39 protein-coding genes and 1 tRNA gene (2 of these 40 cut by a window edge) are annotated in these 57,671 nt (G+C 40.6%); 15 read left to right on the top strand and 25 right to left on the bottom strand.

Annotated features, from left to right (window positions below):
* The 8 genes from BVH04_RS07610 to BVH04_RS07645 all read right to left on the bottom strand — a co-directional run.
* Nucleotides 1-2,488, bottom strand: partial view of an alkaline phosphatase D family protein gene (locus BVH04_RS07610; protein ID WP_205635815.1) — the 5' portion only. Its footprint begins 128 nt before the window's first position; only the first 2,488 of its 2,616 coding nucleotides appear in the window; its start codon is at nucleotides 2,486-2,488; the stop codon falls past the left edge of the window.
* A gap of 188 nt (nucleotides 2,489-2,676) precedes the next feature.
* Complete coding sequence (locus BVH04_RS07615; RefSeq protein ID WP_086540880.1) at nucleotides 2,677-3,948, bottom strand: MFS transporter; 1,272 nt, start codon at nucleotides 3,946-3,948, stop codon at nucleotides 2,677-2,679.
* Between the two features lie 148 nt (nucleotides 3,949-4,096).
* Nucleotides 4,097-4,954, bottom strand: a complete 858-nt coding sequence (locus BVH04_RS07620) for a phosphoenolpyruvate hydrolase family protein (protein ID WP_086540881.1) — start codon at nucleotides 4,952-4,954, stop codon at nucleotides 4,097-4,099.
* Between the two features lie 50 nt (nucleotides 4,955-5,004).
* Complete coding sequence (locus BVH04_RS07625; protein ID WP_086540882.1) at nucleotides 5,005-6,249, bottom strand: Tm-1-like ATP-binding domain-containing protein; 1,245 nt, start codon at nucleotides 6,247-6,249, stop codon at nucleotides 5,005-5,007.
* A gap of 3 nt (nucleotides 6,250-6,252) precedes the next feature.
* Nucleotides 6,253-6,549 (bottom strand): Dabb family protein, encoded by a 297-nt coding sequence (locus BVH04_RS07630; protein WP_086540883.1) that lies wholly within the window; start codon nucleotides 6,547-6,549, stop codon nucleotides 6,253-6,255.
* Nucleotides 6,550-6,573: 24 nt separating this feature from the next.
* Nucleotides 6,574-9,708, bottom strand: coding sequence for a PVC-type heme-binding CxxCH protein (locus BVH04_RS07635; RefSeq protein ID WP_086540884.1), 3,135 nt, complete (start codon nucleotides 9,706-9,708; stop codon nucleotides 6,574-6,576).
* A gap of 56 nt (nucleotides 9,709-9,764) precedes the next feature.
* Nucleotides 9,765-10,388, bottom strand: a complete 624-nt coding sequence (locus BVH04_RS07640) for a 3-keto-disaccharide hydrolase (protein WP_240510870.1) — start codon at nucleotides 10,386-10,388, stop codon at nucleotides 9,765-9,767.
* Between the two features lie 122 nt (nucleotides 10,389-10,510).
* A complete protein-coding gene (locus BVH04_RS07645) occupies nucleotides 10,511-11,698 on the bottom strand; it encodes a RagB/SusD family nutrient uptake outer membrane protein (RefSeq protein ID WP_262481359.1) in 1,188 nt (395 codons plus the stop codon).
* 322 nt (nucleotides 11,699-12,020) lie between these two features.
* Here BVH04_RS07645 and BVH04_RS07650 point away from each other — a divergent pair, with 322 nt between their 5' ends.
* Both BVH04_RS07650 and BVH04_RS07655 read left to right on the top strand, forming a co-directional pair.
* Nucleotides 12,021-13,385: an IS110 family RNA-guided transposase gene (locus tag BVH04_RS07650; RefSeq protein ID WP_086540927.1), complete on the top strand. Its 1,365-nt coding sequence runs from the start codon at nucleotides 12,021-12,023 to the stop codon at nucleotides 13,383-13,385.
* Nucleotides 13,386-13,408: 23 nt separating this feature from the next.
* Nucleotides 13,409-14,110: an IS5 family transposase gene (locus tag BVH04_RS07655; RefSeq protein WP_086540887.1), complete on the top strand. Its 702-nt coding sequence runs from the start codon at nucleotides 13,409-13,411 to the stop codon at nucleotides 14,108-14,110.
* A 29-nt stretch (nucleotides 14,111-14,139) separates the two neighbouring features.
* On the opposite strand, the gene BVH04_RS07660 is transcribed toward BVH04_RS07655, so the two are convergent.
* The 4 genes from BVH04_RS07660 to BVH04_RS07675 all read right to left on the bottom strand — a co-directional run bounded on the left by BVH04_RS07660 (nucleotide 14,140) and on the right by BVH04_RS07675 (nucleotide 16,032).
* Nucleotides 14,140-14,685, bottom strand: coding sequence for a hypothetical protein (locus BVH04_RS07660; protein WP_240510871.1), 546 nt, complete (start codon nucleotides 14,683-14,685; stop codon nucleotides 14,140-14,142).
* 49 nt (nucleotides 14,686-14,734) lie between these two features.
* A complete protein-coding gene (locus BVH04_RS07665) occupies nucleotides 14,735-15,052 on the bottom strand; it encodes a hypothetical protein (protein WP_086540888.1) in 318 nt (105 codons plus the stop codon).
* Between the two features lie 70 nt (nucleotides 15,053-15,122).
* Nucleotides 15,123-15,428 (bottom strand): winged helix-turn-helix domain-containing protein, encoded by a 306-nt coding sequence (locus tag BVH04_RS07670; protein ID WP_086540889.1) that lies wholly within the window; start codon nucleotides 15,426-15,428, stop codon nucleotides 15,123-15,125.
* Nucleotides 15,418-16,032: a hypothetical protein gene (locus BVH04_RS07675; protein ID WP_086540890.1), complete on the bottom strand. Its 615-nt coding sequence runs from the start codon at nucleotides 16,030-16,032 to the stop codon at nucleotides 15,418-15,420. Before BVH04_RS07675 ends, BVH04_RS07670 begins: the two co-directional genes overlap by 11 nt.
* A gap of 380 nt (nucleotides 16,033-16,412) precedes the next feature.
* Between BVH04_RS07675 and BVH04_RS07680 the strand changes: the two genes are divergently transcribed.
* The 9 genes from BVH04_RS07680 (at nucleotide 16,413) to BVH04_RS07725 (ending at nucleotide 38,128) form a co-directional block, all read left to right on the top strand.
* Entirely contained in the window at nucleotides 16,413-16,982 is a 570-nt protein-coding gene (locus BVH04_RS07680) for a DinB family protein (RefSeq protein WP_086540891.1), read from the top strand.
* Nucleotides 16,983-17,083: 101 nt separating this feature from the next.
* The gene (locus BVH04_RS07685) at nucleotides 17,084-17,716 is read left to right on the top strand and encodes a Crp/Fnr family transcriptional regulator (protein ID WP_086540892.1); all 633 of its coding nucleotides are present in this window, start codon (nucleotides 17,084-17,086) and stop codon (nucleotides 17,714-17,716) included.
* Nucleotides 17,717-17,883: 167 nt separating this feature from the next.
* On the top strand, nucleotides 17,884-18,342 hold the full coding sequence (locus tag BVH04_RS07690) for a DsrE family protein (RefSeq protein ID WP_086540893.1): 459 nt from the start codon (nucleotides 17,884-17,886) through the stop codon (nucleotides 18,340-18,342).
* 362 nt (nucleotides 18,343-18,704) lie between these two features.
* Nucleotides 18,705-21,653 carry a sensor histidine kinase gene (locus BVH04_RS07695; RefSeq protein ID WP_170147814.1) on the top strand — a complete coding sequence of 983 codons (2,949 nt, stop codon included), beginning with the start codon at nucleotides 18,705-18,707 and terminating at the stop codon, nucleotides 21,651-21,653.
* Between the two features lie 23 nt (nucleotides 21,654-21,676).
* On the top strand, nucleotides 21,677-22,300 hold the full coding sequence (locus BVH04_RS07700; protein ID WP_086540895.1) for a response regulator transcription factor: 624 nt from the start codon (nucleotides 21,677-21,679) through the stop codon (nucleotides 22,298-22,300).
* Between the two features lie 215 nt (nucleotides 22,301-22,515).
* Nucleotides 22,516-24,141 (top strand): patatin-like phospholipase family protein, encoded by a 1,626-nt coding sequence (locus BVH04_RS07705; protein WP_086540896.1) that lies wholly within the window; start codon nucleotides 22,516-22,518, stop codon nucleotides 24,139-24,141.
* A 1,050-nt stretch (nucleotides 24,142-25,191) separates the two neighbouring features.
* Nucleotides 25,192-33,939 (top strand): hypothetical protein, encoded by an 8,748-nt coding sequence (locus BVH04_RS07715; protein WP_086540898.1) that lies wholly within the window; start codon nucleotides 25,192-25,194, stop codon nucleotides 33,937-33,939.
* A gap of 239 nt (nucleotides 33,940-34,178) precedes the next feature.
* The gene (locus BVH04_RS07720; RefSeq protein WP_086540899.1) at nucleotides 34,179-36,998 is read left to right on the top strand and encodes a tetratricopeptide repeat protein; all 2,820 of its coding nucleotides are present in this window, start codon (nucleotides 34,179-34,181) and stop codon (nucleotides 36,996-36,998) included.
* 695 nt (nucleotides 36,999-37,693) lie between these two features.
* Nucleotides 37,694-38,128, top strand: a complete 435-nt coding sequence (locus BVH04_RS07725) for a DsrE family protein (protein WP_086540900.1) — start codon at nucleotides 37,694-37,696, stop codon at nucleotides 38,126-38,128.
* A 444-nt stretch (nucleotides 38,129-38,572) separates the two neighbouring features.
* Here BVH04_RS07725 and BVH04_RS07730 read toward each other — a convergent pair whose 3' ends face one another.
* The 9 genes from BVH04_RS07730 to BVH04_RS07775 form a co-directional block, all read right to left on the bottom strand.
* The gene (locus BVH04_RS07730; RefSeq protein WP_086540901.1) at nucleotides 38,573-38,980 is read right to left on the bottom strand and encodes a LytR/AlgR family response regulator transcription factor; all 408 of its coding nucleotides are present in this window, start codon (nucleotides 38,978-38,980) and stop codon (nucleotides 38,573-38,575) included.
* A gap of 266 nt (nucleotides 38,981-39,246) precedes the next feature.
* Complete coding sequence (locus BVH04_RS26065; protein ID WP_240510872.1) at nucleotides 39,247-40,905, bottom strand: SusC/RagA family TonB-linked outer membrane protein; 1,659 nt, start codon at nucleotides 40,903-40,905, stop codon at nucleotides 39,247-39,249.
* 152 nt (nucleotides 40,906-41,057) lie between these two features.
* On the bottom strand, nucleotides 41,058-42,137 hold the full coding sequence (locus BVH04_RS07745) for a FecR family protein (RefSeq protein ID WP_240510873.1): 1,080 nt from the start codon (nucleotides 42,135-42,137) through the stop codon (nucleotides 41,058-41,060).
* Nucleotides 42,138-42,788 carry an RNA polymerase sigma factor gene (locus tag BVH04_RS07750; protein WP_086540902.1) on the bottom strand — a complete coding sequence of 217 codons (651 nt, stop codon included), beginning with the start codon at nucleotides 42,786-42,788 and terminating at the stop codon, nucleotides 42,138-42,140. It abuts the gene before it with no gap.
* 195 nt (nucleotides 42,789-42,983) lie between these two features.
* Nucleotides 42,984-44,453: an alkaline phosphatase D family protein gene (locus BVH04_RS07755; RefSeq protein ID WP_086540903.1), complete on the bottom strand. Its 1,470-nt coding sequence runs from the start codon at nucleotides 44,451-44,453 to the stop codon at nucleotides 42,984-42,986.
* Between the two features lie 112 nt (nucleotides 44,454-44,565).
* Complete coding sequence (locus tag BVH04_RS07760; protein WP_086540929.1) at nucleotides 44,566-46,065, bottom strand: sulfatase; 1,500 nt, start codon at nucleotides 46,063-46,065, stop codon at nucleotides 44,566-44,568.
* A 264-nt stretch (nucleotides 46,066-46,329) separates the two neighbouring features.
* The gene (locus BVH04_RS07765; protein WP_086540904.1) at nucleotides 46,330-47,037 is read right to left on the bottom strand and encodes a gluconate 2-dehydrogenase subunit 3 family protein; all 708 of its coding nucleotides are present in this window, start codon (nucleotides 47,035-47,037) and stop codon (nucleotides 46,330-46,332) included.
* Nucleotides 47,038-47,040: 3 nt separating this feature from the next.
* Nucleotides 47,041-48,783 carry a GMC family oxidoreductase gene (locus BVH04_RS07770; RefSeq protein ID WP_086540905.1) on the bottom strand — a complete coding sequence of 581 codons (1,743 nt, stop codon included), beginning with the start codon at nucleotides 48,781-48,783 and terminating at the stop codon, nucleotides 47,041-47,043.
* A 91-nt stretch (nucleotides 48,784-48,874) separates the two neighbouring features.
* Nucleotides 48,875-50,428: a Gfo/Idh/MocA family protein gene (locus BVH04_RS07775; RefSeq protein ID WP_240510874.1), complete on the bottom strand. Its 1,554-nt coding sequence runs from the start codon at nucleotides 50,426-50,428 to the stop codon at nucleotides 48,875-48,877.
* Between the two features lie 422 nt (nucleotides 50,429-50,850).
* Here BVH04_RS07775 and BVH04_RS07780 point away from each other — a divergent pair, with 422 nt between their 5' ends.
* From BVH04_RS07780 to BVH04_RS07795, 4 genes are all read left to right on the top strand, one after another.
* Nucleotides 50,851-51,657 carry an AraC family transcriptional regulator gene (locus BVH04_RS07780; protein ID WP_086540906.1) on the top strand — a complete coding sequence of 269 codons (807 nt, stop codon included), beginning with the start codon at nucleotides 50,851-50,853 and terminating at the stop codon, nucleotides 51,655-51,657.
* A gap of 77 nt (nucleotides 51,658-51,734) precedes the next feature.
* Nucleotides 51,735-54,197 (top strand): TonB-dependent receptor domain-containing protein, encoded by a 2,463-nt coding sequence (locus BVH04_RS07785; RefSeq protein ID WP_086540907.1) that lies wholly within the window; start codon nucleotides 51,735-51,737, stop codon nucleotides 54,195-54,197.
* A gap of 77 nt (nucleotides 54,198-54,274) precedes the next feature.
* Nucleotides 54,275-54,664: a hypothetical protein gene (locus BVH04_RS07790; protein ID WP_086540908.1), complete on the top strand. Its 390-nt coding sequence runs from the start codon at nucleotides 54,275-54,277 to the stop codon at nucleotides 54,662-54,664.
* 354 nt (nucleotides 54,665-55,018) lie between these two features.
* Nucleotides 55,019-55,092 (top strand) — tRNA-Pro (locus BVH04_RS07795).
* A 318-nt stretch (nucleotides 55,093-55,410) separates the two neighbouring features.
* On the opposite strand, the gene BVH04_RS07800 is transcribed toward BVH04_RS07795, so the two are convergent.
* From BVH04_RS07800 to BVH04_RS07815, 4 genes are all read right to left on the bottom strand, one after another.
* Nucleotides 55,411-55,797, bottom strand: a complete 387-nt coding sequence (locus tag BVH04_RS07800) for a hypothetical protein (RefSeq protein WP_140160543.1) — start codon at nucleotides 55,795-55,797, stop codon at nucleotides 55,411-55,413.
* Nucleotides 55,798-56,412: 615 nt separating this feature from the next.
* Entirely contained in the window at nucleotides 56,413-56,643 is a 231-nt protein-coding gene (locus BVH04_RS07805) for a hypothetical protein (protein ID WP_086540910.1), read from the bottom strand.
* A gap of 79 nt (nucleotides 56,644-56,722) precedes the next feature.
* Entirely contained in the window at nucleotides 56,723-57,430 is a 708-nt protein-coding gene (locus BVH04_RS07810) for a hypothetical protein (RefSeq protein ID WP_086540911.1), read from the bottom strand.
* A 200-nt stretch (nucleotides 57,431-57,630) separates the two neighbouring features.
* On the bottom strand, nucleotides 57,631-57,671 hold the 3' end of the coding sequence (locus BVH04_RS07815) for a sodium:solute symporter (RefSeq protein WP_086540912.1). 1,450 nt of this gene lie beyond the right edge of the window; only the last 41 of its 1,491 coding nucleotides appear in the window; its start codon lies beyond the right edge, outside the window; it ends in the stop codon at nucleotides 57,631-57,633.

The raw sequence follows: 57,671 nt of genomic DNA on the forward strand, positions 1-57,671 counted from the left end.
TGGGTTGGAAGGTAGGTGTATTCACGGGCATCGCGTATTCAAGGGCTCCTGTTGCCTCATTATAAACTGAAACTAGTGGGTTTTCAACTCCTTCCAAATTCAGGGTATTTAGGTAGCCTACTGCTTTTCTTGCATAATTATCCTTTTGGGTAACTGTAAGAGGCCAACCATCATATTGCCCTGCTGGATTGGAAATAGGATCGACATTCCTTGGCCAGCATTCGATCTTCATCGTGCGTTCATTTTTATCAAACGTAATAATCCCGTAGCCCGTACCCCGATCATATATTCTGGCAGGTTCAAATCCTGATTTGTATGGATTAGCAACTGCCATGATGGTTATTTTATTCCCAAATCCATCCTCGAAATCTCCTGTGTTTTTTGCTCCTCCCGGGAAAGGCTCATGGCCTTCAGGAACTTTTGGCCACCAGCGTCGCGGAAAAAGGTTATTCAATGCCGGCCCCGCAAATGCATAACCCGAATCACGGAATTCATCTACGCCATATTGCACCGTGCTCGCCAAGTGTTGATCGCCGGCAATGTGCAGCGCAAAAGCTTTTCTGATAATCCGCACAGCTTTATCTCTGCCTTTTTGCGGCCAGCCATTCGAATCCATATCTGTAGTTGGCGCGTCGCCAGCTACATATTCACCCTTCTCAGGCGTAGGCAAACTTGGCACTATGCTATCGATGATACTCCCTTCGGGAAGAGTGGCAACTGTACAGAAGTTCGTCTGAGACAAAACAGCTTTCATCTGCACTCCAGGATCCCATTTCTCTGACCAGGTTTCCAAGAAATTGAGTTGTCTATCTCCTAGAAGCTCAGCATCAATATCGTAATGCTTTTTGATGTCAAAATCACGGTTTTGGATAAAACCATTCAAGACTTTCGCCTCTTCTGGCAAGACGTTTTTTGGCGCAGATTTGAACTTTCTATCTTCCAAAATCGCAAAACTCACTCCTCCATACTCCCAATCGGTGTAATACACATTAATTCCCTGCTTCACCGGAGTTGGGTCAAAAGCATCAGGCAAGTGACTTGTCTGGCAATCCTGAACCATATTCACCCAGTCTGGAGGCATTTTGTAACCACCTTGATCTTGTGCCACATATCCCCAACCTTCATCGGATGGTGCGTGTGCACCGCCTTCTCCCCAGACATTGCCGTGATACACGTCATGATCATCCGGGATGATTGCCGCAGGGATCGTTCTAAAAATATCGCGGTAAGACCAGCCAAACATATACCACTTGTGCAGGTAATCCAGGTATGACTTCTCTAACGGACTTGTTTGAATACCGAAACCGCCTGTCCCCTCGTAGAACTGATCTCCAAGGAAGAAAGCCATCTCCGGATTGTGCTTCTTCACATGAACAGCTACCTCCTGATCTGGAAAACCATGATCAGCATTGCAGCTGAAAACTGCCACTTTCAAGTTCTCAGAAGATTTGGGCTGAGAAGCGATCTCCCCATAATAACTGAATTCCTGAGATTTATCTTTCAGCGGAACATCAATATGAATCCGATACGGGATCATTTCTTCGTGCTTCCAACCGTCAATCCTAAACTTTGCTATTCTTCCATTTGGATCAAGTGAAGAAGTCTGAACAGTCTCCCATCCATTCTCTTTTTTAAGCTGAAGCTCAACTTTGATGTTTGGAATTAGCTCTAGCGGTGCGAGTTGCGCGGTTAATTTAAGTGTGTTTTTATGCAACGTATATTGAGCGAAGAAAATTGGCCCATATACCTGATCGGCAGATTCCACAATTTTATCTCCTTGGAATACCCAATCTGAAAATGCTACTAAGCTTGTTGCGGATTCTTCCTTCTTTGGACAATTAGCTATCAAGGCCAAGTTGCCTTCCAAATCCTGAGGGGCAATTCCTTCGGCAGTTAATTCAATCGGGTTTTTATTGTTTTTACTAGTTGAGCCAGAAAGCGTCAAGGAGTACTTTCCTTGCTTTGCTGAGCTTTTCAAACTCAAATAAACTGGCTTAGTAAGATCTAATTTATTCTCACTAAGCTGCTCTCCGATCATCAATTGACCAGTGCCAGTGACTCCCACATCCAGTCCTTTGCCAAACACTGCCGCAGAGCGATAGTCATCGAAAATACCTTTTGCGCCAAGCCTAAAACCAGCGTAAGCGGCACTATTTTCCACCAACTCATCACTTTTCCAATCAATAATTACTGACTGCTGAAAATTGGTGTTCTCTACTCCCAACTGGTGGGTAAGAATATGCAAGGCTCTATTTGGTGCAGAAATATTACAGACCGCCTTTCCTCCGACAATCTCCCAATCCTGTAATCTATTGCCCCAAAACTCTGGACCAATCCACTTCATATCAGGCCAATTTTCCCAGTTACTTTTGAAGCCTGAATCGGCAGTGGAAAGAAGTTTCTTGATACTGGTGAATCCTTGAGAAAAGAAAAAAGGCGTGGAGAAGGAAGTTAAGGCCATTGCCTTGACTGCAGATCTGCGTTTCATAGGTTAAGGGGTGGTTACAGAGTAAATATGCCCCGCATTTATAAATCATCCTTGTTTTTCATTGATTTTTTTAATAAAAAAGCTGCCTCAAAGTTTGAGACAGCTTTCGATAACAAAATTAAACCCCTTCTATATTTAATTTGAGAATGTAAAATTGATCATATCCATAAAATCGGATAATTATTAATTTATGACGCTCCAAGTTCATGTTCTTTATAAAGATTATCAGAATCTGATTGCTTTCTGAACGGACTTTCTTTATAGTTCTTTTGCCAGAAAAAAAGTATTAAAAAGAGCACGATAAGTATAGCAGGGAAAATGACCATTTTTTCTAAAGTGTCCTGTCCAGCTGCCAATTCCAATGCATCACCTGAAAGTCCCATAGCCATATTTTGCAACCGTGAATTGTCAATCCAGTACCCAATGACAGGTTGAAAGATAGAAGTGGAAAAAAAACCTATTCCTCCAATGATCGACATCCCCAAAGCACTGCTTAACGGGATTCTTTGGGCTACTATTCCAATCATTAAAGGCCAGAAATAACATATTCCCAATGCGAAAATTACCGCTGCCCCATAAGCCAAAAACCCGGTAACTGTGCTAAACATATAAATGCCTATGGTTGCTAATATAGCTGAAAACAAAAGCACCCCTGTCTGACCTAATCCTTTAACTACCGGGCCGGCAAAAAACCTACCTACTACCATCACACCACTGATCAAGGCTAAAATGAGCATTGCGTCTGCACCACTATAGCTCAAAACAACATTTACCCATTGATTGGGACCAAATTCTGTGATTGCTGTTAATGCCATACAGCAAAACAAAAAAATGTAAAGTGGACTCAGCATTGCTTTTAAGTTTTCAAAAAGAGAGTTGGCTCCGGCCACTTTTGGTTTGGGAAATGCCTTTCCATAAAACAAAACGGCATAAATAATTGTCGGAAGCATAATTATCCACATCTGGGTCTCCCAACCAAATCCAAAATCCGTCATGAATTTCGAAATAAGTGCACCGAGTATAATTCCCCCTGGAAACCACATATGAAACCTGTTAAGCATTTTATTCATTTTTACTCCCGAATAGGTATCTGCAATCATAGGGTTGCAGGCAGCTTCTGTACATCCATTACCAATCCCTATAAAAAGCGTTGATATAAGAAGCAGAAAATATCCCCCAGCATAAATTGTCAACACAATTCCCAAGGTATGGGCTACAAAGGCAACTATCATAATGTTTTTAGGTCCAAATGAATGGTATACCAATCCCCCAATTAGCATTGAGATAGGAAACCCCAAAAACCACATGGAATTTATAAACCCCAGTTGTTCAGCTGAAAGACCAAATTCCTCAGCTAATTGAGGTAAAATCCCCGCCCGTATGGAAAATGAAAAAGCAGTGGTAATGAGTGCAAAGCAACTCCCGTTGAATAAGGCAGTTCTGTTTATGTTTTCATTCATCTATTTTATGTTTAGCTAGTTACTGGTTTTTTCAACCTATGAGTATAAGTGATTTGATGAACAGGTGCGGGATATTGGAGGTCGATGAAATACCAAACACCTTTATAAAGAGTTTAAATAAACGATTTTGATGCTTGTTATTCAATTCTTATATAGTCAATGATTTAAACTCCCTTGTGAGATCAGTTAGGGATTTTTCCACCCCCATTCTTTCAAGAGATGATGCCCCTACAAATCCATGGGCATTGGTTTTATCCAGGATTACCCGGACATCATCAGGAGTATTGATGGGACCCCCATGTGCCAGAAAAAATATCTTTGGGTTTACCTTTTTGGCCGCTCCAATGATGCTGTTAGTCCTTTCTATGGCATCATCCATCGTGCAGGAGGCACCTGTCACACCAATTGATCCCCCCACGGTAGTTCCCACATGGGTAATGATCGCATCGGCACCCGCCTCAGCCATCTGTACCGCTTCCTCAGGTTTTGCCACATACACAATGGAGAACAAATCCATTTTGCTGGCAATCCTTACCATTTCAACCTCCTTGTCAAAGCCCATCCCTGTTTCCTCCAGCACCTGTCTGAAATGACCGTCCACGATGCAGTGGGTTGGGAAATTATTGATACCGGAAAAACCCATTTCCTTCACCTTCAACAGGTGGTGCCAAATTCTGCGGCGGGGATCCGAACCGTGTACGCCACAAATGACCGGAATGTCCTCCACTACCGGCAGCACCTCGAATTCCCCGATTTCCATGGCTACCGCATTGGCATCCCCATAAGCCATCAGACCGGCGGTGGATCCATGTCCCGACATTCGAAAGCGGCCGGAATTATAGATAATGATCAAGTCCGCTCCGCCTTTCTCAATGAATTTGGCGCTGATGCCAGTTCCGGCACCTGCAGCAATAATCGCTTTTTTCTGGTCGATCACTTTTTGTAACCTGTCTCTAACTTCCTGCCTTGTATAAGGGTTTCCCTTTCCTGTCCATGGATTGGCCATAATTGTCTCTTGATTTGATTTGTGATGATTTTTTATATTCCTGACGGAATTTATTTTACGCTTTTTGATTTGTGTTTTTCAATATTCTCCAACAAACTATCGACTGCCGATTCGGAAAACAATGTTTCGTTAATATGGGCATCCATTTCCACCACTTTCACATGATCCTTCAGTTGCTGCTTTAGGGAATCAAATAAAACCCGGTTGATTTTAGGTTGATAGAATATACCGCCTTCCGAATCGATTTGAGATAGGCCTTTAAGGGGAAGTAAAACGGTCACCGGTACAACCGAAAAGTTTAACTTTTCAGCTATCATTTTCGCCAATTGTATGTTTTCCTGCCCATCGGTTCTCATCAGGGTGACATCCGGAGCCCAGCTGTAAAGCTGCCGCGCTTTATATTGGCCGGGAACCGTATCCAGGTGGGCAAAGTTGACCATGTCCAGACAACCCGGCACCACCACCTGTGGGATTCCCATTTCAACGGCAGCTGAGAGGCGCCCGGGGCCTGCACTGCAGATACCTCCGCATAATTCATCGGCCAGCTCAGTGGTAGTGATGTCCAGTACACCATCAAAGCAGCCTTCCCGGATCAGTGTTTCCATTGCATTTCCACCCAGCCCGTTGGCATGAAATGCCATGACTTCATACCCCTTGGCCTCCAAAGATTTTGTGCATTGGTCTACGCAGGCGGTGGTGTTGCCAAACATGCTGATAGCAATGGTCCCAAAGTTTTTGTCATCTACCTCTAAATTCACTCTCCCCATCCCGCAAACAGCAGCGGCTGCGTTCCGCATGATGGGCCGGCTGATACTGTTCAGCCCGGCTACATCTACTACCGATGGCATCAGGAGTATATCCTTCATGCCTACCTGACGGGTAACATCCTTGGCTGCCAGTGTTGAGATACAGAGTTTCGGAAAACCAAGGGGCAATTCCTGCATGGCCGCGAGCGCTATATAGGTACCGCCGCCCCCACCCATGCCTATAACTGCTTTGATTTTACCTTGAGTCATCAGCTTGGTAACCATTTTCCGCGCACCCCTTCCCATTACTTCCACAGCAAATCCCCGATCCCCCATTTGTCGAAGCGCTTCAATGGTTTGGCCGCCTTCCATGGCAACCAAGTCAGATTCAAAATCGACTGGAAAAAATGAGGTGGAGCCCATGACCCCTGTGTTCATGGCAATCACATTGTCCCCATTGGAGACAATGCATTGCCGGAGAAAATTAAAGTTCTCCTCCTTGGTGTCGAAACAGCCAAGCATCAAGATTGATTTGTTTTTTGTAGTCATTAACTATACCACAAAATCAAAAACAACTACCCGTTTCAGTCTAGGAACCACGAGCTCTTTGACTTTTTCATGAATTGGATGAGGGAGGTAGTTATCCCTAGATTCGGGCGAATCGAAAGTCATTATAAAGCCGTGGGTGAAATCTTCGTTCATACCTTCATTTCCGTCATAAGGACCGTATTCCATGTCCAATAGTCCCGGGATTTCACTTACCATGGCCTTCATGGTGCGAAAACATTCTTCTATCTGACTTTCCGAGATATCTTTTTTAAATTGAAAAACTCCAAAGTGTCTAATCATTTTATTTTCTGTTAATGTAAGCTGTTAGTTTAGGGTATTGATATAGGCAAACAGATCTGCAACCTGATCCTTGGTATAATGATCAATCAGCCCTTTCATCATAAAAGAACGGCCTCCCAGAAATCCCTGGCTTCTGATCTCTTTCGCCTGGATAAACAGCTGACTTCCTCCCATAAATCCGATAGTCGTCCCGCCTTCATCCCTTTTCACCAGAAAGCCTTCAATGTTTCCTCCGTCTTTTTTTGTCACTCGGAAGGTGGCGTAGTTGGATTCCACCGCAGCATCGGGATCCAAAATTGCCGTAAGCAAGGCTTCGGTATCCCTACTTGCCGAACCATCCAGTGCGGGGGCAAAATTCTGTCCCTGATTCCCTACTTTATGGCACATCAGGCAGGTTTGGAACATTGCCTTTCCTTTAACTACATTTCCATCATTATTTTCTATTATTGGCCTCAATTCTGCAATACGGCCATCCAGTGAATTCCTTTCTTTCTCTTCAATCTCCAATATTTTTTTATAGATTTCATTTCCACGGGAATCAGAAGTCTCGTGGTTTAATATCGTTTCGGCAGTTGATAGATCAAAGGCTGTAATGTCCAGATGGTCTTGGGCATATAATTGCTTGAGAATATCAGCCCCATTTTTTGAACCCGAAAAAAGCTTAACGATAGCCGTTTTCTGAAAATCGTCCAGCTGCGGAATCCATTCTCCCAATTCCTCCCGGCCTGCGGGAAGATTGGCTTTCGAAATGTTGTGAAGGGCAACTGACCGGATACTGAAAGCGAATTCAGCATTCTGGAAAATCATGTTGAAAACATCCTGATTGGCATGTACATCGGCTTCGAGTGCTGTAACTATAAGACCCATCGTTTTTTCCGGCAGATCCTCGCGGATCAAGGCCAGAATGGCCAAGCGGGAGTTTTTCATGTTAAACCTGCCAACTGCATCCAGTGCCATGTCAACATCAGGCCCGGATATTTCTTCGAACAGGTTTGCCACAGGAGTTTCGAGTATAGCCGTAAGCAAATCAGATTGAACCAAGGCTTGGTTCTGAAGTGCAAACCGGATATATTTTGCCGAATGAACGGGATTATGGAAAACAGGCTTGACCATATGATAAACCTCTCTGTTGTCCAACATCTGGGAAATGCTGATGAAGTTGGATTCATCAAGCTCGGTAATCCCCGCTTTCGGCCAAAGCTTCAGAAAAAAATGCTCTTTTTGTTCCCGGCCCAAAGCCTGGATGGCCCACAGCAGATTTTCGACAGGAATTTGGTCTGCAGCAGGGGAATTGAGGTAGTTCTGTAAATCATCCGGATATTGTTCGAGGGACTTCCTAGCAAGGAACCGTTCAAATCTTCTTTCATAAGGACCTCCCATTTCATTGCCCGGCAGTTCGGGTTTGGATGCCTGAAGCAGTACTTCAATCGTTCCTGGGTCCGTCCCTTTCATTTCAGTCAAGGTACGAATCACCTGCGACCGGACCATCGGGTTATCATCCTCAATTAAAACTTTTAATTTGTGGGAAAGGTAAGCTGGTTCTAGATTAAAACTTGCCATTGCCCGGATTGATTCACGCCTCAAATCATCCGATGGGTCAAGTAAAAGAGAAGACATTAGTTTTTCATCATAATGCCTAATCCCTTCCAGAGACCAAAGGGCATGGATTCTTGTGATGTCATCTTTCCATTGATCCGAAGCTAGCTCAATCAGCTTTTTTGACAGTTTTTTGGTTTCTGAAATCGGGCGGTCAGATATCTGTTGCCAGGCAGCCCTTTTAGCCCATAGCGAGGGTGAACTGAGATAATCCACCAGGTTTTCAGTTTTGACTTTGTAAAAATCGGGGATTTCACGTGGCTGCTGGCTAATGTGCCTGATCCGCCAGATCCTCCCATGAGTTTTATCTCGGTCCGGATGAGTGGTTGGAAGTTCGTTATGTGAAATTATCTTGTTGTACCAGTCTGCTATATAAAGGCATCCGTCAGGGCCAAACTCCATATTGACTGGGCGAAACCAGTCATCTTCTGAAACCAGCAGATCTTCCAGATGCTCAGCTGTGACACTGCCATCGGGGTTCCTTACAATCCTCACAGAATTGATAGTGCTCGTTATAGGGTTAGCCAAAAATGCAACATTTTTCCACTCTTCGGGAAATGATCCCGAAGTGTCATCAGCAAAAGCCAACCCAGAGATCCCTGTTCCTCCAACTCTAAATTGATGAAGAGCTGGCATCCAAGGCTGGTAATTCCGAATTCTGTCACTGCCGATCCCCGGAAATCCTGTTCCCGATTCCATAGGAGCGACTGAATAACCAAGGTCATTGGCTTCTGAGCCATACCATTCACCGTTCCTCCTCAGCTGAAATCCCCATATGTTGTTTTGTCCTGAACTCACAATTTCCATCTTTTTTCCATCTGGTAAAAACCTCGCAATCTTACTGTAATCCATTCTCACTTTAAAGTCACTGCTGAGAGCGGAAACTTCACCTTTATTCAGTGCCCCATGACTGAAATGGATCCAGTTGCCAGGGGCTCGGATAAGTGTATGCGACATGGTATGGGTATCTGTGAATCCAAAACCGGTAAACAATGGGACTCTTTTATCCGCCTTGCCATCATGATTGGTATCTTGAAGAAAAAATAACTCTGATCCCTGTGCAACAAATGCCCCGTTTTTATATGGAAGAATACTTTGAGGAATTGTCAGGCCATCCGCCCAGATACTTACTTTTAAGGGAGTTTGGCTGTAAAGATTTGAAAGGATAAGAATTTTGTCTGTTCCTTTTGTTATGCCCTGATAAAGATCAGATATCCGTTTGAAATTGGGATGGTTTCTTTGTGCTTCGGGATCATTCATCAACTTCAACAGATCATTCCATTGGATATCCGCGATCGGATCGAGGGGATACATTTCTGCTGTCTGGGTCCAAAGCCTTCCGGCATCATCAAAAGTCAGATCTATGGGATTGACGATTCCATCACGTTCACTTGCAACTAGTTCAACAATAAACCCCTCCGGCAATTTAAAACCTTTGAGCTGTTGTTCAGGGGTTTTCACTTCACTACGTGGGGAATGTGTTATTTTTTGTGCATAAACATCATTGTATAAATAAAAACATGAAGATATAGCCAATAATGATGTTATTATTTTTAATTTCATATTGATGATTTTTTACTAAATAGAATTATTACCTCATTAAATATTTCAAACCTTTACTATTGTTTGTTTAAGTCAGTAATAGTAATGTCCCTAAATTCGATTTTTGCATTTCCACCACTGTGGAGCTGAATTCCAATCAAGCCACTTTTGGAAACCGTAGAGTCTTTTTCCAAATATTCATTTGTCTTTACCCCATTGATGTACAGTTCGTGAAAATCACCTTTAACTCGGATCACATAACTGTTCCAACCATCATTTCTTAGTAAATTTTTTAGAGTATGCATTTCTCCTCCGACCAGTTTACCACGTCGGTGTTCGTCATATATATCCCCCCAATAACCGTTTCCTATATCTGCCTGATAGCCCATCATATTCCCGTCAACAATTTGAGAACGATATTGGATTCCGCTGTTTATCAGACCTGTATCTGCATCTCCTGATAATCGAAAAAGACAGCGGAACTCAAAATCCTCAAAATGATCCGTGGTGTATAAATAATTATTTTCAGAAATTTTCAAAACACCGTCACCCCCCACAAGGACAGAGTCCCTGACTTTCCATAAAGATTCGTTTTTTTCGGGTAAGGCCTTCCATCCTTTCATCGTTTTTCCGTCGAAGATGGATTTGGAATTCTCAAAACCCTGACCCGAAACTGATATAGTAATGAATATTGAAATCATCAATAAGAGTAATTTAATTCCGCTAAATTTTTTTTCGAGATGACACATGTTTAATAAGTTTAATATTAAATAGGGCTTAATCTTTAATAATAAAAGATAAGCCCTATTGTCATTTTTATAAATTACCAATTAGAGTTTTGAATTAAAGTTCCTCCAGATTTGTCAATTTCTGATTGAGGAATTGGGAAAACTTCATGTTTTCCATCTTCAAATTTGAAGAAGTTTCCACCCCATTGAGGATTTACCGTAATATTATTGTGCCACCTATCTGAAGATCTTAAAAATTCCCCTGCTATTCCCCATCTCCTCAGATCAAAGCCGATTTTACCTTCAAAGGCAAATTCCACTCTTCTTTCGTGACGAATTGCTTCAAACATTTCATCATAGTTGAGATTATTTGATAAAGCCGGCATGTTAACAGACGGTCTTGCCCTTACAAAATTTACATAAGTTGCCGCTTCTGAAGAATTTCCCAACTCATTTAATACTTCAGCATACATCAACAAAACCTCAGCGTAGCGATATAAAGCAAAATTAGCTGAGGTATACCAAGGAAAATTTTGTTCAATTTCCACCCCATTAGCACCTGATATCGCCCATTTTTTAATTGCAAAACCTGTCCCATTTACAACATCTTTGAATATCTGGCCTTCAAAGTCATCACCCAACCGAAAAATTGAACTAGTTAAACGGGGATCTTCCTTTGGCTCAACCTCAAACTCGTTTACCAAATCTTGAGTCGGTCTTATCCATCCCCATCCTCCTCCGGGAACGTATCCCTCTCCATTAGGAGCGCTATATGTTGTAGAAAAATTTCCTAATAATGGTTGTCCAGTATTTGCTGTGTATTGAATTTCGAAAATTGTTTCAGCATGATTTTCAGTCGTTCCATCAAATAATGAAGTATAAGAATCTAGTAGTTTAAAATTTCCGGAATTAATAACACTTTCTAAAAGCGGCTTTGCTTCAGCCCATTTTTTTTGCCAAAGATACAATTCAGCTAAAACAGTTTTCGCTGCGAAGGATGTAGCTCGACCCACATTTGAATCATCGTACCTATCTGGAAGAGAAAGAGCTTCTTTCAGATCGCTTTCTACCTGATCAAAAATTTCTTGCCTGTTTGATTTGGGAATGTACAGTTCCTCTAAAGTCAAAGTTTTAGTAACTAAGGGAGCATCGCCATAAACTTTAGCTAAACGAAGCATCCACCATCCTCGAAGAAAATAAGCTTCTTTTAGAAGCCGTGACTTTAACTGCTCATCCATATTAATTTCAGGTATTTTCTCGAGGGCTTGATTTGTTCTAAAAATACTATAATACTCCCCAAAATTAGGACCAGAGGTAAATTAAAAATTCAACTTAAATTTAACCGTTATGAGCAATCCCCCATATGTTGAAACATTTACTTCCGTCGCTAACGGTATGAAATTACTCCTCCTTTTTAGTAAATTCAAGGACTCTCTGTAAGGCCGATTTTTAAACTGTTGCTCCCAAGAGATCGGGAAGCACGGGCGCAATCCTGGTTGGGATGCTTGCGATTACTTAAGTGGCGGTCCGCCTTGGCGGAACCCCGTTCAGAATATTTTCTTGCCAAAAGCACATCCTCTGAGAGTACTTTAAATGCTCATTTTTATGGAACAGGAATCTATTGCAATGGAAGTCGTCAATCCGCAGGCTGCAGGTATCGACATCGGAAGCCGCTCCCACTGGGTCGCAGTGGGTCAGTCCGAACAGGACGTTCGGGAGTATGGGGTATTCAACCAAGATCTGTTTGACATGGCAGACTGGTTGGAGAAAAAAGGAATTAAAACAGTCTCTATGGAAAGCACAGGTACCTACTGGCAGAATTTGTATGCAGTTTTGATTTCGAAGGGGTTTGATGTAATCCTATGCAACGGGAAATTCACCAAAAATATCAAGGGAAAGAAAACAGACATCAAGGAATGTCAGTGGATCCAGAAACTCCACACACTTGGTCTGTTGAGCGGAAGCTTTTTACCGGAAGGAAAAACAGAAGAGTTGAGAACTTATTGCCGCCACCGGGCCAATCTCCTCCATTCGGCCGCCTCTGCCTCCAAAAAGATGCAGAAATACCTCCGTTTGCTTAATCTCAGGCTGGATGTGGTGGTACGGGACATTTGTGGACTCACCGGGCTGCTGATCATCCGTGCCATTTGCGAAGGCGAAACCGATCCGCAAAAACTGGCGTCCCTGCGCCACGGAAACTGCCGAAAGAGTGAGGAAGAAATCGCAAAAGCCCTCCAGAGCAACGGTAGGAAAGATTACCATTTTGCCCTTCAGCAAGAACTGGAAACCTACGATCAAACCCAGCAAAAGATTGCACGCTGCGACATCGAGACTGAAAAAATGCTCGATGAGATCATCCAGTCAGACGACAATAAAAGACAGCACCATCTCAACCCAAAGCCACACAAAAGAGTGAATAAAAACACGCACAAAGACGTCGATCTGAATTTAAAATCCTATCAGCTATTCGAAGATACTGATCTATCGGCCATTGAAGGTGTGAACTTTTCCACAGTTCTTTACCTAATGAGCGAAGTCGGACCGGAAGGAATCCGAAAGTTCAAAACCGCCAAACATTTTGCCTCTTGGCTCCGTCTTGCTCCAAACAATAAAGTCAGCGGAGGGAAAGTTCTCTCCAGCAAAGTCCCTAAAGGAAGCAATCGGCTCAAAATAGCCCTGAGAAATGCAGCCAATGCAATCGGGAATTTAAAAGAATCCACTCCACTCAGAGACTTTTTCAAACGGATAAGTTTCAGAAAAGGAAGAGTTTCAGCAATCAGTGCTCCAGCCCGGAAACTTGCTGTAATTATATGGAACATGGTTGTAAAAGAAACTCCTTACATCAATCCCGAGGGCTATCTCTTCTTAGATCAAAAAAGAAAGTTGGGATTAGTTAAAAGAATAAAAAAGCAAATCGATAAATTCGGTCTCACCGAAGACGATCTAGGCCTCAAAACAGCTGATATTTAGAGGTTTTATGTTCGTTAGTCAGAATGAACAAACAACTGGAAAAGCATAAAATAATCGTAAAGACTGGTGCAATTGTGGATGCCAGCATCATAGATACCCCATTGAAACCCAAAGGGAAAACCACCTACGAAATAGAGGTAGATCGGTCTGAGCAAGAAAGAACCCCGGAGGAGCAGGAAAACGAGCAGCAGGCGCACGTACTCATCAAAAAGCAACATCCCGGTGTGGACAGCGAAGCCAGATGGATAAAGAAAGCAGGGAAAACGCGGTATGGCTACAAGAAACACCATGTGACCGATACAGAAGGCTTGGTGCTCGGGGTGCTTACCACTCCGGCAAATGTGAATGAGATAGCCAATCTGGAAGAGGTATTGGCCACTGCAGATCTGCCCGAAAACATCCATGTCTATGGAGACAAGGGCTACCGATCTGCCAAGAACGAAGCACTATTAAAGAGCAAAAACTTAAAAAGTAGAATCCTTCATAAAGCCAAAAAAGGACAAGCACTGACAGAGCGCGAAAAACTTAGGAACAGGCTGATCGGCAAAACCAGATTTAAGGTAGAGCGGACATTTGGAGGCAAAAACAGATGGTTTAATTCTACCTGTGCCAGATACAGGGGGATTCTGAAAATGCATACCCAGAATGTGATGGAAGCTATCGCCTACAACTTATACAGGTCTCCGGGGATAGTTGCGTCCAAACTGATAAAAACAGCACAGTAGGCATGAAAAAAGGCTCGAAAGGAGCCTTTTTAAAAGGATATGATTGATTTTTTCCATCTAAAAACAAAAAATGAAGTGAAAAAAGCCGAAAAATCGAGGATGTTTTTCAAAACAGTTCTTTTGCAACGGTCTTGAATTATGTATTTCAGTTTATCATAATTCCAAGCTAAAAGGTATAAAACAGCCAGTGTCATTAGTGGAGATGTCACATCAGATCCTTCAAATCGAACTGCATAGGATAGAATCCAGATATTCAGAATAATCGGGAAATAGATCAATGCACCGAGCGTCACCGTCTGAGGAATGAGTAGCAAAATCCCAGCGGTGACTTGAGCAATTCCAATAAATGTGTAATAATAGCCAGTGTGATGTAAAGCTTCCAGAAAGGCTCCCATTGGGTGGAGAATAGACAGTCCGCTGGCAAACCGCTCTCCTAGAATCTTCACCATCCCAGCTACAATAAAGGCGTAAGCGAGGCTTATCCGACAAAAGATTGAAAACCACCAATACCATTTGTTTTGCTTGATTTTAACGTAGTAGGCGATGAGTTCTGAGGAGAAAGAAGAGCTATCCATAAAGATCTGAGTTCTGGTTTGAATGAGTTATTATCCCTTGTTGAATGGATCAATCCCAATGTCCTGTAATCGCAAAGGCCATCACCGCGCTGATCCAAATCGCCAAGAAATAGAGGATAGTACTGCAAATGATGGCGATCAACTTTCTATTTCCGGATGGAAACCACTGAAAACCCATCAGATAGAAGAAGATACCACCAGCAGCACCTCCCAAAGGGATAATGATGAGTGGATAAAACATCCAGCTTTCGAAATGGTCCTCTTTAGTGATAATGATGAATAGCAGCAAAGCAAGTGGAAGACCAGCACCAAGAATGGCAGAGAGAAGGAGGTCTTTGAAAGTCAGGCTAGAAGAGGAAGGAGTCATAGTTTTTTGTTTTAGTTAAAAGGATTAATAGAAAGTACTTTGATTTTCAAAGTGAATGGATAAATTTTTTTTAGTTTTTGTTTTCATTAATTAAATTTTCAAGGAAATCTAGATGCGCCCGGAATGCGTTTTTGCCTTCTATAGTCGCTTCATAATTTGTCTGTGGTTTTCTTCCCACGAAGGCTTTGTGGACCTCGATATAGCCTTGATTTTCAAGATTGCGCAGGTGCGAAGCGAGATTTCCGTCCGTGACTTCCAGCAGTTCCTTGAAGGAATTGAAATCAAACTGCTCATTGACCATCAGGATGGACATGACGCGAAGTCGGATCACATTTTCAAAAGCTTTGTCGTAGGTTCCCTTCAATTTATCTGTCATATCGGTAATACATCATTGAGCCGTATATTACATGGAGCACACCAAATCCCAGAGCCCAACAGATCAGCCCGAAATCCGGAAAGAAAGCTGCAATCAGTCCTAAAATCAATTGACCAATTCCTAAGTTTCTGATTTCTCCAAGTGTAAAATGAGAGGCATTGATCAAACCCAGTCCATAGAAAATCAACGTGGCAGAAGGGAGTAATTTGTAGGCGCTTTCGTGGATCAAAGCAAAGGAAAAGAGGCCACCAGCCAAAACCGGAATAAACAATGCTAGCAGGAACCTTTTGCTGGCAGGAGACCAAAATTTCTGAGATTTGCGGTGACTTTTATTTTGGCTAAGCAGATAAGCCGAACCGACTGCGAGCACCAAAACTACCAGTGCAACTGCCGATAGATTGACCTGTAAATCAGCGGAATAAATAGGATGATGCTCTATATCATAGGCAGTATCGGGGAAATATATCCAGTACCAAGCGATTCCTGCTCCAGCGAAGGCATAGATTCCTGCCAGTATTCCTGCGAGTCCGCTTAGGGAGAGGAATCGGGTGCTGCGCTCCATCATGGATTTGATTTCGGCTAATTCTTGTTCTGCTTTTCTCATATCTGAAAGTACTTTGAGATACAAAGTAAAAGTAAAAATTCAAATTTCTAACTATCGAAGGAAAAATATTTAGAAGTGTTTATAGGTTTATCCCCTGCCTAGGTGAGTATAATGTTGCACTGAGCGTAATTTGTCCGCTCTGGAAGCTGGCAATTTGCTTTTCCATTAGCTATCGGGATCGCACAAGCTTTTCATACGCTCAAACCCTTCTATGTATTCCCCGTAACAACTAATATTTTAATAAATAAAAATAGGTACAGACTCTGTGGCAATTGAAAAATAAAGTAAAAACAGATTCTATAAAAGCTAAAAAACCCATACTTTGAAAGACTCAAACTACTGATAATTAACTTTTAATCAAAAATTTCAATCTGTACGTCATGGATATAATTCAAAAGCTCATTCAAGACGTGGCAAGGGCTCGAACTTCCTATCTTGAAAATATCGCCGAATTATCCGAAGCTCAAGCCCGATGGAAGCCAGAAGCTGAGGCTTGGAATATTTTAGAAATCACTGAACATCTTTTTTGGGCTGAACAAGGAGGTCTTTTGGGCATGTGGAAGTCTTTGACAGCTATACGGGACGGAGGAATGATTCGCACTTTTGAATCCAACCATAAAAACATGTCCATCGAACAAGTTATCGAGCTAACTTGGAAAACCAAAGAAATCGTTCCGGATATTGCTGCACCAAGACTAGGCAGCTCGTTCGCTTTTTGGAAGTCTTCCTTGCAAAGCTTGCAAGAGGTTCTTGATGTATTTGGTCATGACTTACAGGAGGACGAATTAAAGCTGCAGGCACAGCCTCATCCCATTTCTGGGGCTTTGGATTTTCATCAGCGGATTGAATTCTTACGCTTCCACATCGACCGACACCGCGAGCAGGTTGCCCAATTGCTATCGATGATGAACTCTTCAGTCTTGAAAATACAAGAAGATCCAGATATATGAAGTGTATTTTTGAACATAGAAAATTTGTAATCAGCAAGCCTTCGAAAGTACCTTTGATCCTTTTATATTTTTGAATCGAACAAGTTAATAACCCCTGAAAAATGGAACTACCGATTGATTTATTTGAAAAATTAAATTCCTTTTCCGAACCCGAGCTTCAAAAGGAAATCCTGAAAAATGGAAAAATCATCAAAGCCAGCAAAGGAGATATTCTTATTCGGGAAGGTCAATACCTGAACTTTTTACCTATCGTCATTCATGGATTGCTGAGAGTATATCAGGAAAATGAAGATCGGGAAATTTTACTCTACTATGTCGGCCCAAAGCAAACTTGCATGATGTCCTTATCTGCTGCGTATTTTGATTATTACAGCACGGCTAACGGAATTGCGATGGAACCAAGTGAAATCTTAGTCTTGCCTTCGCACTTGATTGCCGAATGGCAACTCAAATACCCATCTTGGAATAAATTTATCCTGAGGACTTTCAAAAGTCGATACGATGAATTACTCAATGCATTTGGGAATGTAGCTTTCAAACCCATCAATCTTCGCGTGAAGGAATATTTTTCCGACTATGTCAAGAATCACGGCACTTCTAAAATCCCGATCTCCCACCAAATTCTCGCGAATGAACTTGGTACGACGCGGGTAGTGATTTCTAGGATTCTTAAGCAATTTGAAAAAGATAATCTCATCAAGCTTTCCCGTGGTTCAATAGAGTATCAAGCGTAATAGCTTGCTTTTTTGCTTAAGATCCGATACAAAGTTAGAAACTGGTTCGAATATTTATTTTTGGAAGTGTACCTTTTGATACACACATTTTTTAAGATCTGGATTTACTTTTAAAAGGTTGTGCAACAAGCACATCCAAAATTCATTTCACTAACCGAACCAATTTTATGAACCTAATCATCTCAAAAAATCTAATCCTACTCTTCTCAATTTTTGCATTTGGGTATAGCGCAGTGGCACAAACTGAAACCGCTATAGAAGGAAAATTGAACATTCTGGTTCACATCACGACCGGTCCAGAAAATCCTACCAAGGCAGCTTTGGCTTTCCTAATCGCCAAAACTGCTGTCGAAGAGGGGCATAATGTAACCTTGTTCTTAGCCGGCGATGCAGTCCAACTACTCCGAAATGATGTATTGGACAACTTGGCTGGTCTTGGTACCGGTAATCTTCGCCCTCACTATGAAGCGATAGTCAAGGGAGGTTCGAAATTTTACCTATCCGGCATGTCGAGCAAATCCCGTGGCCTTACAGAAGCAGATTTACAAGAGAAGCCTACTGAGTTTGCTATGCCATCCGTCTTGCTTCAATTGGCTATAGAGAGTGATCGGATGTTTGTGTATTGAATCAATTATAACTATCTAATTTCCTTTGATAGATTTCAAAAAGTTTCTCAACAATATAGCTTTTGGTGTGTTCCCATTTTATAAACTCTTGACCAGGAGCTTTTTTGGCCGAAATCAAAAAAAACTAAGACTGACTTATATAATTGAATTTAAGAGAGTGTTTTAAAAAGAGGAAATCGCTAAATCCGAATGCCTTATATATAGTTTACGCATAAATTGATGAGGATCATTTAGAAACTATTCTTTATGTTCCTTTTTTTAAGCTAATTATTTCGTTTACAATAATTTTCTAATGTGAGATAGTAAATGTAGAAATGGTACGTTTTTATACTTGTCTTTTTTTCTTTCTTCTTACCTCTGACTTGTATAGTCAGTCCGCAATTCAGGTACGGTCTTGGGGGCAGGCTCATGGGATCGAAAGTGCGGTGATTTATGGTGTCTTTCAAGACAAAAACCAACTAATTTGGATATGCACTTACAACGGCCTGTATTATTTTGATGGATTCAGAGCTTACAAGTCCCAAATCTTAAAAGGGGAGGAAAAGATCCCATATGAAGGGATTGTCAACCAATTGGCGCAAAGCATGAACGGTAGGTATTGGCTGAAAATAGATGACAGGTTTGGTGCCTATGATATTTATACCAAGGTCTTTACTCCACTGAAAACCCAACCGGATGATCTATTAGCTACATTTCAAAGTATTGGGGATCAGCTTTATGTTGTGGATCATGAAAGAACTTTCTTGGTAGACCAAAAAACCCTAGAGATTATTCAAATGGTCTTTGTGGACGATCAGAACAACGCTATTTCGAATTGGGTTGGAGTGTCCTCCTCTTCAGGAAAATACTTCAGCTTCAAAGACAGCGTGCTTGTTGAGGTGTTGCCTACAAAGGATCTAGGAAGATTTCTTGAAAAAAAAGAGATCGATTCTACCCTAACTTATTTGAATTCAATAGAATATTTTAATTATAAAGTTGATGTAAATGGCAACAGTTGGTTTAGGCGAGTTGGGGACTCCAATAAAACAGAATGGATGGTAAAAGATTCTTTGGGCACAGATGTGACTGAGAAGCTAATGGAACCATTTGACGGCATGGTTCTTCATTTTATCAATACTGTGCCAGAATATTCATGGTTTTTATCAGATAAGGGTTTAATTCTCTGGGAAAAACATTTCGAAAACCCCCGTTACTTGTATCAGGAGATTCCCGAATTGAATGAGTCCAGATTAGTCAATTCCTTTGATAAGGATAAGACTAACTGGATCTGGAACAGGCAGGGGATTCACCACATCCGTGTTAGTCCCACTAAATTTAGATCAATTACAAAAGAGCTATCGGGTACGTACAGTAATTTTATCCTGGGCATTTTCCCCTTTGATGATGACCATCTTCTGATCAAACATGATTTTTTCGACCCCTACCATAGTTTGTTTAACTTTAATTCAGGGGAATTCAGTACAATTCCCAAACAAGAACTATTCGAAAAATATAGTCTAGAGGAATATGAAGAAAACAGCAAACAAGGCGAACCGAGCAATTGGATTGAAAAACATGGTGAACACATTCACAACTTTTCAGGGGTCATACCCAATAGAAATCCGTTTACCCGTCTCTTTGTCTCAGATGGTGAGTCGTTTGATTATGCAATTATTCCTCAAGACAACACCAAAGAAGGTAATCAACTTTGGAGCATTTCATCCAACAAAATGGTTTTTCCCAAAATCGATCCAATTCAGTTTTCCAATCAGGGAGATACCGTTTGGATAGGCACGAATAGCGTAGGTCTCGTCGCATTGCACACCCCAAGCGCCGAGATCGCCCAATGGTTTCCTGATCAAACTAATGCCTCAAGCATCCCGTCTGAACGGGTACATGCTGTCATCCCGGTCGCCAATGGCAACCTTTGGTTAGGAACAGGAAAAGGCCTGTCTTATTTTGACAAAAGGACTGGAAAGTTTACCACTTACCGAATTAAGGATGGTTTGATCGATGACCGCATTTATTGCATGGCATTTGACCGAAAGGGATCTCTTTGGATCGGAACAAACAATGGGCTTTCCCGATTTGATACGCTGAGCAAGTCCTTCACCAACTTTACCAAAGCTGATGGTTTGGTCAATTCAGAGTACAACCGTAACTCGGCTATTTTATTGAAGGATGGCAGGATGATGTTTGGAGGAATGGAGGGCATTGATCTATTTGATCCGGATGAGGTGGTAGAGCAAATAGAAAAAACCAAGCCCCTGATTGCGCATGTCCATAATAACGACCAACTAATCAACTTAAGCTCAACCCTGGATTTTGCGTACGATGAAAATCATTTTGACTTTTATGTTTCTGCAAATCCGATATGGACGGCATCGACATTAACTTATCAGTATCGTCTAGATGGAGCCGATGAAGAATGGCAAAGTCTTAATTTTTCCAATTCAGTACGATATCCCAATCTTCCTCCTGGAGATTACAGCTTTCAGGTAAAAATCGCCAACCAACCTGATATTGCCGTGTATGATTTTTCAATCCAACCCATTTGGTATGCCACTTGGTGGTTTAGGATAGCTTTTGTTTTTACAGGACTACTAATAATCTACTTGGTTTACAGGATAATGCTTGCACGGAGGATTGATCAAATTGCGCAAGCGAACAAGATCATACAACTCAAAGCCGAACAAGCCCAATCAGTCACCAAGGAGCGGGAGAGAATTATTGCAGACCTACACGATGATGTAGGCTCCACACTCAGCAGCCTTCATATCTATGGGGATTTGGCAGGTAAGGTATGGGAATCCCAACCTGAAAAAGGAAAAGAAATGGTGGACAAAATCAAGGAACAATCCCATGACTTGATGGGGAGAATGAGTGATATAATCTGGAGTATGAAAAGCAGTGAGGAAGAAAAGCAATCCTTTGCCTTACGACTCAAAAACCATGGCACAGACCTATTGGCCTCCAAAAATATCGAAGTGATCTACGAAATAGATGAAGAATTGGCAGCAAAGATCCGTTATCCGGAAATCCGAAAAAATCTGCTGATGGTAGGAAAAGAAGCGATGAACAACATCGTCAAGCACAGTCAGGCCAAGAAAGTGAAAATCCAGCTCACTCAAGAGGGAAACGAATTGGTATTTAAAATAAGTGACGACGGAAAAGGCTTTGACCTAGTCGATTACCAAATGGGTAACGGACTTGGAAATATTCAGCATCGTTGCCTGAAAATGCAGGGCAAATTCAATGTAGAAAGTGTTAACGGTTGGGGGACACAGGTTTCATGTCGCGTTCCTATGATTAGAATTAGTCTTGTCGATTGATAGATTAAAAGATAAATTTAGCTATGATCAGGGTAGCCGTGTATGACGATAATCCTTCCCGCAGGGAAAGTCTGCAGGCATTGATATCCTTGATGCCGGAATGGGAATGGGCAGGATCTTTTGAAAACTGCTCCAATATCATTCAAGATATTGATTTGAATAGGCCTGATATCATTCTGATGGATCTAGAAATGCCCGTTAGGAATGGTTTGGAAGGAATCAGACTTGCAAAGCTGCACCATCCTCAGGTGAAGATCATCGTGCAAACAGCCTTTGATGATGACGACAAAGTATTTAAAGCCATTCAATTAGGGGCAGAGGGCTATATCCTTAAATCTGCTGCGGTATCGCAGATCACCCAAAGCATTGATGAAGTCTTCGGTGGTGGGGCAAGCATGAGTCCATCCATTGCCATGAAAGTGATGCGATTTTTTAGCCAACAGGAAAAAAGCGACTACCACCTGACTCCCAAAGAAACCGAAGTCCTCAAGCACCTCGCCAACGGCTTGAGCTACAAAATGATCGCCGATCAGCTAGGCATCAGCTATTTCACTGTCAATAATCACGTCAAAAAAATCTATGAAAAGCTGCAGGTTCATTCTTTGGGGGAGGCAGTGGCACTGGCGTATAGGAAGAGGTTGCTTTAGCTTTTGATGTTTGACAGGACTTAAAGGTTTTTCAATCATTACAAAGGTCTGCTAAAAATAGTCATATCTAGTTACACCACTGAGTCTGACTTGATTTTACTTTTTTAAAAAGGATTTAAATCCTAATAGCAATAATTAGCTATACCAATTGGAATAAATCCAAATTATGTTTATAAAAAAAATTATCTTCAATAACAACCTATAAACTTAATAATATGCCGAACTTTCTCTCTTTTAACAATCGCAATGTTAGAATTCCTCGGAACCCAGTTCTTGATAGAAATCCTGAGAATCTCCAAATACGCCCTAATCCAGTAGATGCAGATGTAATCTTTGAAGGAGGCGCAACTTTAGGGGCAGCTTATGTAGGAAGTTTAACATTACTAGAATCTGCAGGCGTTCAATTCAAACGTATAGCTGGAAACTCCGCCGGTGCAATTACTGCTGCCCTTGTCGCAGCAGATTATAAAGCCAATGAAATAGAATGGATAATGTCAAATTTCGATAATAGACGTATTCCAAAACCTAATGGTCTGAAAGAAAATCGTGAAATAAATGCTCTTAAACCTATTGATTTTATGGACTTTTTAGACTTTCCAAATGCAGATTCTATAAGTGTAAATTCAAAAAGGAAAACCATGCTTTGGAAATTTCTGAAAGGAGAAATAATCGATAATATTTTAAGCCTCCCTCTTCCTGTGCCTAATCTGAGTGATACGGTTAACTCTATAATTGTCAGTTTAAAGTTTAATTCTATTACCGCTCCTCTTTTTAGAACAATTCCTCAATTAGAGAGAGTTTTAAGACCTATTCTTAATTCGGCTTTATTTTTTTTACCAACTGGAAGTCCAACGCTTAATCAATTCAACCCATTTGATACACAAAATTTAAGAATCAAATTTGCTGATGAAATGTGGGATAATATTGCAAAAATAAATCCACTTTTATTAATAATGACTCAATTCACATATGAGGGTAGCATTTTTGAAGGCAATGAATTTTTGAATACCATGAACCGTTTATTGAGTGCCAAATTGGCACATGATAGGACGGTTTTATTTTCAGATTTACCTATTCCATTAGCGGTGGTTTCACACGACTATGCCAAAGGAAAAGTGGTTGTATATAGTAGCCGTACACATCCTGGAATGAGTGTAGCCGAAGCCGTTCGCAGATCTATGAGCTTACCTTTAATTTTCCAGCCCCGGAAGGCACACCCGGGCAATCGTGGAAGCAATTCAACCGCAACTATGATTGATGGAGGAGTTGGTTCCAATTTTCCTATTTGGCTATTCAATTCAACAGGAGACACTTATTGGCCTCAAGGTTCAGTATCCACAAGTCGGATCAAAATTGGATTATCACTCAATGAAAAAGACCCTGCTCCTAACAATTGGGATGTTAACCCGGCTAAATTTAGATTAAATACCAATGGTCAAGTCGATCTAATGGAAGTGATCAAATCTATGTTAATATCTCGATTTAGAGATTTAAATATGTTCAATCCAAGTCCACGAACTACAAATAGTTTGAATGCCGAAATGGAATCATGGAAATTTATGGAAGTCTTGGTGGGTTTTTTGGCAAGTGATAAAGAAGAGGCGGCTCGTAAACCACTTCTTACAAGTATAATGAACGGCAAAAACTACTTCGATATTTCTATTCCGCTCCTCGGTTTCCATGGATTTGACTTCAGTGTCAATAGTGATCGAGACGATATGGATGCCATTGCAGAAAGGGGGTATGCTGCTGCATTAGATGCCTTACAAAAAGCTCCAATGGCGGGAAATGTTCCTCCAATTATCAGAAATCCTGCATTATTTCGAAACCCCTTTCATTGAATTAATTTAACATAACCAACAGTTTAAAAGGTAGTTACTTAATTTTAAACTAGTTAAGAGAAATAAATCAAGTATTAAAGTAACTGGTTGACAGATCCAGATTCGATCGAAGGAAAAGAAATCTTTTCCTCACCATTGATCTTGTTCGAACCAAACTGGCTGAGCGATTTCTTAGTTTTAAAGACATCATTGACTTTATGCCCCTTGAAGTTTGCAAACTTTCAAGTGAGAAATGGTATAAAGTTCTTGCTAAGACTTTTGAAACTTCTCTGGAAAAGGGATATTTCGCTGCTCAGAAAATTTACTTCTATTGCTATAAATTTTAAATGGCCTGTTCGGTAATGGTGATTATTCATTCCATTAATTTGACGAAAACTAACATTCATGATGTGAATTTTCAGTTTGAAATGAATATCAAACTCTGTAATTGTGTGCTAATTGGAGAAAAGGGATATTTATCTTCCTCCATTTAACTAGGCCTGTTTCATACCACAAACATTAAACTTGAAACACCCATGAGAACCGATCAGAAAGGATTTGTAAAACAAGAGTGGATACTCAGAAAGGCAAGAAAAAGGCTGAAAACACTATTTCTCACAACTCTGCGACCAATTCATGATCAGAAGAAACTACACTAAAACTTTCCAAGGATTCGAAACTAGAATTCTTGCCAAAAAAAACTGCCTTAATGTTGATTCGGTACCTCAATAAATTTGAGTTCAACAAGCCAATTAATAACTTAAAAATCGCTATCACTTAATTAGCACAACGGGTTCAGATAGTTTCTTTTTGACACTTTAAGATAAGTCATTAAGTTTTAAAGATTCGACTAATAAATTAGGTTAAAATACTGCTTTAGGGGTATTTTTCGCAATTTATCAAAAACTTAAATTGTCAAAAATCCTGCTTTTTCATTCGATAAAGTCGATTTTTATCCATAGAACTTATTAAGTTCTTCTTGTTCTCAAAGTTGACAGTTTGAATATCGGTTTAGAGTACTAATTCTATTTCATTTTATACAATTGATTGTTTTTTAAATAAGCTAAAGCCATGTCATTATTTATTCAGCAAAGTCTTAGGCCGGTATTGGCCGAAAATCTTCGTAGTATCAAATCCACATTCCAAATCCACTTCAGCAGTCCGGGAGAATTGTCTATTCTTTTAAATGAAATGGGTTGGGAATGGCCCTCCAGCCAATCATCCTTTACTCCTGAAATTGTAAATCAGATTGCGGATATCGTAAAAAAAATTGATGATATGGTCGTTTTTCTGGAAAATGAGGCTGACGTTGATTCGATACCGATAATCAAAGAAAAACTGGATGATTTGAAGAATTCGCTGAAAGCCTTGTTTCCGGCAATTCTTGAATTTGGTGGGGTAGCTTTACCCTCGCAGGGTAGAATTCAAGAGATAGGTGGGCTTTTTGCTAAGGATGTTTTGGACTATTTCTTCTTAGACTTTTTAAATACTCAATTTCAGGTCTACCATTCTGCCGCAAAAGCCTTCAACTTCATTCATTCTCAAAGCTTATCTTCCTTGTTTCTTGCGCCGGATACAATGGCCGGATTGGTAAGAAGAGAGGTTGATAAATACAGTTTGTTGGTAAAAGAAGAATTAAATCAATTGCCAGAACCTTTTAAAGGTTTATGGGAAGAAATAGCAAGGCACGCAGATTCCGGAATAGAATTCTTTTTAGCTGAACTGGACAAAAAATACAGGGAATACCACGATCAATGGAAGGATATTCCCTTGGACAATCGGTTCTTTGGTACCATTATCCATATTGATGAAAGTAGGGTAAGGCTTTTGGGAGGGAGCAAGCTTTTACTTCCGGGGGAAAACGCTGCACCCATAATTCTGCAAGATTCGGAAAATAGCTATCCCAAGCTTAAAATATCCTCTAAAGGCTGGGAACTGGTCAGGAATGCAGGTTTAAGAGAGGATGATGGCACCTTAGTTTTGATTGACGAAGAATGGGGTCATTTGAAGTTTTTGCCCTTTTTCGAAAAAACAGATGAGATTGATGCTCCGGGCTTGTATATTTTTGAAAAGGACAACAGTCTGATTTTTACCATAAGCGGCGGCTTAGAGGTACAGATGAACACTTCACTTGTCAGCAAAAAGGATGGAGAATTTGTCAATTTGATTGCCAAAGGAAAGGCAACCATAGAAAATGGAAAGCCAAGCACTCTTACTTTTGAAGAGGTCACCGCCTCCGGAGAATTTCAGATCGAAGGTTCAGAGGGTGTTAAAATCAAAGATGCTGAATTGGCTATTGAAGAAACTGTTTTTCCGGGCGATTCAGAACACCTTTTACCTTTTATTGTTAGGGTGTCCGGCCAATTAATCTTTCCACGAAAAGGAGGCAAATTAGATGTGCTGTGTAGGTTTGGTAAGGATATTTTTGAATTCAAATCAATCGGAAAGTTACACCTTGGTGATGGTATTTGGTTGTTTCCGGTTTCAGAACAAACTCCGGTTTTATCCCTTCTCAATAAATCTGAGGAGTCCTTCGATTTCTCGGTTAATGGAATTTTTAAGGTTCCCTATATCAATGATTCAACAAAAGATGTGACTGTCAGGGGAGAACTGAAATTGAGGAAAACCATAACCTCGGGAAATACCGAAAATTTAAACCCTTCAGACAATGACAGCGAAGAGGAAAAAAACTGGCAAATAGAAGAATTTCACGCGGAAACCTTTGGGGACAACTTAGATTCTGAATTTCCAGGCAATATCAAACTGAACAACTTTGGCGTGGCGATTTCTTATCAGGAGGAGAAGTTTAAAGCGAGTATAACCGGTGAGATTGAGTTGATTGAAAATCAATTGGTGATGTTTGATTCGGATTTACTGTTTCCCAACGAGGACGATCCCACTGAAATTGAATTGAAGGTGGATCTTGATGTGGAGAAACTGAATTTCTTTGACAGACTATGGATTGAGTCAGGCAAACTTTCACTGGAGGTCTCTTCGAAACTTGCTGAAGGTTCGCTGAAAATCATAGAAGCAAATGCCGGAATTATTCACAAACAGAAAGATGCGCCTGCTTCCCGTTTGGAGGATTTTTCAATTACCATCAAGGATCTTTCTCTTGAAATAAGCCTTGAGCCCAACAAAACAGAAATCGAGCTAACATCAGGGACCTTACAGTTTCCAAAGAATTTTAAGGACAATGACTCCAAAGATTTGGAGGTGTCAATTGGCGATACACCGCTTTACTTTTTGATACAAAACAGGAAACTGAATTATTCTGGAAGAATAGCAATTGCAAACTTCAAGGTAGAATTTCAAACTGAACAAAATCAGGACGCAATCTTTTCTCTGTCAGTCAACTCAGCTGAATTTGTCTTCAATAGCGTGGAGGCTTCGGCTTCCATCCAAAACGCCTTTGGAAATGTGAAAATCCCAATTCACGAACGACCAGAGATTGAGTTAGGCTATTCCGATTTTGAATGGGACTTTAGGTCCGTTCCTGAGGCTGTTATCTTCCTGGAAAATGACCTTGATTTTGATTTGGGTGGTGGATTTCAGATTTCGGTGTTAGGTTCCAATACTAACGGTATCCAAACTAGCTTAACCCTAGGAAAAAACAATCAGCACCAACCCATTTTTACTATTCAAGGAAGCATCAATCTGCTAATCCCTGATCAAATGCTCTGCGGTGAAGATGGAGACGAACTGTTGATGGGTGCTACGGGTAGTATTTCTTGGGACCTAAGTTCTGTTCCGGTTGTGAATCTCAATGAACTGAGGCTTGGCGGAACGTTTCGATTGGGTGGTTCAGAAGGAATCAGGATTGATACCGGTGAAATCATCGCATCCGAAATTCCAAATATCCTTGCACCGAGCCCGCAGAAGCCCTTCAAATTGATTATTGGAGGTAAACTGTTTTTGGGAGAAGGCGGTCCTGGTCTCGGACTTAAGGACGCTAGTTTTACTTTTAAAGGGGAAGCAATCCCGACTTTCGATGCTAAAGGATTTTCGGTTTATCCTGGTGAGGAGTTACTAGCTGTCGTAGAACAGCTCCCTCTAAAAATAGAAGCAGCTGAAATTGAATTTGAAGAGGCCCTTCCGCTTCCACAAAAATTAGCGCCAACCAATATTCGAATTACGCTCACAGCCTCCTTGGAAATACCCCTGCCAACCGGAGGAACAATAGGTGGAGGAATAGAAGGTATTTCCGTAAGGTTCAATCAACATGGCGTTCCGGTAAGACGGGATGGTAGCCCCGGGATAGATATTGAAGGAATACATTTTGGAATAGAAGATTTCAGCGCCGGTCCTGCTTCACTTACAGGCATGGTTTATCTGGGAGGATTGGACAAGCCTGAAGATTTGTTTTTTGCAGGTCAAGTGGGGGCAAAGATCAACGGTTCAGGGGCCTCAGGCCTATTTGCTGTCAGTACCAAGGGACCAAGAGGCATGTGCCTCGAAGCCAATGCAGGCCCGGTCGGCATACCACTTCCTTTTGGTTTCTTAATTACCGGAGCCCAAGGAGGAATTATATTCCCTAACCTAGACGGAATAGTAAGTAATGGGGATCCCTGCGATATCAGAACCTTTATCAAGCTTAATGCAGATGGGAAACCGGAAAGAACCACAGAGAATCCTATACCGAGGGCAGAGGTACCCAATGATGAAGTGGTTATTTTGGAGGAGAGCATTGGAAATCCACTGGACTTCGATTGCCCTACAGGCCCTTGTCCACCGCCTGCCGTCAGTATTCTCTCCCAACCGCATCCCGATCGAAAGCAATATCCGGATCGGGTCATCTTGAAATTCACTTCCATTGATGAAAAGGCATTAAACAAACTAGGGATCACCCCTCAGTTTTTCCAGCAATTAGGTCTGACTACACCCCCGGAAATTGCAGAGGCTACGGTAGGGAGATTGTTTGATCTGATTGAACAGGCTTTTCCAGACATCAAAAGTCTTCCATTAGATAATCAAAACAAGGCTTTGGTCGCTGAAAAGATCAACCAAATGAAATCCGAAACCCGCGCCCATTTGACCAATGGGTTTGCAGCGGCTATCGGAATCGCGTTGGGTGATAATAAAAGTGTCTATGAAGCGATTAGAGAAATGGCTTATGCAGGAATCCCAAGTCCTGAAACCACCCTTAAGTTGACAGGAACGTTTTCTCATGCGGCGGTTTCCTCCTTTCTTTCCATTACTGGAGGGTTTTCGATAAGCAGCGTGATGTTACCTCTACCGGTTCCTCTGATTAGCAGTGTTGGGATTTTGGGAGCTGTAAATGTCATGGGAATTCCGATGGGTACCGCGAGGGTATTTCTCAATACTACAGATGATAAAGGCATGCCTTTACTCATACCTACCATGTGTGGTGAGGTGGCAGCATCGGTTGGTCCGGTTTCTTTTGGGCAACTTAAGTTCCTTTTCAAAGCTGATGGATTATTGGATGGATTGACAAATGCCACTACAACCTTCGCTGAAAAATTATCCGGCCCTTTGATCAGGGAGATTTTTGGAGTTTTGGATAAAGAATTGTTAAAAGTCTTCGATGAAAATAAACCCTTGGAATTTTTCCAAAACCTAAATCAAGGGCAATTATCCGGCTTGGTAGGGGCATTGATGAACTTGCCTCCGGAAAAAATTACTCCGGATGTAAAGGAATGTATTAGGCTGCTAATAGTGCAGTCATGGAAAAGTTTTAATCCCACATTTACCCTATGCGGTCAGGCACAGCCAAAAATTTTCGGATTTCCATTGGGAGGAGAGTTGGCCTCTGCTAAAGTCAATATTACCAAAACATCTTTTGCAGCACAAATTGGAATTTCACCCAGTTTCATTCTAAGCCAAATTTACGGAGGCATTTTTCCCGCCTATGACTATGCTTCCTTGGGTATGGCATTTAGTCTACCCGATCCGGTAGCCTTATTGGACAAAATGCTACTAGTAGACCGAAATTCCATGGCACAACTTGATTCCTATCTGAAGGATGGGGCAAGTCATGTGCTGGAAAATGCGATACTAACAGCTCAATATAAACTGAATCCTTTTGGTTTAGAGTTTGCAGATGCCCAGGCAAGAATCCTCATGCCGGACTTGGTCAATCATCCGGTCTATCAAGGAAGCAGGTGGAGAAGACCCGAATCGAGAACTGACAAAAACTATCTTTCCAGAAAGGACTTGCTTGTGCTGATGCAAAAGTCAAACGTTTTAGCTAATGCTTTGTGGAAAGGAACTTCAGAAGACCTTATTAAGCTAACACAAGGCAAAACGCATGGGTTAAGCTTGAAGGATTATTTTCCACACGGAGGCTTTTTGGGAGCTGCGTCTATTTCCCTTCCCGTGGTGCTTTTAGACGTAATCCCACCGGCCCTGTTTCTGAAAATTTTTGACTCCAGGACTGAATTACTCGATCGACTTACCGCGGTGACCGAGGTTTTCGAAGAGTACCTGATGAAGATGGATAATGTGGGCAAGATGGGCTTTTACATCCCGCTTCCCAATCCGCCAAGTCTGACTGTAGTGGGGGTAGCCCCCGATCCTTTGGGCATTATCCGAAAGATGCAGGACGGTAGAATTGACTTAAATTCGGTTGCCATCGGAGATTTACTTTCCGTCGAGGAGGCATTTTTTGAAGGAACCATCGACAATGCAAGAATTTTGGGTATTCCAGTATTTGAAGCAAATGTCACCGCTTACGGTCCGGATCGCAATGCCGGCAAATCGGGTTTGTTTGAAATTATAGCCAAAGTACCTAAGAATTCTTGGATGAGTTCATTTGTGGACAATGCCGAATTTAGATTTGTGTTAAGTCAATCTCCAACACGTCCTATTCATGAATACTTTAAGGAGATTCTGGATTTAATAGAATATCACCAAAAACAACCTCGGTTAGGTTCGGGTACTCCGCAAATCGTTCTTCATACAGAGGAAGATTTTAAAGGAAGGGCAAGAACTCTTGGTCTTGGGGATTATCGCTCACAAAATCTTGGAATTGGGGACAACGCCTTGAAATCTATAAAGATTCCTGCGAATTCCGGCCTGAAAGTAATTTTGTATGAAGATGATAATTTTAAAGGAAGAAGCATTGTGCTTACAGGAAGCATGAATGGACTTGGCAACTTCAATGAGGTGGTTTCCTCTATCCGCGTCATCTGGGCAAATCCGATGGATAACCTTCAGGATTTGTTTATCCAGGGATTACCCAAACTCTCCATGATGGCAGAGGTAAACAAACTGAAAATACCGGAGGAACTGGAACATATTTTTAAAGTCAATGCAAATACTACTTTAAAAGTACACGCATACAGTCCGTTTTACGATCCCCAAGCTGTTGGGACGGATATCTTATCCCAAATGAAGCGGAATGGTGGTGTTTACTTTGGTTTTGAAGGGGACTTCCAGGTTGAGCAAATTATTGATGTAAAAAATGTAAAACTTGATCTGGCAGTCATGCCATTTTCAGATACGACTTTGCTGCCAAAGCTAGTGTCGAGATTTAGTGTTGATGCATTATCCTTACCCTTCGGATTGCCCAACCTGAGAGATGTAGAAGTGTCCGTTAATTCCCAACCTTCTGACAAGGAAAACTTTGTGGAAGCACAGGGAAGTATTACAAATATTCCTTTGGGTGCGATGACATTGGAACCGATTTCTGGGTCAAACATTTCCGCAAAATTGATCATTGGATCATTAAAGGCAAAGGGTAAGTTTTCTTTAGCCATCTCTTCCATCAGACTTAAAGATGCGGGATTTCTGAGATCAGATTTCAAATTGTTTGGAGCTACCGAAGTAATGCCTTTCCGCATCAACACCCACTCCGCTTGGGTAGCAAGTGCTTCTGTCAGCAGAATCAATCTGTTTGTCGGGAGTTTGGAAATTATCCAATTCCAGTCCAATGTGAAGTTGAATGCAAGTTGTTCTGGTCAAGGATTCGATACTATTACTTTCCGGATAACCCTGCCAGCTTCATTGATCATTCGGGCATTTCCTGGAAACCCACTACTTCAAAGGCAGCTTTCCCTCGGTGGACAGGGACAAGCCGTTATGGAAATCAGTAACAATGGATCCTTCTCCGTCAGTGCCACCTCTCCTCCATTTGTTTTTGGTATCATTTCTATCACAGGACTGGGAAATAGAGGTCTCAACTTGACCCTGTCCAACAGAGGCTTTGCCTTGAATTCAGGTGCTGAATTGCATTTGCAAGGCTTAACTTCAACTCCTTACAGTGTTCAAAACCTTGAAATTAACTCTAATGCAACTTTTGACATCCGGGTAGAGGGTGGAACGATTGAAGTAGCAGGTTTCTTTAGAATTAACGGCGGTCAATTATCCGCCTCCAGGACAATTTCAGGTGTCACATCAATGATGCTAAACAGTCCCAATTTCAGGATTTTCCCTGGTACGGTATTCGAAAACAGCTATCAGGCTGGGAATTTTCAAATTCAAAACAATGGTAATTTTAGTTTTAATTCGGGTATTCAGAATTTAACCATCAATGGATTGATTACCGCAAGAGGAGGATTGGCAGTATCCAAGTCTGGATCCAATTACAGTGTGCAACTCACAAATGCTTCCGTCACGCTTACGCCATTGTCCCATACACTCAGTGGAAGCCTTCGTGTAAGCAGCCAATCCATCACAGCAGATCTACAGTCCAACCGATTTTTGATAGCCGGGCTGATAGAAGTTACACCAAGTAGTTGGAATTTGGTTTGGAATATAGGTCAGAACTTTTCACTGACGGCTATTAGTCCGAGTGTAAAAATTCTAAATCAAACCATCACTCCTGCGGCCAATTTGTTGTTCTCAGCATCGTCGAATGGTACTTTTCAGATGGCATTCAAAGGCAAAACTCCGATAAACATTATTCCCGGTTTGGTTTCGATCGCAGCAAACAGCAGCATGTCTCTGATCAAAAGCAACAATGGAACGATAACATTGGACGCGAGTGGAAGGATTTACGCCCTCAAGAACCCAGTATCCGGTGCATGGATTGTAAATCAGGAAGCCACTGTCAAATTGAGCAACGGTGATTTCAAGCAGGAAATCGTAGCGCTAAGAAATAAAACCTTTGTTGATTTGGGGCTGGCGAAAATCTTTACCAATAACGTGAGCCGATGCTATTTGGAGAAGAAGGGAAATATTTTTTCTATAGCCTTAGAAAAAATCAAAATTAATATTTTGGGAAAGGAAGCTATTTTAAACGGAACCTGTTCGTCTTCCGGGGCTGCAAGTCTGAGTTGGGCAAGTGCCGCAGAGTTGGTTTTGGGACCCTTCAGGTTACCCAACCGTAAGCCTTCTGTAGCAATGAATTTACTCAGTCCCTCTTTCTCTGTTACTATTCCTGCCGGTAAACTCATGGGGCCAAGAATTACAGGGTTCCCTACAGGAGGGATTAATTTACCAGTAATATCGATAAGAGGATCAGCAGGCTTTGATGTCCCTCTGAATGCCTTCAATTTTAATGGAATGTTTATGAAATCCACGGGTGCAGGTAATTCCATAAAACTTACAAATGGTGGTGTTTTGAAAATCCGAAACAGGCTTTCATTATTCGGTGCTACCTCCAATCTAGTTTTGGACATCAGTACGACAGGTGGTGTATCAGGATATGTCTCAGGGACCTTTACATTAGGTAATTTTTGGTTAGGACCAATATACGTACCTGGATTTACATTGACTTCTATTCGATTGGACTATAGCGGTTCTCGTCAAAATTACCAGTTCCTATATAAAAATACCGTTAACGTGGGGCCTTTAAAAGTTAAAGTAGAACTGAAATTTGGATCAGCAGGTGCGGTTCCAGCTTTATCGTTGGTGTAAAATTAATAACCATGACATTAATCTATTCATATAATCAGAACCAAGCCTCACAGGCATTGGTCAACAAAGAAAAATTAACCGATTGTAAACGGAAAGCGAAACTTAAAATCCCAAAAGATTCTCTACACTACTATTGAGATATTGTGATAAAAGGTCTATCAAAGTAATATTCGATCCACTTTGATTGACCTATGGAAAAGGTTATATAGTTTTTTGAGTTAAAATAAAATAGCGAAATCATGGGCATTAAACAATATTCCATCTTCCTCGCTTCCTCATTCGAGTTACATACTGAGCGGGAGAAGTTTGGAAATTTTATCAACAGCGAAAACAAAAGATTGCAGGCAAAAAATGTCTTTCTACGATTGGAGGTGTGGGAAGATATGGACGATGCCTTCAATACCACCTGCAAGCAGGAGGACTACAACGAATACCTGGCCAAATGCGAAATCTGCGTGGTGCTTTTCTGGACCAAAGTGGGCAAATACACTTTACATGAGTATGAACTGGCAAGGAAACTATCACTTGAAAATAAGCTAAGACTATATGTTTATGAAAAAAATGCAAAGCCCGATCAGGAACCAAAACAGACTGATAAGGAAAGCAAAGAAAGATTTCTGAGCTTACTACAAAAAGACAGTATGGAACAGTTTCAGGGACAGTTTGAAACCTATAGCGAACTAGAAAACAGGTTCAGGAAAACCCTGGATGGACTCTTTGATACAGGGGTTCTTACCTACGGCGAGCGGGCCAAAATGCTTAGCCCAAATGGACCTATACTTCCCAATCCATTTTTAGGTAGGGAAAAAGAGTTAAAAACCTTGGAAGAAAGGTTTGCAAAAATTCCACAGACGCTTCATATCCATGCAGAAGGCGGTATGGGAAAAACGACTTTGGCCTCTAAATATTGGTATGAAAGTGAATACCGTTACTCCCACCATGCATGGCTATTTTGTGAACAGGGTATTATGGATGCCCTAAAATCGCTCGCTCCCAATCTTGGACTGGATCCAGCAGCTTTTAATCAGTTAAAGGAAGAAGAAAAGGTAACTTCATTAAAAACTACAATTTCTAAATTGGAAGGAGACTTTTTATTGGTCTTGGACAATGCCAACGATGCAGAACTTATCAAGGAATTTTTGAAGCAATTCAGGGGATTTAAGTGGAATGTGTTGATAACGAGTAGGTGCAGAGAGGTTATGGATTTCAGCGAAAATGAACTGCTACTCGACCACCTTTCTGCCGACGAAGCCAGAGCACTTTTTCTGGAGTACTATCGGGAAAATAGTGGAGAATTTGACAACCTGCTTGACCGCTTCCTAGAAGGCCTTAATTACCACACCCTACTGATTGAGGTTTTTGCAAAAAACCTGAAAGAGGCCTCTGAACTGGGGATAGACCTAAAAGGCTTTATTGAGGAACTGGAAACCAAGGGTTTGATCTTGGAGGATGACAATAACTTTGAAATCAAAAGTAGCTATTTAGGAAATGTGGATAAGAAAGCTGCCACTACCAACGATATTTTGGAAATACTCTATGATTTCACCAAGCTGACGGAAGAAGAAAGACTCTTTCTGGTGAACATGGCCTTGATACCTTCGGAAACCTACACACTGGAATTTCTATTGGAATTGTTCGAACCTGAAAACAAGAGAGCGTTTAGGGATAACCTGAAGAACCTCTATCGGAAAGGATGGTTAGGCGGCGCTGATGAAGGTGATAAACCCATATACCGCCTGAGTCCTGTCATCCAAAGCCTTGTTCAGACCAAAAACAGGGAAACACTTTGGGAAGATGGTCATCACTTGTTTACGACTTTACGGAAACTGCTGCAATATGAGCCGGAAAAAGACAACACCCATACTAAGTTTAAATGGATTCCTTATGGGAGACACTTAGCAAATAGCTTTGTAACTATACCTCATTCTGATTTCATTCATTTCCTCGATGAACTCAGAAAAGTCCTGATTCTTAAAGGGGGAATAAATAGCCTTCTAGAGTCGAAATCCATAATTGAAAGAGTACTTAATTCAGACTTCTTTGCCTCTGGGGTAGATGCCCCCGTAGCTACTTATTGGTTTTCAAATTTAGCACTAACATTAAGCGAATTAGGAGGGAAGGACAACCTTAAAGGCGCTAAAGATTATTTTGAAAAAAGTTTGCAAATAAATTCTACTTACCTCGGTGAAAGTAACCCACAAATTATAGCTGACAAATACCATTTAGCTATTGTTCTTAAAAAAATTGGAGGGAAAGATAATCTCTTAAATGCAAAATCGCATCTCGAATTGGTGTTGGAGTCAGATATCTTAAATTACGGCGAAATATCGGGTAATACTGCCACAACACGTTCAACTTTAGCGATGGTGCTTTTAGAACTCGGCGGGGAAGACAATGTTCATCAGGCGAAAATTCATTCTCAAATTGCATTGAAAACCGATATTCAACTTTTTGGAGAAAATGCACCCAACACCACTAGAGAGCGTTCAAATTATACAGTTGTGCTCCAAACTATAGGCGGAAATGAGAATCTTCTAGAGGCGAAGAAGAATATTGAAATAGCCCTAGCTTTAGATATCTCAAATTTCGGAGAAAATTCAAAAGAGGCTGCATCTAGCCATCTAAACTTATCCATTTTTCTTAATAATTTAGGTGGCTATGATAATCTAACCAACGCGAAGATCCATTCCGAAAGAGCACTAAGTTTAGCTATTTTAAACTTTGGAGAAGATAGCCCATTGATAATTGACTATAGAATTAATCTTACCAAAATCTACCGCTTGATTGGGGGTGAAAATAATTTTCGGGAAGCCCACAGAATTTTATCAGAATCCTATGATCATGCAATCAAAAAATTTGGAGATCAATCAATACAAATCGCTTCCATTTTATTTGAACTAGGAATACTATATTCATACGTTGGCAAAACAACACAAGGGAAAAATCTTTTAGAAAACTGTTTGGCTATTTATCGAAAACATTTTGACGAGGACTATTTCAAGATTATCGAAATCCAGCAATGGCTGGAATGGGTTGACAAAAGACTTAGAAAAACCTAAGAGGACAGTGTCTAATATTATAAAATACTACCCCACCTTCCTTTACTCTTTCTTCAATTCAGTTCGAAGGGCAAAATTTGAAAATACTTAAAGGTAATCAGGATATTACAGTTTTTTTTAGCGAGATGAAATTTTATGAATTCAATAAAAGCTATATGAACACTTTCAAAACATCCTTGTAGCAATATTCTCGGTAAACATCTTTTTGCTTATAGATAATTTTTCAATTAATTGAGAAATTTAAAAAGCCGACAATTTCGGCTTTCTTAGAATCGTAATTTTAGGATCAATCCCCCGTGTACTGCCCCGTTTGGATTCTTGTATCCAATTCGTTGTAATAGCTGAGTTTCCAGATTATTTTTCCATTCTCGATTTTTAATACTTCACGCACATCATGGGAAAGCTCTTTGCCCGTAGTTTTTTACCTTCCACATAAATCACTCAACAAAAAACTCAATTTCTGCTGTGGTCAGTAACCTCATCAAACTATCCCGCGGTTCCATCGAGTTTCAAGCCTAAAAGCTTGCTTTTCGGTTTACCCACGGCAGGTTCAAAATCTGATTTAACAACTGCTCCAACTATTTATTTTTGAAGGTGTATCTTTTGATACAAACATTTTTAAAGATCTTGATTTACTTTTAATTAGTTGTGTACCAAGCACATATAAAACCCATCTCACTAACCGGACCATTTTTATGAATAGAATCATCTCACAAAATCTAATCCTGCTCTTGTCAATTTTTGCGGTTGGGTACAGCGCAGTGGCGCAAACAGAAACCACTCAAGAAGGAAAATTTAACATTCTGGTTCACATTACCACCGGTCCTGAAAATCCTACCAAGGCAGCTTTGGGTTTCCTAATCGCCAAAACTGCTGTCGAAGAGGGGCATAATGTAACCTTGTTCTTAGCCGGTGATGCAATACAACTACTCCGAAATGATGTATTGGATAACTTGGCTGGTCTTGGTACCGGCAATCTTCGCGCTCACTATGATGCGATAGTCAAGGGAGGTTCAAAATTTTACCTATCAGGCATGTCCAGCAAATCCCGTGGCCTTGCAGAAGCAGATTTAAAAGACAAGTTGGCTGAGTTTGCCATGCCAACCGTCTTGCTCCAATTAGCTATTTAGAGTGATCGGATGTTGGTGTATTGAATCAAGCATTGGCAGAGCTGATTTATTGAGATTCTCCGATTTTTGAAGCCTTGTAAATGAGGCTCAGTATTTTTACTCTATTTGCTAAAAAGGTAATAGCCGCTATGAAATTTTCTAGTTCCAATGATCTTGTTGCTTTCATATAACCAGTAAAGAAAGGGACACTTTTGCAATATTATGAGGTAGGAGGTTTGTTTACAGTCGGTACGGATCGACCGTCATTATTGGATAATTATGTGGATGGTGTAAGTAGGTGTTTTTTTATACAAAGAGAAATTGCTGCTATGATGGAAAAATCGTTCTGCCAATTCTTGTCCTGCTTTTGACATAATAATAAGTGGATTACAAGAAAAACTAAATTCAAAAAAATAATTTATAGGTAGCGATGAGGAAAATATTCAGAATTTTTAAGATTTATAGTTACTCAAACTGCTGCAATCTCTTCAACACCTCTACCTTATAGGATCTGCTGATGGTCAGCGTTTTTCCGCCGATTTCTAAAAATTCATGAGTGTAAGAGTCGATGGCAAGGATGTTCCCGATAAATGAACAATGGAAGCGAATAAATTGACTTTCGTGTAGTTTGTTTTCGAAACTTGAGATGCTTTCCCGAACAACCAGCACTCGATCTTTTAAGTGGATCTTGATGTAATCCGCATAGCTTTCTACATATAAAATGTCCGAAAAGTCAATCTTCTCCATTTTCCGATCCTGACGTACAAATAGGAATTCAGGTTTTTCGGAAGTGGAAGCGCTCCTGTTTTTTCCGATGGGTTCCTTAACCTTGGCAACGGATTTTAGAAAACGGTCAAAAGGAATAGGTTTCAATAAATAATCTGTTGCCTCCAGATCAAAGCCTTCAATCGCATATCTCGATAGGCAGTTGTGAAGATCACATGGATGACGATTCTGAATTCATACTGTTTGCCCGAAGCAATATTGCTTTTGCAGAGTTTTGCCGAGCAAACTCAGAAAAGGGGCTAGACTTTGATTGGGAGTTTTTCCCAAAAGACCTTCATAGTACAATACCTCTTCCTTCGCTAAGAAATGGGTTGATTTCTTTATTCGAATGGTTTCAGATGGAGCATGATGAACTATTCAATAATCCTGAAACGTCCGCAGCTGATTTGCTTGAATTGATGAAGTACCGAGAAATGAAGTTGGAGAAGCATTTTGGTTATCCAGTGCCCCCTTATCCGGAGGATTTGATGAATATGTCTGGCTACATGAGCATGGATATGGGGTTTTCCACGCATGATCGCTCTGAATATATTGCCTGCGGATCTTGTTGGAAAATTCCGGTTTTCCTGTCTGCCGGCAAGATCAAATCCAATTCTAACATTTTCGTTGATCTTTCCATCAAGGTTGCTCCTAAAATCATATTGACCATACTTGGTTGCACTGTTTTCATAATATCCATCCTGACTTTTGGCTCCCAGCATCAAAAAATGATTAAAGTTTTCATTTCCTCCTGAAACTGTCAAGGTATTATAAGTTTGCGAAGACCAAGGTTTCAAAACTTCATTAAACCAATCTGTATCAGGATATCTCCATGGGTCACTCCCTTCTCTGTAATTCATTATTTCCTCATCAGAAAACCTTTGGGGTCGTCCTTGATACATCTCAATTTCATTTAACATTGTTAAATACTGCTCAGAATTTGCCATTTTCGGTATCCGAGTGGGCCTATTAAAGCCTTGATTCATGTTAATCTCAATTTTGGTTTTGCCAGAACTACCTCTTTTTGTAGTTATAAGAATAACACCATTTGCCGCCTGAGCTCCGTAAATTGCAGCAGATGCATCTTTAAGCACGGTAATGGTTTCAATACTGTTTGGATCAATCCTATTTAAGTCCCTACCTGGAATTCCATCAACCACTACCAAGGCACCGTTGTTTCCAAGGGTGTTCGTACCTCTAATCCTAATGATCGAATTATCATTCCCGGGTTCTCCGCTTCGGGTCACGGAGCTCAAACCAGGCAATCTACCTACAAGGCTATTGCTGAAATTTGTCACAGGGGTTTGTCTGATAGCTTCTCCACTTACGGAAGCCACTGACCCCGTAAATGTGACCTTTCTCTGTTCGCCATAACCCACAACCACTACTTCCTCCAAAGAAGACATATCCGTTTTCAAAGTAATATTTATCTGTGACCGATTATCCACAGGAACACGAATCGGCTCATACCCGATGAATGAAAAAATCAAAACCGAACCGTCCGGCACAGTGATCGAATAATTGCCTTCAATATCTGTGATCGTCCCTGTTGCAGTGCCAAAAACAGTAATGGTTGCTCCCGGCAACGAATCTCCATTTTCATCAATTACTTTTCCAGAGACGGTAACTTCCTGCAATTCCATAACCTCAACAGTATTTCGCTTATTTCCAGTTAACAGTTTCACATGAATATTCTCATTTACCTGCACAAATCTCAAATTAGTCTGCATAGAAACCATTGCCAAAACATCATATAATGAGGTGTTATTTTCCTCCACCGATACAGGCTGTTTCAAATCAATAAGATTATCTGTATAAGTGAATTTGAAATCCGTTTTGGATTCCACTTGCTTAAAAAACTGGGCCAGCGATTTTTCCTGTAAATTCATAGAAATTTTCACCTCCTCAATGTTTTTGAGCTGGGCATTGCCTGTGTTGGCCAATATGACGGTACATAGAAAAAGCTGTACCAGAAAGGCAAATATTAGTCGTTTTGACAGCATGATCAGTTGTCTTCGTAAATTATTTTCCATAAGTTTAAGTGGTTTAAGTGTTGAAATACTTGGACTAATGCCTCCCCTCGGATTCCAATTTGATAGAGGCATTCAAACGGGCAGGAACCTGTTCCGCCAAGAACAGTTCCTGCCTTCTTTGCTAGCTAGTATTGATATCAAAGTTTTTCATATTATTTTGGGTTGGTTAGGGTTATTTGTTTTTTATCGATTTTATAATTCATACCGGATGTCATGCAGATCCCCCGCAGCACATTCTCCAACATCTCATCTTTATATGTTCCTGAATAAGTCCATTTTGTATCAAAATCACCTTTCAATTCAATCTTGACTCCATACCATTGTTCGAGTTTCCGCCTGACTTCTGGTAAACTGGAAGTCTTGAATACCAGGTATTTGTCCTTCCATCCAATAACCTCCTTGGCATCAAAACCCGTTTTTCGATAAGCTCCGCCATCTTCCAAAACCAACATTTCATTTGGTTCCAAAGTCATCCGGCTGCCGTTTTGGGTGTCTACACTTACTTTTCCGGTGACCAAAGCCACGTATAATGATCCGTTTTCTTTCTTGTTGACATTGAAAGATGTGCCCAAAACCTTTATTTTGGTTTCCCCGGATTGGACTATAAAGGGCCTGCTTTCCTTTTCGATTTCAAAAAATGCTTCTCCAGTTAAACTAACCAATCTAATATCATTGGAGAATTCCCGGGGAAATTCAATTTCACTGTTTGCATTCAGGTGTATTCTAGACCCGTCCGGAAGATCAATAATGGATTTTTTACCGGCAGGGTTGGATCTTTTCACTAAAACAATCTCCGCTATTGGTTCCGGATCAGTCTTGAAATTAATTGCCTCATATTGAGCCCATAGGCAAAATAAAACCAATAAAGAGGCTGCAATACCCCTTAGAGGAAAAAAGGAATTGACTTTCTTGGTATGGGTAGTTGAAATTTTTGTAGGACTGATAGGGTTCAACTGACGAAAATGATTATCCGCCTTCAGAATCTCCTCAAAGGTCTCCACATACATCCTGTCGGTAAATTCAGTATTATCTGCATATTTCACTGACCGGATTAAATTTGCAGCTTTACTTACCAAAGGTCTCTTTTCAGGATGCTGTTCCATCCATTTTTCCCAAAAATGACTGTTATTTTCATTTGGGTTTTTTATCCACTGAATGAAAAACTCATCCGTAATAAAATGATCTATATCGTAATCTTTGTATTTCATATTGTAGATGGAAAGTAAATCCATTTAAACTTCATTTTCTGATTTGGTTTGAAGCAACGTTTTCATCGTGGCCAATGCCCTATAGATTACCTTTCTGGCGGATTTCACCTCACTAAAATCCATGGCTACGGAAATTTCTTTATAGGTCATCCCCTCTTCATAAAACAATAAAATCGCCTGCCGCTGTCGGCAGGTAAGCTTATTTATTGCGCCTTGTATTCTTTCGATTTTCTCCTGCGAGTTTTCCTGCTGAATGAGTTTCGTTTCCTGGGAAAATTCAATTGAAAAATTATTAGGAATTTTTTCAGGATACTGATGAACCGCCTCTTTGGATTTATTTGATTTTCTGATCAGTTCTCGATAAAGGATCTTAAATAGATATGCCTTGATGCTTTGAACTTCGTTAAGTTGGCCTCTTTTTCTTCTTAGGTCTATAAAAATATTCTGTATACAATCCTGAATATGATTATGGTCCCTACTAACTTGGCAACCGTATTTAAACAATACCGTCACATACATTTTGTAGATATAATTGAAAGCAATTTCATCCCCTTTGTTAAAAGCATTCCAAATATCCAAATCGGGTTTACTATCATAAACTTTGATGGATTCTGAATGCCCTAAAAGATAAATAGTTGAATATTCAGTATTTGGCAATTTCGGGTTGTGGTTCATTTGAATTCTGGGTTTACTCAGTCATCTACAATAAAGTGGAGGTAATAAATTAATATGACCCCATAAAATTCTAAAATATTTTTTTTGCCTCCATATTATGGGATATTGACCTAAAAATTCTCTAAAAAATATGAATTCAGTTAAGTGTACTATTGGAAAAAATCAAGCTTCAAACATTCTAAGCAATTTAATTTATCAGCTTTCGGGGAATCTCTCCTCGTGGACACTATTGCCATTCGTGTCATAATGGGTGAATATAATGACAGGTTTGTCGCCTTCCCTAAAAACATTTATTCCCATAAAACCTCCATTGACCCTAAGGAAACGGTGTTCCGTCCTTAAATCTTCCTGGTCCCAACCCTGTGCATGGGCATCACTTACCGGTCCTGAACCAAATTCCATTAGCCCTGTTTTTCCATCGACCGACACGTATTGCCAATGTCTATCTCCATTCACAACATACATATCCTTTTGAGCTGACAAATAATCCCTCAACCAATCCCCTTCGTTTTGGAATGATTTATTAGCATGGTTATCAATCTTTGCATCTCTGTCAGGGCCCACCACTGGTGTTGGAGAGAATAGTATCTTGAAAGTGGCATCAGAGGCCTTTACAGTTTCTTGAAACCACTCTTTCTGAGCCGATCCCCAAATAGTCTTTTGAGGACTATCCTCCAACTTATTAGCAGAACGGTATTCCCTTCCTTCTACCAGCCACATCTGTAAATCCTTTCCCCAACGGAAAGTACGGTATGGCTTATTCCTGATCGGGGCATTCTCATTCCAAATCTTTAAACCGTCATTAAAGGTAAGTTCTCCATAAGCATCTGAAGTAGGATAGACATCATCTTTCAAAAGGTCATGGTCATCTTTCTCCATGTAGATAGGAGTGTTTTTAAAAAAATCTTTTAGGGATGACCAAGAATCCATCGCATGCCATTTATGTCTGGCTTTCGCTATTGTTTTGGCCAAAGGACCTGGCTTGTCGTAATAGATATAGTCACCGGTATGGACAAAGAAATCGGGGTTGAGCCTACTCATACTATCATACGAATCAAACCCCCGCGTATCATTGTCATAGCTCCAGAAATATTGACAGGTGGAGGTCACAAGCTGTATAGGTTTCCGAGAATTCGAATCAGGAGCCGTTTGGAAAAAGCCTCTGGTTTCAAAGATATTTTCTGAGTTAATTAATTTAGCCTCCCATATAATTTGATATGCAGTTTCGGGTTTTAGCTCATCAAAAGGTATCTCAACGGTAAAATCATTCTCTTCCAAAGCCGGATACCATTCCGACTTTATATTCTTTCCCGCATTTAACAAAGTAGCTCGTACCAACCCTCCTATGCCTTTTACGGCACCATCCATTTGTTCCACTGGCATGTTTTCATCAAACTCTATGGGATGCCTGAAAACCTTTTCTTCTCTTTTATGGATTATTGGATTGGGTTTGGGCTGAGAACAAATTCGTGTCCAAAGTAAAGCCGAATTACTGCTTACTTCTGCCGTTTTGAATCCCGTGGTAAAGTAAACTTCGGGTTCAATTTTGAAAACTCTTTGATTAAGGCCAGTTGCTAAAACAGGAGGCAACAAACTTGATAGAGAAAAGGAGGCCAAGCTTATACTTGCCTTTTTAAAAAAACTCCTCCTGCTTTTTTGCTTCATAGGTTCCTCTATTTTTCGTTGTATATCGTATCGTGTTTTTATGAATGCAATTTCTATTCAAGGCATTTTTCATCCTTACTAAAGAAGGGCAAAAACACCAATTACTGATATTTTATTTAATAAGCTTATCGAAAACAATAGGCTCATCTTCCCAGAACCAAACGCCATCCTTTTGGTACAAAATCCTGTGTTTGCTACCTTCTGCATGAGGAGCACTTTCAGTGGGTAGCCAGTTTGCTAGTTCTGCTTTTACATCACTGTATTCAACAAGGTTGGCTAAGTTAGACCACTCTTCAGCATCTCTGTAATGATCATACAATTCTTCGGAGCCATCCGCATACTTTATGTATCTCCACCTTTCACTTCGGATAGAATTATTTCCGGGGTTATGAGAAGTAATAGCTGGCCTGGCTCTGGGAGCTTCTGCATCTTCTAACTGAGGCATCAAACTTATCCCTTCTACAGCTTCATTCTTGGAGAGACTTGTCAAATCAAGTAAAGTCGGGTAAATGTCCAGAAGTTCTGCAGGTCGTGATGACTGAGTCCCCTGAGATATGCCCGGTCCCGCAAAAATTAATGGAACGTGCGTAGATTCTTCCCAAAGGGTGTTTTTACCTGTAATATCCTTTTCCCCTAAATGATATCCATGATCAGACCAAAACACTACGATAGTATTATCTGTCAAGCCATTTGCGTCCAATGCATCGAGAACCCTTCCAACTTGTGCATCCATGAAACTAATTGTAGCTAGATAGGCTCTCACTTTATTATCCCATTCTTGATTTGCAATAAGCCAAGAGAGCCTAGGCTCTGGAAGATACCAATGTAAATTCCAAGCAAAATCTGGCACATCAGCTCTATCTCCGAAGGGCGCAAGTGGTAAAATAACCTCATCGGTTGGATATAGATCAAACCATTTTTGTGTGGTGTAGAATGGAACATGAGGCTTATTAAATCCAACTGCTAGGAAAAAAGGATTGGCCCTTTCCTCTTTGCCAATTTCATTTAATTGCGCTACGGCCCAAGATGCGACCTTGTAGTCATCCATAATAGAATCATGCTCCACTGGATAGACTCCCCAGTCAATCAATGGATTATTCACCATATCCAATGGAGCCTGAATGATTTTTGTCGATGGCCTAGGGTTATGACCGCCATCAGGACCCCAATTTTGAAATTCAGTTGCTCTCTCTAAAGGGGTGATCCCACCATGAAAAATTTTTCCGGTGGAAAAGGTTTTATATCCATTCTTGGCAAAGTATTGAGGCAACGTGACCACATCCTTCGTCCTTTCGACATCCCTATGCCTAGGAGCCAAACCATATATCCCCGTCGTCGTAGGCCTTAACCCTGTAAGAATACTTACTCGAGAAGGGTTACAAAGTGGCGCTTGAGCATGTGCATTAGTAAATAATGTCCCTCTATTTGCTAAGCGGTCTATATTTGGAGTCTTCACCTGAGGATGACCATTCAATACCCCAATCCAATCATTTAAATCATCGCTTGCGATAAAAACAATATTAGGAGAGTTAGTTGAATTGTTGGTTTGGGAAAAAGCTACATTGGAACAAATCACAACTCCTGCCACTACCAGCTTCAAATAAAATTTCATGCTTTTCATATCTCGAATTAATGGAGTAGGTTTTAAGTAAACTCAAGAGCTTACCTTATTTGTAATCACTTTATAAATTACAAATTTCTCTGTAAAAACATGATCTTAATCCACTAGTTTACCAGTAGCCAAATTACCATATGCTATAATAATTGTGCTCTCTGCGAAACCCTTTGTGGCCTCCGTGCTTGAAAAAGATCAAGTATAAAAAAAGCCAATGAATTCACATCCATTGGCTTTTAGTATTTATTAGGCTTAATTAAATCACCCTATTATGTTAGCATCGTCATCCCACTGGATGACAGTACCACGATCCTCCATCTTGAGGTATTGCGCAAGGTATTTTTCTTCCAATTTGAATCCATGCTTGTCCATCACTTGTTGGGGCACGCCGTCCCATGCATTTGGAGTATTTCCTACATAGCCAATGTATTTCCAACCTGCTTCGGTAGAGAAATAGCCAGAGCAAGTGAGATTACGAAGCATATTAAACCAGCGTACAGCACCTTCGTATTCCGGTGTTGCCTTGTCTGGCCAAGCTACTTCTTCTACAATCGTGATCAATTCCGACTCACTGAGCTCATTGAATGATTTGCTGAATTTTTCATCTGCTTCAAAATCCAACCACATCAATCCACCACGCATAGGTGTTTGATAACCAGGCTGATCTTTCATCATAAACTCCATGAAATCTACCACTCCTACTTCAGTAGCCGCAGGTGATTCATCGTCTTTTGGCATGATGATATCTACCATAGTGCTAAGTTTTTTGCGCTCGTCATCGGTGAAAAACGTCTCCGAAAGCAACTCTTGATCGCGCTGCTTTTCTTCTGCTGTTCTTCCACCGATTGTCCCTCCAGCCAATAAGGCATTTTCAGGTAAAGCCTGCTGCTCGGGAGAACAGCCTGTCAAGAATAAACCTGTACCGAGAGATCCGGTAAAGAGTAATTTGAGATTTTCTCTTCTGTTCATGGTCTAGATATTTTTCTTATTCAATTCGGAAACAATGTAATCGGAAGTTCTCCAAGCCAAAGCCAAAATGGTCCAAGTTGGGTTTTTATCCGCTTGAGACACAAAAGGTCCTGCATCCACTACAAATAGGTTGTCACAATCATGCGCCTGGCAGTTTGAATTCAATACTGAAGTAGCAGGGTCGTCTCCCATTCTAGTCGTTCCTACTTCGTGGATGATTCTTCCTGGAGCTAAAAGGCCATATTTGGTCTCAGGGCCTGGCTTAGATCCTAGCAGAATTCCGCCTGATTCAGTCAAGATTTCTTCAAAAGTATCATGCATATGTTTTGCCTGCTTGACCTCCTGATCCGTCCAGTTGTAATTGAATCTCAAAACTGGAATCCCGTATTTATCTACCGTATTTGGGTCAATCTCACAGTAGTTGTCAATCATCGGCACACTTTCTCCCCGACCTGACATCCCCATAGTAGACCCGTAGAGTCTACGTATGTCCTTTTTAAGGCCTAAACCATACCCACCGTTCTGGCTTGGTTCGCCAAACTCATCCTTGATGTACTGGCGCATGGAATTCATGCTTCCGCCGGAGCCATAGGCAGGTTGGCTCATGCCACCCCAGTATTCGATATGATATCCTCTGGCAAAATCCAGTTTCTTATTGTCTCCCCACCAAGGAGTATACATGTGCAAGCCACCTACACCATCTTCGTTGTATCGCTCTCGATCCATCATGCTTGGCACAATTGCCATACGATCAGTTCCCGTAGAATCATGCAAGTATTTACCTACCATGCCTGAGCTATTCCCTATACCGTCAGGATGTGATTTTGACTTAGAATTCATCATGATTCTGGCAGACTCGCAAGCCGATGCACCTAAAACAACCACTCTTGATTTCAGCTTGTATTCTTTCATGTCGGCTTTGCTCACAAAAGAAACACCTGTAGCTTTACCGCTCTCATCGGTGGTCACTTTACGCACCATGGAATGCGTGTAAAGATCCACTTTACCTTTTTTCATCGCAGGATGAACCAAACAAGTACCCGCAGAGAAATCTGCATAAACCTGACAAGCTCTATTACACTGGTGACAGAAAAAGCAAACTCCTCGTTCCTTGTTAATCGGACGGGTAAGCATAGATAAACGTGAGGGAATCATCGGAATACCAACTTTATCAGCACCTTTCTTCATGTAAAGCTCATGCAATCGTGGCTTAGGAGGAGGGAGAAAATATCCATCTGGCTCATTATAAATTCCTTCCTTGGTACCAAACACCCCGATCAGCTTATCTACCTTATCGTAATAGGGCTTCAAATCGTCGTATCCGATTGGCCAGTTATGACCCAGACCGTCAATACTTGCTCGTTTGAAATCATTAGGTCCAAATCTGAGAGAAATACGTCCCCAGTGGTTGGTTCTTCCTCCGACCATTCTAGAGCGGAACCAGTCGAACTCCGTCCCATTTTTTCTAGTATATGGTTCTCCTTCGATGTCCCAGCCACCAATGGCTGCATCAAAATCACCAAACGGGCGAATACGCGTGCCAGCACCTCTCCTCGGAGATTCCCATGGTGGTCTAAGTTGGGTTCGATCTTCCTCTTTTGCAGGATCAAAATCGCCGCCTGCTTCTACAACAGCTACAGACAGTCCTGCTTCGGAAAGAATTTTGGAGGCCATTCCACCTCCCGCTCCAGAACCAACAATAATGACGTCGTAGGAGTCAATACTTGGTTTTATTTGAAAACTCATGCTTTTTAATTTTATATGGTTTTAATAATTCTTAAGGGAGAAATACTAACGGAATACTAACTGCAATTAGAAACAGACTGTTTTATGTTCCTTAAACTTCCCAGCCTTTTCTGTATTTGCGGCTCAGGTATTTCTCTGCTTCTGGGTGATTGGGAATTTTCATCTTTTTTGCGTCCCACTTAAGGACTTTTTGAGGCTCCCTGATGGCAACAGTACCCAAAATAATAGCCTCTGTCATGGGTCCAGCTTGTGCAAAGTGACTTTCTGTTTTTGTTTTGCCTAGACATGCATCCACAAAGTGATGGTAATGATCTCGCTCCTCCATTTCCGGATATTGCACTTGCTGAAATTTACTTTCAGGCAAGAGAACAGGCAATTTTGTATGTGGAATCAATAAAGCTCCTTCGGTCCCCACCAGCATAGCTGATTCGGCAGGGTAATTTTCCACTGAAAATAAAGCCCTGACTTCCTCAGGAGGATAGAATTCCCCATCAAACCATTCTACTGTAAGTTCTTCCGACTCGGTCATTTCATTGCCTGGAAATACCCAGGTCAGATGATTACTCTGTGGCCAGGTATCAGCTCTTCTTTCAGGAGAATTTTCCCAAGATTCCTGTACTCTGGCATGAACAGAAATCGGAGCCTGGAGCCCCATTCCTTTCCAGACTGCATCAAAAATATGGCATCCAATGTCTCCAGACCATCCTGTACCGAAGTCTTGCCAAGCTCGCCATTTGGAAGGATGATAAATGGTCGGATTATAAGGCCGAAGTGGTGCTGTACCTGTCCATAGATTCCAATCTAATCCGGCAGGTGGATCTTGCCCACCTACTGGACGAGGTCCTGGAAACCTATAGGCTTCCGTTGCACCAGGTCTATTTGAACAGAGGTAAACATTTTTTATTTTCCCAATATGACCCTCTTTGATCCATTGGACAGCTGTACGATCACCTTTTCCAGAAGCATGTTGAGTTCCCAATTGGCTTACGATTCCAGCTTTTATTGCTGCATTGGTCAATTTCCTGATTTCGGACACGTCATGGCACATAGGCTTTTGGCAATAGACATGCTTACCCATTTTGATTGCGCTGATAGCCACTGCGAAATGATTGTGATCTGGAACACTGACATTTATAGAATCAAAATTTTCGGATTCTTCTTTCAGCAAAGTCCTCCAATCCCTGTATTTGCGGGCATTGGGTACCAATTCGGCTGCTTTTTGCAACCTATCATCATCCACATCGCAAATGGCAACTATTTCGACGTCGGGATGTGCAATAAAACGCTGCAGATCATGCCCGCCCATTCCTCCCACTCCGACACAAACATGTCTGAGTTTTTTATCTGAATTACCTGCGAACACAGGAATATGCAACAATAAGGGAGAAGCAATTAAGGTCGCAGTAGTCGCCAGAAACTTTCTCCTAGAAAGGAACCAATCTAACTCCGTTCCATTTTTCCCAGTGTAGGTTTCCCCATCGATATCCCGGTGTCCAATTGCTGCATCAAAATCGCATCCTTCTTCTACTATAGCTTCGGAGAGACCTGCTTCTGAAAGAATTTTGGAGGCCATTCCACCTCCATCTCCAGAACCTTCAATAATAACATCGTAGGCTTTACTGGAATTTTTGTTTTGAAAACTCATAAGATAGAATTTACTTTTTGAGATGATTCAATTTTAAAAAAGAGAAGTCGATTCCTAGCGTTCTTCTAATGCACTTCCCCCGATCATAAATTAACAAAATTATTCCTTCACAAACCGACTAGTATTGCTGTTCACACTCAATCCATAAGCCCTTAGCTCATGATTGAACAGGTCAAGTTTTCCGATCAACACAGTTTTTTGACCATGCTACACCACTAAATACCGCGTAAACAAGAAATAACTTTTTGGTTTACCTTTCTCTACATCAATATTTTTTTTCAGTAAGTATTATCTTTTTCGCAAAAAACTAGATTAAGGGTTTGAGTTATCCATTTTTGAAAGTCTTTTATTTAAAAGGCAGTCCACTTGTTTGTCTTTTTTACAATTTTTGCATACAAACAGATCTGGAATACCTAAGCGACATGTCAATTGAACTAAAATCAAAGCTTGAAAGTGAAATTCTATTGAAAGTCTCACGAATGAAACCAGTCATCAAACCGACTGTTCCTCATAGACATGCAGGCTATCATGAATTGATCTTTCTATCTAGAGGTGCCGGGTCGCATACGATTGGCGATGAAAAATATGATGTAGTGCCGAATACAGGCTACTACCTCGGTCTTAGCGAAGTGCATTGCTGGGACTTTAGCATGATTCCCGACGGCTATGTAATTCTTTTCAAAGAAGAGATGCTTTCTCAATATCCAAATTCTTTCAACAGCCTTTTCCAATTGACCAAAACCTTTGAAATCGGAGATTCTGACTCGCAGATATTTCAGATTTTGGAAACTTTTCATCGAGAATATAAAATAGGAACTTCGCCGGAAGTGCTGGCAGCTCACCTTAATCTTTTGATCCTAACGACGCTAACGCTTTCCGCATCAGCTCGTAAAATCGATTCCACATTAATAGATCAATTAGCTCTATTTAAAAGGTTAGTAAATGAGCATTTTGCTGACATCAAAAATGTCCAAGGCTATGCTGATATCATGAAAACATCGGTACGAAAGCTGAACAGCATTTGTAAAGGCACTCTCCATACTAATGCCCGGGAAGTCATCAAAGAACGACTTTTAATTGAGGCTAAAAACTTACTTACACACACCAATAGTCAGGTTACAGAAATTGCCTATGCGCTAAATTTCACCGATTCATCAAATTTCGTGAAGTTCTTCAAACAGCAGACTAACCTTACACCTTTAGAGTATAGATCCAAAATAAAAGTCTAATTATACCATTATCCGTATTTATCTACCGTGAAATATTATAGCAGCGATTGTTCTTTGTGTTAAATAATAAACCAAAGATGACTAGAACATTATTACTGCTTTTGTTTACATTTTTTAGCGGAGCTTCTTTTTCCCAAACTGGAATCAAAGGAAAGTTAATTGATCAGTCCGAAAATAATCCTTTGGAATATGCGAGTGTATCCGTTTACCAGCTCAAGGATAGTACGTTAGTTGCTGGCATGGTAACAAGTCAAGATGGGACATTCGTTATAGAAAACTTAAAATCAGGAGATTACTATCTTTTAGCTCAATTTTTAGGATACGAGACCAGAGTGATTCCTGAGATTACTATTTCGAGAAATCAGATGCAGGATCTGGGTACAATTTTTTTAAGCCCTGATCAGCAGTTGCTTAATGAAGTAGAAGTTTCCGGAAGGAAATTCACGACGATGAATCAAGTGGATCGTCAAGTATACAATTCTGAGAATTTCCTGACTAGCCAAGGCGGCACAGCTACAGATGTGTTAAGGAATCTTCCATCTGTAAGCATAAATGCTCAAGGCGAAATATCTGTAAGAGGAACGACCGGCTTTGTAGTCATGGTGAATGGCAAACCCACACAGTCAAGTCCTGAAGCGCTGCTAGCTCAACTTCCGGCAAATGCGGTGGAAAAAATAGAATTGGTCACTTCTCCATCTGCTAAATATGATCCAGAAGGAAAGGCAGGAATCATCAATATCATCACAAAAACAGGCGTTACTGACGGCACTTTTGTGCAAGTCAATGCTAAATTGGGAATGCCGAGCATTGAGCCTTATGACAATAAAGATAAGCCTCAACGTTACGGAGCGGACTTCACCATCAACCATAAAAAAGGAAAGTGGGATCTATCTGTAGGCGGGAGCTACCTAAGAAATGACATCAATGGACGAAGAGAAGGAAATGTCTATACCATTAGCGGAGATACCACCACTTATTTTCCTTCGGATGGGGAAAGAAGCACTGATGAAAAAACCTACTCAGGCAGATTCACGCTTGGCTTTACGCCCGATGAATCCAATGACTTCAGCCTCGGATTCTATGCTGGCAAAAAGACTGCTGACAGAACTGCCAATATCCTTTATTCTGACAATCATGCTGAAGTGAATGGAGAGCGACTTTACAGCATGCAGTATTACAATGAGAATCTTAGAATTCGACGTGGCGATTTTGTATTGGGGAGTCTGGATTACAAACATACTTTCCAAAATAAATCCCAACTCTCAGGCTCTTTTCTATATGAATACACCATGCTCGGTGGGCCTACGACAAACCGTAACTTGGGCTATCCCGATACTAGTATCATCTATCAGGATGAGTATAACACCAACGACAACCCACTTCATGGCACAAGACTACAAGTAGATTACAAAGCTGCTCCAAAACCATTTGGCACCTTGGAGTTCGGCTATCAATACAGGTTTCTCAATCACACGGGCGATTTCGTCTATGAGCGAAAAAACAATGAAACAGGTGAATTTGAGTTGATTCCAGAGTTTTCCAGTGCAGTTGATCTGAATAGAATATTGCATTCTGCTTACGGTCAACTATCAGGCACAAAAGACAAATGGAGCTATTCCGCTGGCGCAAGAATAGAGATCATGGATAGAACGCTTGACTTGACTGATAAAGCTGGTACTGTGGATACGACGTACTTTTATGATTTTGTGAAGTTGTACCCTTCGGCAAGTTTGCAATATGCTATAAGCGAGGATTTGAAGCTCAAGACTTCTTACTCCAAAAGAGTAGAACGAACGACTACTTTCAAAATGAATCCATTTCCAGAGAGAGAGCATTCCGAAACACTGGAGCAAGGTGATCCTACGCTTTTACCTGAATTTGTTGATTTGGTGGAAGTTGGACTTGTCAAAAACTTTGGCGACAATTCATTTACTGCTACCACTTATTTCAGGAATGTTCAAAATCTGGTAAACAGAGTCAATACCATCTTCAATGACACCATCTTGAACAGGATTTATTCAAATGTAGGCACAGGCAAATCGATTGGTTTGGAAGCAGGATTAGAATTAAATCCTACCAATTGGTGGCAGGTATTCGCTGGCGCAAATGTGTATAATTATTCCATCAAGGGAGAATTTGACAAGCAACCGATCAAAACCTCAAGCTGGATTTACTCGATTAATGCAAATACAAGCTTTGACTTCGGGAAGAATTGGGAAGCTCAGTTTGCAGTAAATTACCTTTCCCCTACTAATACTGCCCAAGGTGAAGATTCACGTTTTCTTTCACCCAATTTGAATATCAAAAAGACCTTCCTAGACGGAAGATTGAGCACCACACTTCAGTGGCTTAACATTGATATGGGATTGCTTCCGACGAACGAGCAACGAATCACAACCTGGCGCGATGGAGAGTTCTACACTACTACAAATTATGTGTATGAGGTAGATGTAATTCAGCTCAATATCAGTTACACATTCAATCAGCTGAAAAATAAATCAAGGTTCATCGAGAGTGAATTCGGCGAGAAGGAGTTTTAAGCTAGGTGATTAAGCGCGATAAAGTAGCGATTTAAAGTCGAGCGTCGTATTCATAGAAAGCCAAACTAAATTGTCTTATGAAAAATCTATATTCTCTATTTTTGGTTATATTCTTAATCTTTTCATGCTCTGAAGATTCTGAATTCAAAAATCCAAATGCAGTGCATATTCGTGTTGAGAATAGCTCTGGTACGGATTTTAAAGACATTTTAATTATCTCTGGTTCTGGAGCAGTTGAATTTGGTGACTTAAAAGCAGGGAAAAAATCAAACTTCAAAGAATTTGAATCTGCCTTTCGTTATGGATTTGTGAGCTTAATGGCCGATGGAAAGGAAGTAAGATTTCAACCTTACGACTATGTAGGCGAAACTTCGCTTTCTAAAGGCTATTACACGTACAAACTCAACTTGGACATCTCTGATCCTGACAACTCCTATTTGACATTGGAGCTGTTGATAGAAAATTAGGACTAGCTTCTTTGATATGAAGGAGATGTCCTTTTATGGTTTTCCTAGATTTATAAAATATTCCTTTCTGTTAATCTCTTGTACAAAAAAGCTATCCAACTCATTTTCAAGACGCTTCGAATCACATCTAATGAACCACAGAAATAATCCTTATTTTTTTTTCGATTTCATTTCGGAAAAAGTGTTTGCCGGAAATAAATTTTGCTACATTTGCAACCGATTCAAGAGCAAGTCATGGGTCAAAAATTGAAAAACAGTTACTCGGGTTTTGGTGTAGCTGGGATCTCGTCCCGATTTAGATCTGGAAGGTCAAAGGTTCGAACCCTGAATGAAAATTGAAAAACAGTAGCACCTCGGGGTGTAGCGTAGCCCGGTATCGCGCCTCGTTTGGGACGAGGAGGTCGTAGGTTCGAATCCTGCCACCCCGACTTAATCAGCCAACAAATTAATTTTTGTTGGTTTTTTTTGATCCTAGTGTTTTCCAATATATCTATAAACGGAGGTCGTAGGTTATCTTAATAGTCGGGACTACCTCCCAAACACATTAAGCCAGCAAATTGACCTATGCTGACTTTTTTTATATATAATTTTTTCCAATTCGACCTTATATAGAGAGATCATGGATTTATCCCATAGTCACCGATACTGACACCATATGCTATTTTTTAACTCTCTGTTCTGTGAATCAGTTACACCTGATGATTGCGTAGAAATATCTTATTAAAGTCTAGTTTTTCTCAACAATCTTACTTACTTAACTTATTGCCAGTCCACTCTCCAGAAAAATCTTCAACTTCATTTACCCAAGATCCCTTTACTATATTTCCAGACATTTCTCCAATAAAAACAGAGCCGCCCGATGTTGTCCCACTACTTACATACAAATCCCCGTTGCTATACACACTGCCTTCAACTTTTGAAATGCCCTCATTTACATAAGATTTTGTGATTCCGGTAATGTTTCCTTCTTTATCAACCTGCAATTCCCAATCACCGTTGTCTTTAGTTCCAGTATAAGTCCCGCTCCAACTACCTTCATAAATAGAAATGATTTTTGCATTCTCGTCACCGATTGAGCATGAAAGAGTCATAAGCCCAATGATACCGAACAATAAAATTTTTACTTTTTTCATAACTTTCATTTATAGCTCTAGTTTGGAGCAATTTAACAAATAATTGAGAACTATATTCCTTAGGCTTGTTTAAATTTCCATCTAATTGATGTTACAATTTTAATCAATAATTAATTCATATCAAATGAAAAGCAAAAAAGATATTTCAAAATACATTTTTATCTACAGAAAAAATTTATAAACTATTCGATTGGTTTATATTATGTCGAAAAAGTAAAAATTGAAATCAATAAAACCAACTATTGATTGCCCCACAGGGGCTGATTACTTACGCAACGAATTGCCTTTTGTGACAGGTCTTGGATCAAATCAATTTTAAGGATCAAAATATGTAGATGCTAACAAATCAAAAAAAAGCTCAGTATAGGAAATCATACTCAAGGGAATCAACTCAATGAAGACGAATCGGTGGATAGGGAAAAGTTGATTTGCAGTTTTAAGAATGTGCGGCTTATTGGATCCAAGGCTAAATAGGAATGAAATTACATCGTTGAACTAATAGGCGGCTTACTATCAACTTAAATTTAATCGATACTACACAGCATAGCCTGTGAAGATTACGTCACAGGTTACGCTTCAATCGATCCTTAAGCCTGTCCATACTTTTAATCAGGGTCAGACCTTTACTATAACCTTATCATCATCAAAGCTACCAGAGTGTAATTTGCCACCACTCCTTAAGATCAAATAACCGCCTGCAACACCAAGTGCTATTCTCAAGGCAACATTCCTTTTTGTAACAGCAAGCGACAAGACGTAAGTACCAGCTATTAGGGAAGTAAGTCCTTCTGAAAAATGTGTGATTTTCTTTAAACCATACACAACATTGTGCTTTTCATATTTCATAGTACTGCATATTTAATTTTAGAACTTAGTTTATATATTTATTTCATCAACGTAAAGAATATCAAAGACTTATAATTTCTCAACAAGCAATTTCTTTGTTACCTAGTTGCTGGTTAGGTGAGGATTTAGAACTTGGACGGATCTTTGTTTTCACTCCTTTTGCTTCGAAAAGGCTGCGCAGCGTGCGCTCATAGAACTGAGTGCTTGTATTTCTCAGATTCTCACCCTCCTTGTCGATTTCTACGCATTCGATATTTTTAAGAAACTGAGAAGAAACCAATGTCGCAATCCACTCAAAATCTGTCGTCTGTATTCTTCCAAGACTCACTTTTTTACCCAAATGCTTTGCCCATGTAGCAGCAAATACCACATCTTCGGAAAAGATATTTTCAGAAGATTCATGTTTTGCTCTATTTGCTGGATTTCTCCATAATTCAAGTAAGTTGAAATGCTCTCCATGCTTTAGGATGAAATGCTCTACTATTTCTGGCAACATATATGTTCTGGAAAGTGAACGGTTGGGAGTCTTAGAGAAATTATCAAAGCAGAGCTCGAGTTCAAAACTTTCAGCCAAAGTAGGCAGAAGCCAATCATACCATTTGATTCCTTTTTTAGTATTAAACTCTGCGCAATCTATCCCTAATCGTAACCTGCTAATGCCTTGAGATTTTAGCCTGCCGATTTCACTATTTACCTCCTTTCTATTTCTAACAGAGAACCAAATGATGCCTTCTGTAATGAATTCTGAGGATGAAGGCGCTGCTGTTGGATATGCATTTATTTCCATCGGACAAAAATTTTGGGTTTTAGAATATACAAAGCTTACCGAACAATGTGAGCTTACTTATTATTCTTTTTCAAATAATCAACCAAACTAAAAAGCCTCTCTATAACCCCTTTAAAGGCAGTTCATCGTTTTAGCGAAAAAAAATCAGAGACTAATTTTACTCAATTTGTGGAGAACAGGCTTATTCACTTTGTATCTTTTTATCCCCTACTCTTCGATATCAAACCTGTTAGCAAAAAAC

Origin of the sequence: Algoriphagus antarcticus (assembly GCF_002150685.1) — a bacterium.
In the GTDB taxonomy this organism is placed as follows: Bacteria; Bacteroidota; Bacteroidia; order Cytophagales; family Cyclobacteriaceae; genus Algoriphagus; species Algoriphagus antarcticus.

Bases quoted from the DNA above. Each gene is read 5' to 3' on its own strand.
- BVH04_RS07615 (WP_086540880.1), bottom strand. From the start codon at position 3,948: ATGAATGAAAACATAAACAGAACTGCCTTATTCAACGGGAGTTGCTTT.
- BVH04_RS07620 (WP_086540881.1), bottom strand. From the start codon at position 4,954: ATGGCCAATCCATGGACAGGAAAGGGAAACCCTTATACAAGGCAGGAA.
- BVH04_RS07625 (WP_086540882.1), bottom strand. From the start codon at position 6,249: ATGACTACAAAAAACAAATCAATCTTGATGCTTGGCTGTTTCGACACC.
- BVH04_RS07630 (WP_086540883.1), bottom strand. From the start codon at position 6,549: ATGATTAGACACTTTGGAGTTTTTCAATTTAAAAAAGATATCTCGGAA.
- BVH04_RS07635 (WP_086540884.1), bottom strand. From the start codon at position 9,708: ATGAAATTAAAAATAATAACATCATTATTGGCTATATCTTCATGTTTT.
- BVH04_RS07640 (WP_240510870.1), bottom strand. From the start codon at position 10,388: ATGATTTCAATATTCATTACTATATCAGTTTCGGGTCAGGGTTTTGAG.
- BVH04_RS07650 (WP_086540927.1), top strand. From the start codon at position 12,021: ATGGAACAGGAATCTATTGCAATGGAAGTCGTCAATCCGCAGGCTGCA.
- BVH04_RS07655 (WP_086540887.1), top strand. From the start codon at position 13,409: ATGAACAAACAACTGGAAAAGCATAAAATAATCGTAAAGACTGGTGCA.
- BVH04_RS07660 (WP_240510871.1), bottom strand. From the start codon at position 14,685: ATGGATAGCTCTTCTTTCTCCTCAGAACTCATCGCCTACTACGTTAAA.
- BVH04_RS07665 (WP_086540888.1), bottom strand. From the start codon at position 15,052: ATGACTCCTTCCTCTTCTAGCCTGACTTTCAAAGACCTCCTTCTCTCT.
- BVH04_RS07670 (WP_086540889.1), bottom strand. From the start codon at position 15,428: ATGACAGATAAATTGAAGGGAACCTACGACAAAGCTTTTGAAAATGTG.
- BVH04_RS07675 (WP_086540890.1), bottom strand. From the start codon at position 16,032: ATGAGAAAAGCAGAACAAGAATTAGCCGAAATCAAATCCATGATGGAG.
- BVH04_RS07680 (WP_086540891.1), top strand. From the start codon at position 16,413: ATGGATATAATTCAAAAGCTCATTCAAGACGTGGCAAGGGCTCGAACT.
- BVH04_RS07685 (WP_086540892.1), top strand. From the start codon at position 17,084: ATGGAACTACCGATTGATTTATTTGAAAAATTAAATTCCTTTTCCGAA.
- BVH04_RS07690 (WP_086540893.1), top strand. From the start codon at position 17,884: ATGAACCTAATCATCTCAAAAAATCTAATCCTACTCTTCTCAATTTTT.
- BVH04_RS07700 (WP_086540895.1), top strand. From the start codon at position 21,677: ATGATCAGGGTAGCCGTGTATGACGATAATCCTTCCCGCAGGGAAAGT.
- BVH04_RS07705 (WP_086540896.1), top strand. From the start codon at position 22,516: ATGCCGAACTTTCTCTCTTTTAACAATCGCAATGTTAGAATTCCTCGG.
- BVH04_RS07715 (WP_086540898.1), top strand. From the start codon at position 25,192: ATGTCATTATTTATTCAGCAAAGTCTTAGGCCGGTATTGGCCGAAAAT.
- BVH04_RS07720 (WP_086540899.1), top strand. From the start codon at position 34,179: ATGGGCATTAAACAATATTCCATCTTCCTCGCTTCCTCATTCGAGTTA.
- BVH04_RS07725 (WP_086540900.1), top strand. From the start codon at position 37,694: ATGAATAGAATCATCTCACAAAATCTAATCCTGCTCTTGTCAATTTTT.
- BVH04_RS26065 (WP_240510872.1), bottom strand. From the start codon at position 40,905: ATGGAAAATAATTTACGAAGACAACTGATCATGCTGTCAAAACGACTA.
- BVH04_RS07745 (WP_240510873.1), bottom strand. From the start codon at position 42,137: ATGGATTTACTTTCCATCTACAATATGAAATACAAAGATTACGATATA.
- BVH04_RS07750 (WP_086540902.1), bottom strand. From the start codon at position 42,788: ATGAACCACAACCCGAAATTGCCAAATACTGAATATTCAACTATTTAT.
- BVH04_RS07755 (WP_086540903.1), bottom strand. From the start codon at position 44,453: ATGAAGCAAAAAAGCAGGAGGAGTTTTTTTAAAAAGGCAAGTATAAGC.
- BVH04_RS07760 (WP_086540929.1), bottom strand. From the start codon at position 46,065: ATGAAATTTTATTTGAAGCTGGTAGTGGCAGGAGTTGTGATTTGTTCC.
- BVH04_RS07765 (WP_086540904.1), bottom strand. From the start codon at position 47,037: ATGAACAGAAGAGAAAATCTCAAATTACTCTTTACCGGATCTCTCGGT.
- BVH04_RS07770 (WP_086540905.1), bottom strand. From the start codon at position 48,783: ATGAGTTTTCAAATAAAACCAAGTATTGACTCCTACGACGTCATTATT.
- BVH04_RS07775 (WP_240510874.1), bottom strand. From the start codon at position 50,428: ATGAGTTTTCAAAACAAAAATTCCAGTAAAGCCTACGATGTTATTATT.
- BVH04_RS07780 (WP_086540906.1), top strand. From the start codon at position 50,851: ATGTCAATTGAACTAAAATCAAAGCTTGAAAGTGAAATTCTATTGAAA.
- BVH04_RS07785 (WP_086540907.1), top strand. From the start codon at position 51,735: ATGACTAGAACATTATTACTGCTTTTGTTTACATTTTTTAGCGGAGCT.
- BVH04_RS07790 (WP_086540908.1), top strand. From the start codon at position 54,275: ATGAAAAATCTATATTCTCTATTTTTGGTTATATTCTTAATCTTTTCA.
- BVH04_RS07800 (WP_140160543.1), bottom strand. From the start codon at position 55,797: ATGAAAAAAGTAAAAATTTTATTGTTCGGTATCATTGGGCTTATGACT.
- BVH04_RS07805 (WP_086540910.1), bottom strand. From the start codon at position 56,643: ATGAAATATGAAAAGCACAATGTTGTGTATGGTTTAAAGAAAATCACA.
- BVH04_RS07810 (WP_086540911.1), bottom strand. From the start codon at position 57,430: ATGGAAATAAATGCATATCCAACAGCAGCGCCTTCATCCTCAGAATTC.